We start from the raw sequence: 56299 nt of genomic DNA, 5'->3' as shown, positions 1-56299 counted from the left end.
CCGGGGCCGCGGCGAGCTCGGCGTGGACGGCGTCGCCGTGGAGCTCGCCCTTGAGGTCGTCGGGCGTGCCCTCGGTGACGATCCGGCCCCGGTCCACGATGGCCAGGCGGGCGGCCAGCCGGTCGGCCTCCTCCAGGTAGTGCGTGGTGAGCAGGATGGTCAGCCCGTCGTCCCCGGCGAGGCGGCCGATCTCCTCCCACATGGCGGTACGCGCCTCGGGGTCGAGGCCGGTGGTGGGCTCGTCCAGGAAGAGCACGTCGGGGCGGTGGACCAGGCCGAGCGCCACGTCCAGGCGCCGTTGCATCCCGCCGGAGTACGTCTTGACCTGGCGCCTGGCGGCGTCGGCAAGGTCGAAGCGGTCGAGCAGCTCGTCGGCGCGGCGGCTCAGCTCGGCGCCGCGCATCCCGTAGAGGCGGCCCTGCAGGAGCAGGTTCTCCCGGCCGGTCGCCACCGGGTCGGCCCCGGAACGCTGGGCGACGACGCCGATGGCCCGGCGCACCAGCGCGGGGTCGGCGGCGATGTCCCGGCCGGCCACCGTGGCGCTGCCGCCGTCGGCGGCGGCGAGGGTGGTGAGGATCTTGACGGTGGTGGACTTGCCGGCGCCGTTGGGCCCGAGCAGGCCGAAGACGATGCCGGGCTCGACGCTGATGCTGAGGCCGTCCAGGGCCCGGACCGGCTCGGACCGGCCCTTCACCTGGTAGGTCTTGACGAGGCCGACGGCCTCGATGGCGAGCGGGCGGGCCGCTGCCGGGCGGGCGCCGGGGTGCGGGACGGTTGCCGCCGTCCGCGCCGTGCCGCCGCTGGGGCTGGTCATGGTGGTGGTCCCTTCGGTCGTTGATCGTTCGGGTACTGATCCACGACGAGGGACTCGGGCTACGATGAGAGCGTGTGTTCCTCGTAGCGTCCGAGTCCTGTTCGCGCAGGCCGGTACCGAGGTTCCTGGCCCCGTCCGGTGTTGCCGCACCGGTCGGGGCCCTCTGCTGTGCGCATCACTCCTGCTGGTTCCTGGCCTCCAGCTCCTGCCACTCCCGGGGGGCCTCGCCGGTGGCGTGGTACTGGCGCCAGCCGTCCATGCCCTCCAGTGAGCCGTCAGCCATCTGCTTGAGCAGCTGCCGGGTCCAGTCGTTCTCGGCGACCCGCATGGCCAGGCTGTACTCGGACTCCACCAGGAAGATCCTGGGCACGCCCATGGCCAGCACCGCCGCCAACTCCTCGCGCTGGTCCGCGATCCGAGCGTCCTGCTCGGCCACCCGCCGTTCCAGCAGCTCCATCGCCTGGTCCGGCGGGAAGACGCCGATGAGCGACAGCGCCGACTCGAAGCGCGGGTACTCCTTGACCGGATCGGTGACCAGCTCGGCGAGCCAGTCCAGCAGCTCGGCGCTGCCGGCCTCGGTGACGCTGTAGAGCGTGCGCTCGGGCCTGCGGCCGTCGCGCTCGGTGCCGGACGCCTCGATGAAGCCGTGCCGTTCCAGGCTCTGCACCACGGTGTAGAGCGAGCCGTAGTTGATCTTGATGCTGTGCTCCTTGCCACGGGAGCGCAGCACCTGGGCGATCTCGTACGGGTGGCGCGGCTGCTCGCGGATGGTCGCGAGGACGGCCAGAGCCAGCGGATTGGTCATCTTCCGCTTCGCCATGGCCTTCTCCCGACTTCCCGACCACGCTACCCCTTCACGATTACTCGTAGCCGAGTATACGCAGTGAGGTATTGCTTCTGTCAACACGTTATATCGCGATAATGAACAGCACAAGACCCGCCCCGAAGGTCCTCCGGGACGGGCCTGGCGGTACGGCGGTGCTCAGGTCGCGCCGAGCGTCTCCAGCAGCGCCGCCGAGGAGGCGATCGCCCCGAACACCCCGCCCTGCATGGTCACCATGCGGAGCGCGGCCTCGTGGTTGGCCGGGTCGGTCGCGCCGGTGCAGTCGGTCAGCAGCAGGCACTCGTAGCCGCGGTCGTTGGCGTCGCGCATGGTCGTGTGCACGCAGACGTCCGTGGTGATGCCGGTGAGAATCAGATGGGTGATCCCCCGGGTGCGCAGCAGCAGGTCCAGGTCGGTGGCGTAGAAGGAGCCCTTGCCGGGCTTGTCGACGATCAGCTCCCCCGGCAGCGGCGCGGCCTCGGGCACGATCTCCCAGCCCGGCTCGCCGCGCACCAGGATCCGGCCGCACGGTCCGCTGTCGCCGATCCCGGCGCCGATCCGGCGCGACCGCCACAGCTTGTTGGGCGGGCAGTCGGCGAGGTCGGGCCGGTGGCCCTCGCGGGTGTGCACGATGGTGAAGCCCTCGGCCCGGGCCGCCGCGAGGACCTTGGCGGTGGGGGCGAGCGGGGCGCGGGTGAGCGCCAGGTCGTAGCCCATGGTGTCGACGTAGCCGCCCGGGCCGCAGAAGTCGGTCTGCCAGTCGATGCAGAGCAGCGCGGTGGTGGCGGGGCGCAGCACCCCGTCGTAGGGCCACGGGTAGGGCTCGGCGGCGACCGTGCCGAAGCTGCGCGTACCGGGCTCTCCGGTACTGGAAGTGGTGCTGGTGCTGGTCATCCGGGGTGCACCTCTCGGGTAGGTCCTGCCAGGTTCAGTCGAGCCTCGCCATCCGGGCGATGGCCCGCAGTGCCCGTTCCTCGGCGACCTCCTTGGACTTGGCGAGATGCGCCCGGAAGACCCGCTCCGCGGTGGAGGGGTCGTCGGCGGCGACCGCGCGCAGGATGTCCAGGTGTTCGCTGATGGTCTGTTCGATCCGGTCGTCGCTCAGGAAGTCATGGATGCGGATCACTCGGATCCGGGCGTTCACCGAACGCAGCAGTTCCACCATGACCTCGTTGCCCGCCGAGGCGGCGAGGCGCACATGGAAGTCCTCGTCGACGGCGACGAAGCCGGCGTCCGCCGGGGGCTGCTCACTGCGCAGGTTCTCCCAGTAGTCGCGCAGCTCGCCGAGCGCGGTCCGGTCGTGCCGGCGGCCGGCCTCGGTGGGGGCCCAGATGGCGCCGATCTCCAGGGCCCGGCGCGCCTCGTAGAGGCAGGTGATGTCCTCGGGGTCGGGGATCGCCGGGCGGTAGCCGCCGTCCTGGTGCCGGCTGACCAGGCCCTCGCCGTGCAGCCGGATCAGCGCGTGGCGCACCGGCGTACGGGAGACGCCGACCATGGCCGCGAGGCGTTCCTCGCCGAGTCTGCGGGTGAGCGGGAAGCCGCCGGCGAGCAGCCGGTCGCGCAACTGCCGGTAGGCGGCTTCGCTGGGCGTCTCGGGTTCGCTGACGGCAAGGTCCATTCGGCCATCCTCCGAAGTTGCTGTGTCGCGTTCGTTCCCCCGCTGTTACGGCAGCCTCCCCGGCCCTGACGCGCCCGAAGCGCGCTCTATGCTGACCGGCATGCCGCCCCAGCGCATCCTCCTCGTCCATGGTGCCGCAACTACCGCCGGGGTCTGGTCGACCGTCAGGGAGCTGCTGGAGAACGGCAGTCCGGCCTTCGAGGTGGAGGCCCCGGACCGGGCCTGCAGCGGGGATCTGCGGACCGAGGTGGACGCCCTCGCCGGTGCCGCCGCGGGCGCGGTGGTGGTGGGCGTGAGCGGGGGCGCGACGCTGGGTCTGGCCCTGCTCGCCGCCGGCGTGCCGGTGGCGGGGGCGCTGCTGCACGAACCCGCCGTGGGCTCGCTGGTCCCCGGGCTGCTGGCCCGGGTCGCCGAGGAGTACGCGGCGCACGGTGTGGCCGGGTTCGGGTCGGCGCTGTACGGGCCGGCCTGGGACCCGTCGATGGCCTCGGCCGATCCGGACGCGGTCCGCCGTGACTTCGCCATGTTCCGGGCCTTCGAACCGCCCGCACGGGCCATGGAGCTGCCCGCCCGGGTGACCACCACGGTAGGCGCGCTCTCCCCGCCGCCGCGCCACCGGGCCGCCCGGGCGCTGCGGGCCGTGGCGGGGGTCCCCTACCGGGTGCTGGCGGGCTGCGGCCACGCGGTCCACCTGGAGCAGCCCCAGCAACTGGCCTCGGCGGTAAGGGAACTGGTGGGGTAACGGCCGGCAGCCGAGCCGCCGGCCGTCACCCCCTCCCCCGGGCCGGACCCTCACACCGCGGGCTCCGGCTCAGCGGACGCGGGCTCGGGTTCGGCCGTCACGGACCCCTCCTCGGCGAGCAGCGCCTCGTCGGGGCCTGGCACTCTCGGCGGCACCTTGCGGAAGTGGAACAGCAGGCACACCACCGCAGCGAACAGGTATCCCAGGGCCACCTGTCCGTCGACGTCCCAGCCGACCTTGGCTCCGTGGATCAGTCCGACGAAGGACAGCACGGCTCCCGCCGCGCAGTAGATCGCCGCCTTCTGGAACTCCCGGTCGATCAGGAACACCACGATGGCGCCCAGGATCAGCCCGGCCAGCACCGCGCCGTCCCCGAGCAGCATCAGGCCCTTGTAGATGACGCCCGCGTTGACCAGCGCGCTCTCCGGCACCGAGCCGGGTGTGCTGCCGGTCGGCGGGACGAGCACCGCGTGGGCCGAGAAGTCGACGCTCTGGTAGCCGACCGCCGACAGCACGTTGGCCATCTGCCCCTGGGCCCAGGACGCGACATTGGGAATGATCGCGATCATCACCGCCGCAGCGTGCGCCCTGGGTACCGCCTGGAACGCCTGGGCGCCGATGAGCAGGCCGATGTAGAGCAGGATCGGCACGATCGCCGGCAGCGGCAGCACCGCGCCGAGCAGCCCGAACATCCCGGTGAAGCAGAGCACCGCGATCACGATGCCGCTCGCCATCGAGTAGCTGGTACGTCCGCCGGCCGCCTTCCAGCCCGGGTGGCCGATGTAGACGGCCGGCGGGAAGGGCGAGCCCAGCGCCGCGCCGACGATGGCGCCGGTGCCGTCGGCGAGCAGCACCGACCGGAGGTTGTAGCTGTCCCCGGCGACCGAGGCGCTCTCCACGTTGGTCATGCCCTCGGTGAAGTTGTAGATGCCCAGCGGGATGGCCGTGGACAGCAGCGGCCCGATGTGGCTGATGCCGGTGAAGAGCAGATGGAACTGGAAGGTCGGCAGGCCGATGGCGATGTCCTTGGCCGCCAGCGACACGTCGGCGGTGTGCATGAAGCCGCCGGCCCAGCCGATGGCCGTGCCCACCAGCAGCGCGGCGAGACCGACCGGGATGTTGCCGGGCAGCCGCAGATTGGTGAAGAACCCGATCAGGATGATCATCAGCACCGGCAGCGCGATCCACGCCTGCTCCCACATCTGCCCGGCCGGGCGCATGGAGATGAAGGCGACCGAGATGCCCGCCAGCGTGCCGAGCAACGCGGCCCTGGGCGTCCAGCGGCGGATGTAGGGTCCGACGAAGGCTCCGATGAGGACGATCACGCCGATCACGAACGCCCAGGCCAGGCCGGCCTCCCAGGCCCGGATCGGGTCCTTGGTGGCGAGATAGGTGGGCAGCATGATCACGAAGGTGACGATGAACATGTGCGGCACCGAAGGGCCGTAGGGCATCGCCGCGACGTCCGTGCGGTTCTCCCGGCGCGCCAGCCTGCGCGCCAGGTAGGTGTAGTAGACGTTGCCGATCAGCAGCTCCACGCCGAGGGCCGGCAGGATGGTGTGGTACACCCTGTGGCTGGGAATGTTGACGACGCCGATGACCAGGCCGGTCAGGACCAGGACGTTGACCAGGACGTTGAAGCCGAGGCCGAAGAACGCGTTGGTGTCGCCGGGCACCCACCAGCGCAGGGCGGGCGGTGGATCGGCTGCCGACGCGGAGGTCGGCGCAGGGGTCAAGGTGGACATGGCAGACTCCGTGGGGTGAGAGGTGCCGTGCAGGATGTGACGGACGGTCAGCGGGCCACTGCCGCCCGGCTGCCGAGCGGGGCCAGGGCGGCCAGGTAGTCCGCGGAGGAGGCGGTCCAGCCGAAGATCCCGCCCTGGGCGGAGATCATGGCCAGCCCGGCCTGCTGGAATTCGGGGAAGTAGGAGCCGACGCAGTCCGAGAGGACCAGGCAGTCGAACCCCCGGTCGTTGGCCTCGCGCACCGTGGTGTGCACGCAGACCTCGGTGGTCACCCCGGTGACCACCAGTTGGGTGACGCCCGCGACGGCGAGGACCTCGCCGAAGTCGGTGCCGTAGAACGCACCCTTCCCCGGCTTGTCGATCACCGGCTCCCCGGCCACCGGGGCGAGTTCGTCGATGATGTCGTGGCCGTACTCACCCCGGATCAGGATGCGTCCGTTGGGGCCGGGGTCGCCGATCCGCCGTGACGGCGCGCCGCGGTTGAGCTTGCTCGGCGGGCAGTCGGACAGGTCGGGCAGATGCCCCTCCCTGGTGTGCAGCACCGGGAGCCCGAGGCTCCTGGTCGCGGCGAGCACCGCCCGCAGCGGTTCGATGGTGCGCCGCAGCATGCCGACGTCATTGCCCAGGGACTCGCCGAAGCCGCCCGGTTCGAGGAAGTCGCGCTGCATGTCGATCAGAACCAGGGCCATCGCGGCGGGGTTCAGCGGAAAGGGCCCCGGGAGTGCGGCCACCGGCAGCGCTTGTGCGGAATGTGCAGGCATATGAGCCCTCCTGACGGAGAATCACGAGCCGTGCTGTTGCGATGACTGTCGGGGTGTCGGTTTTCCGAGAGGAGTCCGGGGCGTGAAGAACTGGTTACCGCTGAATCCAGACCTGTATCCAGCCCTGGATTCGGGCCCGGGAACGGACAGAACCGGGACCGGCGTACCTGCCTCGCCGCTCCCGGTTCTGCTTCTGAGGTTCTGAGGTTCAGCCCACCGAGGAGTACGCGATGATCCCGCGCCGGATGCCGTCCACGGCCTTGCGCGCGGTGGCGCGGACCGTGCCGCCCTCGGGGGCGGCGTTGGCGATCTGGCCCAGCACGTCGATCAGCTGCCTGGTCCAGCGGACGAAGTCGCCGGCCGGCATGTCCGCCTCGCGCAGCACCGCGTCCAGTGGATGCCCGGAGGCCCAGCGGAACGCCGTCCAGGCGAAGCCGAGGTCCGGCTCGCGCTGGCCCACGTTGTCCTCGGCGGCGAGCTTGTGCTGCTCCTCCAGGGCGTCCAGATGGCCCCACAGCCGCACCATCTCGCCCAGTGCCTCGCGGGAACCGCCGTCCGGGAGCTTGGGGGCGCTGCTCTCGTCGTCGCCGCGCCGCGACTCATAGACCAGAGCCGAGGCACAGGCGGCCAGTTCGGCCGGGGTCAGCCCCTCCCAGACCTCCTCGCGCAGGCACTCCGAGGCCAGCAGGTCCAGCTCGCCGTAGAGCCGGGCCAGCCGTCGGCCGTCGTCGGTGACCGTGTCGCCGTGAAGGTAGCCCAGGTCGGTCAGCAGCGCGCAGACCCGGTCGAAGGTCCGGGCGATGGTGTGGGTGCGGGACTGCATCCGGCGTTCCAGCTGCATGGTGTCGCGCTTGAGCCGCTCGTAGCGCTCGGCCCAGCGGGCGTGGTCCTCGCGGTCGTCGCAGCCGTGGCAGGGGTGCTGCCGCAGTGCGGTGCGCAGCCGGCTGATCTCCGGGTCGTCCGCGGCGGCGGCCCGGCCCTTGCGGGCCCGGGCCGGCTCGATGTGCCCGGCCTTGGTGCGCAGCGCCGAGGCCAGGTCGCGCCTGGACTGCGGGCTGCGCGGGTTGAAGCTGCGCGGGATCCTGACCCGCTCGATGGCCTCCACCGGCACCGGGAAGTCGATCATCGCCAGCCGCTTGACCTGACGCTCGGCGGTGAGCACCACCGGACGCGGGCCCTCGCTGTGCTCGTGCCGGTGGCCGTGGCGGCTGCTGACCGGCGGGATGCCGGGGTCCAGCACCAGGGCGAGACCGGCGAAGCGGCCGGTGGGGACGTGGATGACGTCGCCCGGCTTCAGCTTCTCCAGCGAGTCGGCGGCACTGGCGCGGCGCTGGTTGGCCCCTTCGCGGGCCAGCGCGTTCTCCCGGTCCTTCAGCGCCCGGCGCAGCCCGGAGTACTCCTCGAAGTCCCCCAAGTGGCAGTTGACCGCCTCGCGGTAGCCCTCCAGGCCCTCCTCGTTGCGCTGCACCTGCCGGGCGATGCCGACCACCGAGCGGTCGGCCTGGAACTGCGCGAAGGAGGTCTCCAGCAGCTCGCGGGACTTGTGCCGGCCGAACTGGGAGACCAGGTTGACGGCCATGTTGTAGGACGGCTTGAAGGAGGACCGCAGCGGATAGGTGCGGGTCCCGGCCAGGCCGGCCAGCGCGGCGGGATCCAGGCTGGGCTGCCAGAGCACCACGGCGTGGCCCTCGATGTCGATGCCGCGCCGCCCGGCACGCCCGGTGAGTTGGGTGTACTCGCCGGGGGTGACATCGGCGTGGGTCTCGCCGTTCCACTTGACCAGCTTCTCCATCACCACCGAGCGGGCCGGCATGTTGATGCCCAGCGCCAGTGTCTCGGTCGCGAAGACGGCCTTGACCAGGCCGCGCAGGAACAGCTCCTCGACGACCTCCTTGAAGGTCGGCAGCATGCCGGCGTGGTGCGCGGCGACCCCGCGCTCCAGCGCGTCCACCCACTCGTAGTAGCCGAGGACGTGCAGGTCCTCGCTGGGGATGCTGGCGGTCCTGGCTTCGACCAGGGCGCGGACCTCGGCCCGCTCGGCGTCGTTGTTCAGCCGCAGCCCGGAGTGCAGGCACTGCTGGACGGCGGCCTCGCAGCCGGCCCGGCTGAAGATGAAGGTGATCGCGGGCAGCAGGCCCTCGGAGTCCAGCCGGTCGATGACCTCCACCCTGCTCGGCGTCCAGGCCCGGCCCGGGCGGCCGTTGGGCATGCTGCGGCCCCGCCCACGCTTGTCGAAGCGGTCCCGGCCGCCGTAACGGCGGTCCTGCTCGGCACGGGCCAGCCGGACCAGCTCCGGGTTGACGTCGGACTCGCCGCCCCGGCTGCCGCCGCCGTCCCGCTTGCGGCCCGAGGCGCGCTCCTCGGCGACCCTGGTGGTGAACAGGTCGTACATCCGGTTGCCGGCCAGCACGTGCTGCCACAGCGGGACCGGGCGGTGCTCGGAGACGATGACCTTGGTGCCGCCGCGGACGGTGTCCAGCCAGTCGCCGAACTCCTCGGCGTTGGAGACCGTCGCCGACAGCGAGACCAGGGTGACCGACTCCGGGAGGTGGATGATCACCTCCTCCCAGACCGCGCCGCGGAAGCGGTCGGCCAGGTAGTGGACCTCGTCCATGACCACGTAGCCGAGGCCGTTGAGGGTCTGCGAGCCCGCGTAGAGCATGTTGCGCAGCACCTCGGTGGTCATCACCACCACCGGGGCCTCGCTGTTGACCGTGTTGTCCCCGGTGAGCAGGCCGACCTTGTCCGGGCCGTAGCGCTTGACCAGGTCCGCGTACTTCTGGTTGGACAGCGCCTTGATCGGGGTGGTGTAGAAGCACTTGCGGCCCTCGGCCAGCGCCAGGTGCACCGCGAACTCGCCGACGATGGTCTTGCCGGAGCCGGTCGGAGCGGCCACCAGCACCCCGGAACCGGCCTCCAGGGCCTCGCAGGCCTCGATCTGGAAGGCGTCCAGCGGGAAGTCGTACAGGTCCCGGAAGGCGAACAGGGCGGTGGCCTGTTCCTTGGCCAGGCGCCGGGAGGCGGCGTAGCGCTCGGAGGGGCTGAGCTCTTCTACAGCGTGGTCATCAGGAGCGGCGGAGGTCATCGCGGCACCTTCCTCCCGGGTCGGGCGCACGGGAGCGCGATGGGCGGTGCCTGCGTCTGCGGCGCCTGAACTGTGGTCGTGGGTCTGCATCTCCCCCAGAGGCTACCCGGAGGAACTGACACTTGACCCAGCCATTTGTTTGGGCCGGATCAGGTCGGGCGGATCAGGTGATGTCGTCCATGCGCTCGCCCCTGGCGGCGGGGACCCCTGCGGCCTCGTCCTCGTCCGGGTGGTAGACCATCGGCTCGGCGTGCGCGAACTCCTCGGCGGAGACCGTCTCGGCGCGGACGTCCGAGGGGGTCAGGTCCAGCGAGGAGGCGACGTCCACGTCCAGCAGGCTGTCCGGGTCCTCGACGGCCTTGCGGCGGGCCTTGGCCCGGTCGTGCAGCGTGCAGACGCCCAGGGCCAGCAGGAACAGCACGCAGATCGGGACAGCCAGCACGCTCATGGTCAGCGGGTCGCCGGTCGGGGTGGCCACGGCCGAGAACACGAAGATGATGAAGATGATCCCGCGCCACCAGCTGCGGAGTTTCGCGGCGCTGAGGATGCCGAGGAAGTTCAGCGCCACCAGCAGCAACGGCAGCTCGAAGGAGAGGCCGAAGACCATCACCATGCGGATGAAGAAGTCCAGGAACTCGGCGCCCGAGAAGGCCAGCGAGAAGCCCGGCGGGTTGAAGCTGACCAGAATGCCCAGGGCCTTGGGGAAGATCCAGTAGGCCAGGTAGGCCCCGACCAGGAACAACGGCACCGCGGCCGCGGTGAAGCTGAGGCCGTACTTCTTCTCCTTCTTGTACAGCCCGGGCGCGACGAACGCCCAGAGCTGGTACGTCCAGACCGGGCTGGCCAGGATCAGGCCGGCCATCATCGAGATCTTGAAGGTAAACGACAGCGGTGCGAGTACGCCGTTGTTGACCAGCAACCCGTTGGGGCAGGACTTCGTGTGCTGCCCGTAACCCTGTACACCATTGATCCGGCAGGCGGGCCCGGTGAGCTGGTCGATCAGCCAGTTGTGGATGACCCAGCCGAGCACCGTGGTGACCAGCAGCGCCGCGAGGCAGATCAGCAACCGGTTGCGAAGCTCACGGAGATGATCCGAGAGGGGCATTCGTCCCTCGTTGTCCTTCGGCTGCTTCTGACGTCCGACCGACGGACGGCTGCTGCCCTGGGTGTCGCTCACCGTGCGGCTTCAGTCCCTGCGAGATGGGTGGATGGAGAGGTCAAACGGGAGCGCGGGTCAGGCCTTGGCGGTGGTCGTCGGCTCGGGCACGGCGTCGGCCACCGGACGGGCGGTCGCGGCCTCGCCGGGAGCGGCCTGGATGGTCTTGGGGACGACGACGGACTCGGCCGTCGCGGTCTTGGCCTCGGTGACCTTGTCGTCCGACTTCATCGCACCGACCTCGGACTTGAGGATGCGCAGGGACTTGCCAAGGGCGCGGGCAGAGTCGGGCAGCCGCTTGGCTCCGAAGAGCAGCAGCACGACGACCGCCAGGATGATGATTTCAAGTCCGCGGTTCTCGAGCATGGGTATCCCTCTTCGTCGTGGTCTCTGCGCCGATAATACGCAGGAGACCTGTGGGCAGGTCCAGAGCCGGAGCATAAGTCGAGGTCTGGCTACCTCGCCCTCATCCTACGCGGGCACAGCCGATCACAGTATGAACGGAAGCCTACGGATCGGGAACTACGCGTGGGGGACCAGATCCCCGGCCCGGCGGGCGACCGGATCGGCGGCCCGCTCCAGGTTGGCCGCCGCCCCCGCGATGCGGCCCGCTCCCCGGTCCAGTTCCCGCGAGAGTGCGAGCACCTGCCGGTACACCAGCAGCGCGCACCAGCCCAGGACCAGGAGCCCCGCGGTGCACAGGCCGACAGCGGCCACGATCATCCAAGGCATGCCCGCCATCCTAGGGCCGCGGCGGCAGTCGGCCGGTCAACGGACCACATGAAGCCGCAGGGCGGGCACTCCGGCCCCGGTCAGCGCCTCGACGATCCGTTCCCCGGCCCGCTTGCGGACCGGGGCCTCGCAGCTCGGGCAGGTGAACGAGTAGTAGGTCCGCTCGCTGGTACGGCCCAGCGAGAGGCGGAAGGCGTCGGGGCGCAGCTCGACCGTGCTGCGGCACTCCGGGCAGTAGGCCCGGAAGCGGGTGGCCGCCCCGCTCACCCCTGCGCCCCCGCTTCGGCATAGCGCGCCAGGGCGCCGGCTGCGATGCTGCGGGCCCGCTCGGCGAGGTCCGGCGGCTCGGTGATCCTGCCGTCCGCTCCCAGTCGGAGCGCCAGCCGCAGCAGCCCGGTGGGGTCCGGGGTGCGCAGGGTGATCCTCAGCCCGCCGTCGGGCAGTTCCACCGCGTTCTCGTATGTGTAGTACTCGGTGACCCAGCGGCCGCCCGGGCCCACCTCCAGGACCACCTGCGGGTCGTCCTCGGCCGGGCGGACCAGCCCCTCGGACAGGTCGCGCAGCTCCAGCGGCGGCGGGTCGGAGGGCACGTCCAGGACCTTGATGTCGGCGATCCGGTCCAGCCGGAACATCCGACGGTCCTCGGACAGCCGGCACCAGCCCTCCAGGTAGGTGTGGCCCTCGGTGACCAGCCGGATCGGGTCGACCTCGCGCTCGGTCATCTCGCCGCGGCCCGAGGAGTAGTAACGCAGCCACAGCCGGCGACGCTCGGTGATGGCCCGGTCGGCGTCGGCGAAGACGCTGCCCTCGGCCTCGAAGGTCACCCCGACCCTGGCGCTGCCCTCGGCCGCGTCCCCCGCCGCGGCCTCCAGCTTGGCGACGGCACGGGTCAGCGCGGCCCGGTCGCGCTCGCGCAGGCCGGGCAGCCCGGCCACGGCACGGGCCGCGACCAGCAGCGAGATGGCCTCGTCCGAGGACAGCCGCAGCGGCTGGGCGACATCGTCGGCGTTGTGCCACCAGATGCGCTCGCCGTCGGTGTCGATGTCGAGCAGGTCTCCGCCGCGGAAGCTGGTCCCGCACATCGGCAGCACATTGAGGTCGCCGACGAGCTCACGCTCGGTGATGCCGAAGGCCCGGGCCACCTCGCCGACCCGGGCGCCGGGGCGCTCGCGGAGATAGGTGACCAGGGACAGCATCCGACGGGTCTGGTCGATGGCGTTGCTCACTGCGCTGACCCTCCAGAAGTGGCGACTGCGGCCACGGCGCGCAGCCGGGCGATGACGTCGGAGCGCAGCTCGGCCGGGCCGACCACGACCACGTCGGCGCCGAACTCGGTGAGGTCGGCGGCCAGGCCGTGCCCGAACGGGATCTCCAGCTCGTCCCACTCGGCGTCGACCGGCTCGGCGTGCAGGGCCTTGGTCCGCAGCGGGAAGGCCGCACCCCGGCGCAGCCGGATCCGGGCGGTGGCGGTCGCCCCCTCCCCCGCGAACCGGGCGACGTGCTGGCGGACGTCGACGTGGTCCGGAACCTCGGCCTGGAAGGCGTCGTGGCGGGCCTTGACCCGGCCGGTGATCCGGCTCAGCCGGAACACCCGGACGTCCTTGCGGTCGCGGTCCCAGCCGGCCAGGTACCAGTGTCCGTGCCAGCACTCCAGGGCCCAGGGCTCGACGCCGCGCTGCTCGGGCTGGGACGCCCCGGACTTGCGGTAGGCGAAGGAGACCGGCCGGCGGTCACGGGCTGCGGCCAGCAAGGGCTCAAAGGCCGCCTCCCGGGCCGGGATACGCGGTTCCAGGGCCGAATGCGCCTCCGCGCCGTCCCCCTCGGCGAGCGCGCCCCCGGCGCGAAGCTTGTGCAGCGCGCCGCTGGCCGCTCCGGCGAGCCGGGCCTGGGTCCAGACCCCGGCGGCCAGGCTCAGCGCGGCGGCCTCCTCCGCGTCCAGGGAGATCTCCGGCAGCCGGTTGCGGTCGCGCCGGGCGAGGTAGCCCAGCTCGCCGTCGAGGGCGTTCTCGTCCACGTCGATGACCAGGCCGAGCTCGCGCAGATCGTCCTTGTCGCGCTCGAACATCCGGTTGAAGGAGTCCTCGCTGGCGCTGTCCGCAGCCTCCCGGTACGCCTCGATGGAGTCCCGCAACTCCCGCTTGCTCAGCGGTCGTTTGGTGTTCATCAGACACAGCGCGAGGTTCATCAGACGCTCGGACTTGGCGATGGGCATCGCACACCCTTCCCTGGGCTCGGACATCAGATATGCCCGGCGCACACGACCGTACCGGTACCGGGCCCGACCACAAAAGCGCGGCCCCGCCCCACCACGACTGTGGTAGAGCGGGGCCGCGCCGAGCTGCCTGGGCGGGACTGCTTCAGACGCCCAGCAGGTCCACGACGAAGATCAGGGTCTCGCCCGGCTTGATCGCGGGGGTGGGGCTCTGGTTGCCGTAGGCCAGGTGCGCCGGGATGACCAGCTCGCGCCGGCCGCCGACCTTCATGCCCACGACGCCCTGGTCCCAGCCCTTGATGACCCGGCCGCCACCCAGCGGGAACTTGAACGCGGAGCCGCGGTTCCAGCTGGCGTCGAACTCCTCACCGGTGCTGAAGGACACGCCGACGTAGTGGACGCTGACGTTGTGGCCGGGCTTGGCCTCCTCGCCCTCACCCACCCAGATGTCCCTGATCTGCAGCTCGGCCGGCGGCTCGCCGCCCGGGAAGTCGATCTCCGGCTTCTCGATGCTCAAGGTTGCTTCTCCTCGTTGCTGTCCGGGGGCGTCCCCCCGGCTCAGGATGTACGTTACGCCCAGGGCGGCGCGGCGGCGGGCTAGGCGGCGGCCAGGATGTCCACGACGAACACCATGTCGGCGTTGGCCGCGATCCCGCTGTTGGCCGGCGGGGAGGCGCCGTAGGCCAGCTTGGACGGGATGGACAGCAGCACCCGGCTGCCGACCGTCTGGCCCACCAGACCCTGGTCCCAACCCGTGATGACCTGCTGCTGGCCGATGACCGTCGCCATCGCGCCGTTGTCCTTCCAGGACGAGTCGAACACCTTGCCGTCCGCCAGGGTCGCCCCGGTGTACTGGACGATGATGGTCTGACCGCTCAGCACCTTCGCGCCGGCGCCCTTGATCAGCACCCCGGTCTCCAGCTTGGTCGGCTTCTTGGCCGCGTCCGGGATGGTGAAGGTCGCGGCCTTGCCCGCGGTGGCGACCACCGTCGGCATACCGGCCGGGGAGGCCACCTGGGTGCCGGTCACGTCGTCCTTGGCGCCGACGACCTGGTTGATGTCGATCACGAACACCAGGGTGTCCTTGGCGGTGACCCCGGTCGGCTCGGACTTGGCCATCTGCGCAGAGGCCGCACCGGGCGGAGCGACCACCACGACCCGGCTGCCGACCTTGTGGCCCACCACGGCCTTGTCCAGCGCCGGGATCATCGTGTCCGTGGGCTTGCGCACCGCCGGGGCGCTGGTCTTGCCGTAGGCCGTGTTCAGGGTCTTGCCGGTGGTCCAGTCCTCGACCGTGAAGTTGAAGACGGCGAAGTTGCCGGTGCTCACCGTGGCACCGGTGCCCTCGGTCACCGTGTGCACCACGAACTTGTCCGTCGGCGTCCCGCTCGGCAGCGTCAGCGTGATGTCCTTGCCGAAGGTCCCGCCGACCGTCGGCAGGCCCACGGTCGTGTCCACCACGGCCGGCACCGGCACCGCCGAGGCGGACGCCGACGCGGCGGCGGAAGCCGTGGGCGTCGTCGCGTCCGCGGACTTCGACTTGGAGCCGCTACTGCACGCGGTCAGCAGCAAGGCGGGCACCAGGAGCAGCGCGGCGGCAGTGGCGGTTCGGCGCACGATCGTCCTTAGGGTGGAGAGAAATAGAGCAACGGTCCGTCCGCGCCACTCTACGACCTCGCCATACCCGCACCACAACCACCAGGCCCCCGTGCCGTCACAATACGGACACGGGGGCCATGACAAACCGACCTGCAAGCCGACCTCACATACCGGCGATCAGCTTCTCCACCCGCTCGTCCACCGAGCGGAACGGGTCCTTGCAGAGGACCGTGCGCTGCGCCTGGTCGTTCAGCTTCAGATGCACCCAGTCGACGGTGAAGTCGCGGCGCTGCTCCTGAGCCCGGCGGATGAAGTCACCGCGGAGCCGGGCCCGGGTGGTCTGCGGGGGCACGGACTTGGCCTCGAAGATCTTCAGGTCGTCGGTGACCCGCTCGGCCTGGCCCCGGTTCTGCAGCAGGTAGTAGAGGCCCCGGCGGCGGTGGATGTCGTGGTACGCGAGGTCGATCTGGGCGACCCGCGGGTGCGACATGCTGATGCCGTTCTTGGCCCGGTAGCGCTCGATCAGCTGGTACTTCATCACCCAGTCGATCTCGCGGTCGACCTTGGAGTAGTCCTCGGCCCGGATCGCCTCCAGGGTGCGGCCCCACAGGTCCAGCACCTTGGCCACGGTGCCGGTGCGGATGCCCTTGGCGTCGGCGAAGGCGCTGGCCTTGGAGAAGTACTCCTCCTGGATGTCCAGCGCGCTGGCCTCCCGGCCGTTCGCCAGCCGCACCTGCCGGGAGCCGGTGAGATCGTGGCTGACCTCGCGGATCGCCCGGATCGGGTTCTCCAGGGTGAGGTCGCGCAGCACCGTGCCGGCCTCGATCATCTTCAGCACCAGGTCGGTCGCGCCCACCTTGAGCAGGGTGGTGGTCTCCGACATGTTGGAGTCGCCGACGATGACGTGGAGCCGGCGGTAGCGCTCGGCGTCGGCGTGCGGCTCGTCCCTGGTGTTGATGATCGGACGGGAGCGTGTGGTCGCCGAGCTCACGCCCTCCCAGATGTGCTCGGCCCGCTGGCTGACGCAGTAGACCGCGCCGCGCGGGGTCTGCAGCACCTTGCCGGCGCCGCAGATCAGCTGCCGGGTGACCAGGAAGGGGATCAGGATGTCGGCCAGCCGGGAGAACTCGCCGTGCCGGCCGACCAGGTAGTTCTCATGGCAGCCGTAGGAGTTCCCGGCCGAGTCGGTGTTGTTCTTGAAGAGGTAGACGTCGCCGGCGATGCCCTCCTCGTGCAGCCGCCGCTCGGCGTCCACCAGCAGGCCCTCGAGGATCCGCTCCCCCGCCTTGTCGTGGGTCACCAGCTCGGCGACGTCGTCGCACTCCGGGGTGGCGTACTCCGGGTGCGAGCCCACGTCCAGGTAGAGCCGGGCCCCGTTGCGCAGGAAGACGTTGCTGCTGCGGCCCCAGGACACCACACGGCGGAACAGGTAGCGGGCCACCTCGTCCGGGGACAGCCTGCGCTGGCCACGGAAGGTGCAGGTCACCCCGTACTCGTTCTCCAGTCCGAAGATTCTGCGGTCCATGGTGTCTCCCCTTTGCCGGGCCGTACCTCACTCAGAATGTGCACGCTCGGACACAGTCCGAAACCGAAAGGAGCCGGAGGGCACGCGGTCGCCTTGCCCTCCGGCGTGAACAGAAACGGGATCAGTCCTCGGACGACGTGTCGGTGGACTCCTCCGGCGGGGCTTCGGCTGCGGCCTCCGCCGGGATGTCGTCCTCGTCGCCGACGGCGGTCTCGTCGCCCGCCAGCAGGCGGCCGAGCTGGCCGCCCACCAGGCGCTTGAACTTGCGCTGCTGCCAGCGGCTGCGGTCCAGGACCGCGACCTCCAGCTGATCCTGGGTCAGCGTGCGGGCCTGGCCGCCATTGGGATCGCGGGCCAGGCCGTCGACCGCGAGCTTCAGCGCCTCGGGGAGGGTCAGTCCCTCGGCGTGGCGCTGCTGGAGGTAGGTGCTGATGGATTCGGAGTTCCCGCCGACCGCGACGGTGTGCTGCTCGTCGACGACCGAGCCGTCCGGGGTGAGCCGGTAGATCTGGTCGTCGTCCGGGCCCTTGCCGACCTCGGCGACGATCAGCTCCACCTCGTACGGCTTCTCGCCGGTGGAGGAGAAGATGGTGCCCAGGGTCTGGGCGTAGACGTTCGCCAGGCCGCGGGCGTTGACGTCGGCCCGGTCGTACGAGTACCCGCGCAGATCGGCGTAGCGGACGCCGCCGATCCGCAGGTTCTCGAACTCGTTGTAGCGGCCGACCGCGGCGAAGGCGATGCGGTCGTAGATCTCGGAGACCTTGTGCAGCGCCCGGGAGGTGTTCTCCGCCACAAAGACGATGCCGTCGGCGTAGGTGAGCACGACCACGCTGCGGCCGCGCGCGATGCCCTTGCGGGCGTACTCGGCGCGGTCGGCCATGGCCTGCTGGGGTGAGACGTAGAACGGCGTCGACACCGGCTGTCGCCCCTATCTGGAGTCGATGTGGAGTGGTGGTAGGAGAGATGAGGGCTAGAGAAGTCCGGCCTGCGGGCCGTTGGGGAACTCCAGGCGGTGGTCGAGGATGCTCCGGGCCAGCGCGCCGACCTCCTCGTCGGGGAGGCGGCGGAAGCCGTCCTCGGTGATGACGCCGACGATCGGGAAGATGCCCCGGGTCAGGTCGGGACCACCGGTGGCGGAGTCGTCGTCGGCGGCGTCGTAGAGCGCCTGGACGACCGCGGTGGTGGCCTGTTCGGCCGTCAGGTCGGCACGGTAGAGCTTCTTCAGCGAGCCCTTGGCGAACAGCGAGCCCGAGCCGGTCGCGGCGAAGCCGACCTCCTCGGAGCGGCCGCCGGTGACGTCGTAGCTGAAGATCCGGCCCCGGCCGAGGTCGAGGTCGTAGCCGGCGAAGAGCGGCACCACGGCCAGGCCCTGCATGGCCATCCCGAGGTTGCCGCGGATCATGGTGGTGAGGCGGTTGGCCTTGCCCTCCAGGGAGAGCTGGGTGCCCTCGATCTTCTCGTAGTGCTCCAGTTCCAGCTGGAACAGGCGCACCATCTCCACGGCGAGGCCGGCCGTGCCGGCGATGCCGACGGCGGAGTACTCGTCCGCGGGGAAGACCTTCTCGATGTCGCGCTGGGCGATCAGGTTCCCCATGGTGGCCCGGCGGTCGCCGGCCAGGATCACCCCGCCGTCGAAGGTGACGGACACGATGGTGGTGCCGTGCGGAGCCTCCAGCGGCTGCAGCCCGGCCGGCAGGGTCCGGCGGCCCGGGAGCAGCTCCGGCTGATGGTCCGCCAGGAATTCGACGAAGGACGACGAACCCGGCGTCAAGAAGGCAGCCGGTAGACGCCCGGTGCCACGAGTGTTGGCTTCCACACGTTCCCTTCCAGATAGTCGGCCCCACGGCGGAGCAGGTCGGGCCGGTCCTTGAACTGCCCCAGTCCGCCATTGCAGTTGAAGCAGAGGATGGCTCGGACCCTACCCGTTTTGTGGTCGTGATCCACATGTTCCGGGCCCGGAGTCAGACAGATCGCACAGACACCCATCTGAGCCTTGATCATGGCAGTCACTTCGGCCGATGTCAGACCGTAGCGACGCTTGAGGTGGTAATCACGAGTGCTGCCATGCGTCCGGTTCTTGGACTTCACACCGCGAGCCGTATGACACGGTTTGCAGTAGGAGGTCAAGCCATCAGCGGAGCCGCGATACCGAACGAAATCATCCGTTGACTTCAACGTTTCGCAGTCCAGGCAGTACTTCATCCCCTCCGGCGCCTCCTGTCGAGGAATGTAGCGGCGAGGATTGGTTCCATTGCGCTCTGCCCGCCTCCGGGTTGCCGCCGTGTTCCGCACCTTGAAGCAGGGCTTGCAGTAGTAAGCCAAGCCGTCCTTCGAATCCTTGCGCTTCCAGAATTCAGCGGCCGACTTCAGCTCACCGCAGTCCCAGCAATTCTTGCTGGGCAAATCGGACATATCGTCTATTCCCCGCCTTTTTGCACGTAACTCCGGACAAAAGACTCGGCATCGGACTCGAGGATCTCGTCGATGTCGTCGAGCACCGCGTCCACGTCGTCGTCGAGCTTCGCCTTGCGCTCCTTGAGGTCGGAGGCCTCGTTCGCCTCGACCTCGGTCTCTTCGACCTCCTCGGAGGAGCGGTTCGCCCGCTGCTGCCCACCGCCGGTGTCCTTGGTCGCCATGTCCCTCACACCCCGCTCGATCGTGTCCGGTACTGCTGGTCAGACCCTATACACGAGGGGTGACAAACGCCCTGTGTTTTGGCCCTGGAGATACAACGACTGGTGCTGTCCCGATGATGCCCACGTCGTGGGGCTTCACCCTTCGTAGCTTGCCGTCACCCTCTGGTTACGCCCGAAGCGGACAGAGGTTCGTTTTGCACTCAACCCGACCGGGCGGGTCAGCCCCCGGACAGCACCCGGACCAGCTCCTCCGCCGTGCGGCACCGGTCCAGCAGGGCCTTGACGTGCTTACGGGTGCCCCGGAGCGGCTCCAGCGTAGGAACCCGCTGGAGCGAGTCGCGACCCGGGAGGTCGAAGATGACAGAGTCCCAGGAGGCGGCGGCGACATGGTCGGCGTACTGCTCCAGGCAGCGGCCGCGGAAGTAGGCGCGGGTGTCCTCCGGCGGCTTGTGGGCTGCCCGCAGCACGTCCGGCTCGGTGAGCAGCCGCTCCATCCGCCCGCGGTCCACCAGGCGGTTGTAGAGGCCCTTCTCGGCCCGCACGTCGGCGTACTGGAGGTCGACCAGGTGCAGCCGCGGGTTGTCCCAGTCCAGGCCGTCCCGCTGGCGGTAGCCCTCCAGGATCTCCCGCTTGGCGATCCAGTCCAGCTGCCGGGACAGGCTCATCGGGTCGCGTTCGAGTCGCCCGAGGACATCCTCCCAGCGGTCCAGGATGTCCCGGGTCTGCTCGTCCGCGTCGGCGCCGAAACGGTCCTCGACGTACTTGCGGGCCAGCTCGCAGTACTCCATCTGGAGCTGTACCGCCGTCAGTTTCCGTCCGCTGCGCAGCGAGAGGAGGTAGCCGAGGTCGGGGTCGTGGGAGACCCGGTGCAGCGTCCGCACCGGCTGGTCGACGACCAGGTCGACGCCGATGAAGCCGTCCTCGATCATGGACAGCACCAGCGCGGTGGTGCCGAGCTTGAGGTAGGTGGAGATCTCGGAGAGGTTGGCGTCGCCGATGATGACGTGCAGCCGGCGGTACTTCTCCGCGTCCGCGTGGGGCTCGTCGCGGGTGTTGATGATGGGCCGCTTGAGCGTGGTCTCCAGGCCGACCTCGACCTCGAAGTAGTCGGCGCGCTGGCTGATCTGGAAGCCGTCGGCCGAGCCGTCCTGGTTGATGCCGACCCGGCCCGCGCCGGTGACCACCTGTCGGGAGACGAAGAAGGGGGTGAGGTGCCTGACGATGTCGGCGAACGGGGTCGACCGCTTCATCAGGTAGTTCTCGTGGGTGCCGTAGGAGGCGCCCTTGTTGTCGGTGTTGTTCTTGTACAGGTGGATCGGGTGGGCCCCGGGGACCTGGAGGGCGCGGTTGGCGGCCTCCTCCATGATCCGCTCGCCGGCCTTGTCCCAGAGCACTGCGTCGCGCGGATTGGTGACCTCGGGCGAGCTGTACTCGGGGTGCGCGTGGTCCACGTAGAAGCGGGCGCCGTTGGTCAGGATGATGTTGGCGAGGCCGATGTCCTCGTCGGTCAGCTGGCTGGCGTCGGCGTTGTCCCGGGCCAGGTCGAACCCGCGGGCGTCACGCAGCGGGTTCTCCTCCTCGAAGTCCCACCGCGCCCTCCGGGCCCGGTGCATCGCCGCAGCGTAGGCGTTGACCACCTGCGACGAGGTGAGCATGGCATTGGCGTTGGGGTGCCCCGGGACGGAGATCCCGTACTCCGTCTCGATTCCCATTACGCGCCGTACAGTCATGCGGCCCTCCTTCGAACTGCCGCTGACGACTCACCGCCTGCGGTCGGCCCGGTTCGGTAACCCGAGCCTAGAACTGCTCACTGACAACCGGGAGATCACTCACCGAGGTTGTTCAAACAGGGTCCGGACGCGAACCGTCCGGCTACGGGTGGAGATACTCACCCGCAGCCGGACGGAGGCGGCCTTCGTCCTACAGGTACTGCCCGGTGTTGGCGACAGTGTCGATGGAGCGGCCGGAGTCGGCGCCCTGCTTGCCGGTGACGAGGGTGCGGATGAACACGATCCGCTCGCCCTTCTTGCCGGAGATGCGGGCCCAGTCGTCCGGGTTGGTGGTGTTGGGCAGGTCCTCGTTCTCCTTGAACTCGTCCACGCAGGCGGCGAGCAGGTGGGAGACGCGCAGACCGCGCTGTCCGTGGTCGAGGAAGTCCTTGATGGCCATCTTCTTCGACCGGTCGACGATGTTCTGGATCATCGCGCCGGAGTTGAAGTCCTTGAAGTACAGGACCTCCTTGTCACCGTTGGCGTAGGTGACCTCCAGGAAGCGGTTCTCCTCGGTCTCGGTGTACATCCGCTCGACGACGGCCTGGATCATGGCGTCGACGGTGGCGTCCACCGAGGAGCCGTGCTCCTTGACGTCGTCCGGGTGCAGCGGCAGGGAGCTCTTCAGGTACTTGCTGAAGATGTCCTTGGCCGCCTCGGCGTCCGGGCGCTCGATCTTGATCTTGACGTCGAGCCGTCCGGGCCGCAGGATCGCCGGGTCGATCATGTCCTCGCGGTTGGACGCCCCGATGACGATGACGTTCTCCAGCCCCTCCACGCCGTCGATCTCGGCGAGCAGCTGCGGGACGATGGTGTTCTCCACGTCCGAGCTGACGCCGGATCCGCGGGTGCGGAACAGCGACTCCATCTCGTCGAAGAAGACGATGACCGGGGTGCCCTCGCTGGCCTTCTCACGAGCCCGCTGGAAGACCAGGCGGATCTGCCGCTCGGTCTCGCCGACGTACTTGTTGAGCAGCTCGGGACCCTTGATGTTGAGGAAGTAGCTCTTCCCCTGGGGCTGTCCGGTGACCTCCGCCACCTTCTTGGCCAGGGAGTTGGCCACCGCCTTGGCGATGAGGGTCTTTCCGCAGCCGGGCGGGCCGTAGAGCAGGACGCCCTTGGGCGGGCGCAGCTCGTACTCCTTGAAGAGCTCGGCGTGCAGATAGGGGAGCTCTACCGCGTCGCGGATCATCTCGATCTGCTGGCCGAGGCCGCCGATCTGCTTGTAGTCGATGTCCGGGACCTCTTCGAGGACCAGGTCCTCGACCTCGCTCTTGGGCACGATCTCGTAGACGTAGCCGGAGCGCGGTTCCAGCAGCAGGGCGTCGCCGGGCCTGAGCTTGACGTCGCGCAGCGGTTCGGCGAGCCGGACCACCCGCTCCTCGTCGGTGTGCCCGGTGACCAGGGCGCGCTCGCCGTCCTCGAGGACTTCCTTGAGGGTGACGATGTCGCCGATGCTCTCGAACTCCATCGCGTCGACGACGTTGAGCGCTTCGTTGAGCATCACCTCCTGGCCGCGCGTGAGCTCGTCCAGGGGCAGGCTGGGGCTGACGTTCACCCGCAGCTTGCGGCCGCCGGTGAAGATGTCGGCCGTTCCGTCCTCATTGGCGGACAGGAACGTGCCGAAGCCGGCCGGCGGCTGGGCGAGCCGGTCCACCTCCTCCTTGAGGGCCACGATCTGGTCGCGGGCCTCCCTCAGGGTGGAGGCGAGCCGCTCGTTCTGAGCGGTGACTCCGGCCAGGTTGGTCTGCAGTTCGACGACACGCTCTTCGAGGATCCTCGTGTGGCGCGGCGATTCTGCGATCTTGCGGCGCAGGACAGCGATCTCCTGCTCGAGAAAGGAAACCTGGCTGAGGGCTTCCTCAGAACCCCGTGCGGGCCTGCCGCCGCGGGTGTAGTCATCGTCGTGGGCTGCCACGGTCCTCACCTCCTCCGGGGGAGCTGAACGTGTCCCGACCCTACCCGGGCCGGGATGCGTTACAACCCCTAGATCAGAAACTCGGAAGGGGTGTGTCTGATCTTCACCCTTGCGCACGTCCCCTCGGTAGTGGGATACCCACTCGGCGACGTTCGGAAGCGACCAGTTGTATTGTCGAGCGGGTCAAGTTCGATCGCGTTGACCGGACAGGGTCCCAGCCCTGTACCGATGGCGGGAATAATGGGGCCGCGGGAGCGCGGTCCCGCGACCAGGAACGGCGGGCGGTATGTCCTCGCAGGACGAGCCACTTGAGGTGTGGATCGACCAGGATCTCTGCACCGGGGACGGCATCTGTGTGCAGTACGCGCCGGAGGTCTTCGAACTGGACATCGACGGTCTCGCCTATGTGAAGGGCGACGACCAGGAGCTGCGGGACGCCCCGGGGGCGACCGTGCCGGTGCCGCTGACGCTGCTTCAGGACGTGGTGGATTCGGCCAAGGAGTGTCCGGGCGACTGCATCCATGTGCGCCGCAGCAGGGACCTCGTCGAGGTGTACGGGCCTGACGCCGTGTGAGCTAGATCACGTCTGGGACAGCGGGACGTTGCCGCTGAGCGCATAGCCGCCGCCCTGGGGGGTCCAGGTCTCCGCCTCGTGCAGGTCGGCGCAGCAGCGGGGGACGTCGGGCGAGGAGTAGCCGTCGACGGTGGCGTGGATGCTGCCGTCGCCGCGGATGCCGGCGCTGCGGACGGTGAGGTTCTGGGCCGGGGCGATCAGCGTGGCGGCGATCCGGGGTTTGCCGTCCGGCCCGAACGCCAGCACGTAGAGCCCGTCGGGCGGGGTTCCGTTCGGGGCGGCGCAGCGGGCGGCGACGACGGTGACGACGTTCCCGTGGCCGGTGGTGTCGGCGCTGAACCGCTGGGTGATCCGTTCTGGCAGACCGTCACAGGCCAGCGGCAGCAGGAACCCTACGGGGTTCGGGGCCTGTTCGGCGGGGACGCTGTGCGGGCCGTCAGCGGTGAGGGTCCCGGCGTCGGCCGGGCTCACCGCAACGGCGCCGGCCACGACGGCGCCCAGGGCTGCGGCGGTGCCGATCCAGTGGACGGCGGTGGAGCGGGAGTGTTCAGCCACGCGCGAATGCTCCCACAGCGTGGATCTTCCGATCGCACCGGGTCCATGCAGAACCTGAAGGGGCGCGGGCCCGTGCACGTGGCGAGCCATGCACAACCTCAGGGGCGCGGGGAACTGCGCGACCAGCCGTGCAGGAGGTGCATGGTTGGCAGCGCAGTTCCCCGCGCCCCTGTTGTTCTACTCGTCTGCCTCGGCTTCTTCGGCCATTTTGAGGAAGCGGCCCGTCTTGGGGGCCACCGGGGCTTCGACCTCGCCGTAGGCGCCCTTCGCGGGGCGGCGGCGGCGGAGCGGGGGCTCGACGCCGTCAGCGAGGCGACGGGACGTCAGCAGGAAGCCGGTGTGGCCGATCATGCGGTGGTCGGGCCGAACGGCCAGCCCCTCCACGTGCCAGTTCCGGACCATGGACTCCCAGGACTGCGGCTCGGTGAAGTTGCCGTGCTCCCGCAGCGCCTCGACCGTGCGCGAGAGCTGCGTGGTGGTGGCCACGTAGCAGCAGATCACGCCGCCCGGGACGAGGGCCTTGGCGGCCACGTCCAGGCACTCCCAGGGGGCCAGCATGTCCAGGACCATCCGGTCCACCTCGGTCTCCACCAGGTTGTCCTGGAGGTCGCCGAGGGTGAGCTTCCAGGCCGGGTGCGGGCCGCCGAAGTAGCGTTCGACGTTGCCCTTGGCGATCTCGGCGAAGTCCTCGCGGCGCTCGTAGGAGGCCAGCGAGCCGCTGTCCCCCACCGCGCGCAGCAGCGAGCAGCTGAGCGCACCCGAGCCGACGCCGGCCTCCACGACGCGGGCGCCGGGGAAGATGTCGGCCATGGTGACGATCTGCCCCGCGTCCTTGGGGTAGACCACCGCGGCGCCGCGCGGCATGGAGAGGACGTAGTCGGAGAGCAGGGGGCGCAGCGCGAGGTACTGGGTGTTCCCGGTGGTGCGCACCACGGAGCCCTCAGGGGCTCCGATCAGCTCGTCGTGCGGGAAGGCGCCCTTGTGGGTGTGGAACGCCTTGCCGGATTCGAGCGTGATGGTGTGGAGGCGTCCCTTGGGGTCGGTGAGCTGGACCTGGTCCCCGACCTGGAAGGGCCCGCGGCGGCGGGCGGCGCCGGTCGGTTCTGACATGCGGACCAGTCTAGAGGAGCCGACAGGGGCCGCCGACCACCCGACGGGGTCAGGCGTTCGAGGGCTCGGGGGTGGGTGAGCGGCCGGACATCGCCAGGGCGAAGGCCTCCTCGACGTCCACCGCGGCCAGTACTCCCAGCATGGATCCGTCCGGCTCGACCACCAGGTACTCGGGGGCCGGGTTGGCCCTCAGCAGGTCCAGCAGCTCCTCGCCGACCAGGTCGGCGGGGATGCGCAGACCCGGTTCCAGGACGCGAGCCACGGCGCTGGTCGCGGTCCAGGGGCGGCGGTGGTCGGGGATGGTGCGGACGGCGCTCTCGCGGACCAGGGCGACCGGTTCCCCGGCCCCGTCGACGACCACCAGGCCGCGGGCCCCGGCCAGCTCCAGCCGCCGCAGCGCCTCGGCGAGCGGGGTGTCGGCGGCGACCGCCACGGCGGGCCGGGCCAGGCTGCGGGCCCGCAGTTCGGGCAGGTGCTCCCGGAGCCGGGCGACCCGGACGCTGCTGCCCGCCCCGTTCCAGATGATGGCGGCGAGCACCGCCCCCAGCACAGCGTCCATCAGCACCGACGCGGTGCTCTCGGAGGCGCCGGCGCGGGCGGCCCAGGCGGGCATGCCGACCAGCACCAGCAGGGCGAGCCCCTTGCCGACCCAGGCGGCGACGACGGTCCCGGTCATCGGGTTGCCGGTGAGTTTCCAGACCAGCGCCCGCAGCATCCGGCCGCCGTCCAGCGGCAGGCCGGGCAGCAGGTTGAAGAGGGCCACCACGAAGTTGCTCAGCATCAGCGCGGCCAGCAGCACCCCGGGGACGGTGGCGGTGCGCACCGCCTGGAGGCCCAGCAGGAACACCCCGCCGAGCACCAGGGACAGCAGCGGCCCGGCGAAGGCCAGCCAGAACTCGCGTCCGGCGGTCTCCGCCTCCTTCTCGATCTCGGACACCCCGCCGAAGAACTGCAGCTGGATCCGGCGCACCGGCAGCCCCAGCCGCAGTGCGACCACGGTGTGGGCGAGCTCGTGGATCAGCACCGAGCCGTAGAAGGCGACCGCGAAGAACAGCGCGACCAGGTAGCGGGCCCGGCCCAGGCCCGGCAGCACCAGGTCGATCTGGCCGCCGAAGATCCAGGTGATCAGGGCGGCGATGAGGAACCAGGTGGGGGTCACATAGACCGGCACGCCGAACGGCCGGCCCATCAGCAGGCCGCCCCGCGGGCGGTCCCCCTTGGCGTCACTCACGTCGGCCCCCTCGTGGTCGATCACCTGTCCGCCCTCGCGGAGGCGTGTGCCACGCTACGCGGTCCACCGGGCGGAACCACGCGCGGCATGCGGTCCCACCTCTACTTGTACCCAGCTCCATGCGGTGGGATCCGGCGGCAGGGCCCCGCCACCGCGGGGTTTCGCGAGGGTACGGGGGGTCGCTCCCCGGGAAGTTGGAGTCCAGCTCCATGCAGTGGGATCCGGCGGCAGGGCCCCGCCACCGCGGGGTTTCGTGAGGGTACGGGGGGTCGCTCCCCGGGAAGTTGGAGTCCAGCTCCATGCAGTGGGATCCGGCGGCAGGGCCCCGCCACCGCGCGGTTTCGCGAGGGTACGGGGGGTCGCTCCCCGAGAAGTTGGAGTCCAGCTACATGCTGTGGGATCCGGCGGCAGGGCCCCGCCACCGCGGGGTTTCGTGAGGGTACGGGGGGTCGCTCCCCGGGAAGTTGGAGTCCAGCTCCATGCGGTGGGATCCGGCGGCAGGGCCCCGCCACCGCGGGGTTTCGTGAGGGTACGGGGGGTCGCCCCCCGGGAAGTTGGAGTCCAGGCGAAACCGACTGTCAGTCCCTGCGCATAGGGTTCGGACATGCACCCGCCCGGCTCCGAACCTCCCGCCCGCTCCGTCGCGGCGCCGGAGGCGCTCTCGCCCTCGCGGGCGGGGGACTTCATGACCTGCCCGCTGCTCTACCGTCTGCGTGTGATCGACAAGGTCCCCGAGCCGCCCAGCGCCGCGGCGACCAGGGGAACGGTGGTCCACGCGGTGCTTGAGCGCCTGTTCGACGCCCCGGCGGCGCAGCGCACCCCGGAGGCCGCGCGGGCGCTGCTGCGGCCCGAGTGGGAGCGGCTGCTGGAGAAGCGCCCCGAGCTGGGCGCGCTCTTCCCCGGCGACGCCGACGGCGCGGAGCTGGCCGGCTGGCTGGCCGACGCCGAGAAGCTGGTGGAGGGCTGGTTCCGGCTGGAGGACCCGACCCGGCTGGAGCCGGCCGAGCGCGAGCTCTACGTCGAGACCCAGCTGGAGTCGGGGCTGCGGCTGCGCGGCTACGTCGACCGGGTGGACGTGGCGCCCACCGGTGAGATCCGGGTGGTCGACTACAAGACCGGCAAGGCCCCGTCCCGGGACTTCGAGGGCCGGGCGATGTTCCAGATGAAGTTCTACGCCCTGGTGCTGTGGCGGCTGCGCGGGGTGGTGCCGCGCCGGCTGCAGCTGGTCTACCTGGGCGGCGGCGGCCAGCTGGTCACCTACGACCCGGACCCGGCGGACCTGCGGGCGGTGGAGCGCAAGCTGCTCGCCCTGTGGGAGGCCATCCAGCGGGCGCTGGAGACAGGCGAGTGGCCCGCCAACCGGAACCGGCTCTGCGACTGGTGCTCGTTCCAGTCGCTGTGCCCGGCTTTCGGCGGCACTCCCCCGCCGTACCCTTTGCCAGTACTGAATGCCGGGATCTGAGTCTCCGGTCCCGGAACCGATGAGTGGAGCGAGTTGTGGCGATCCGAGTGCTGCTGGTCGACGACCAGCCGCTGCTGCGTACCGGGTTCCGGATGATCCTGGAGGCCGAGGCGGACATCGCGGTGGTCGGCGAGGCCGGTGACGGCCAGCAGGCGCTGGACCAGGTCCGGGCGCTGCAGCCGGACGTGGTGCTGATGGACATCAGGATGCCGCGGATGGACGGGGTGGAGGCGACCCGGCGGATCGCCGGGCCCGGCCGTGACGGCCCGGCCAAGGTCCTGGTGCTGACCACCTTCGACCTGGACGAGTACGTGGTGGAGGCGCTGCGCGCGGGGGCCAGCGGCTTCCTGCTCAAGGACGTCCCCGCCGAGGAGCTGGTGCAGGCGATCCGGGTGGTCGCGGACGGCGCCGCGATGCTGGCCCCGAGTGTCACCCGGCGGCTGCTGGACATGTACGCGGGCCGGCTGCCCTCAGGCGACGAGGCGCCGCCGCAGTCGCTGGCCACGCTGACCGAGCGCGAGGTCGAGGTGCTGAAACTGGTGGCCCGCGGGCTCTCCAACGCCGAGGTGGCCGGGGAGCTGTTCGTCAGCGAGACCACGGTGAAGACCCATGTCGGCCATGTGCTGACCAAGCTGGGGCTGCGCGACCGGGTCCAGGCGGCGGTGTTCGCCTACGAGAGCGGCCTGGTCCGGCCCGGAAACGGCTGAACCCGCGCGAACCCAACGGGCGCGGGGCCCGGTCGGAGTCGATCCGACCGGGCCCCGCCGCGCTGCTGGGGATTCAGCTCTTGCCGATCATCCAGAAGCGCATGATCGAGGCGATGTCCAGGGTGAGCGGCACCCCGGTGATGTTCGCCTGGGTGGCGATGTACTGGTTGTCCTGCCACAGCGGGATGTACGCCGCGTCCTGGGCGAACTGCTTCTGGATCGCGGTGAAGGTGTTCGCGCTGGACTGGTCCGCCCGGTCGGCCTCCTTCAGGCTGAGCGGGTGCAGGTCGTTCATGATCGTCGTCGGTGCGTAGTTGTTGCCGAAGGTGTTGTTCTTGCCGACGAAGGGCGAGACGAAGTCGTCCGGGTCCGGGTAGTCCGCCTGCCAGCCGGTCATCGACGCGGCGAGCTTGCCGCTGGACCACAGCGGGACCAGGGCGCCCAGGTTGGGCACGGACTTCAGGGTGACCTTGAAGATCCCGCTGGCCTCCAGGGTCGACTTGATCTGCGCGGCCTCGGCCGGACCGGCCGCGGAGTTGGCGGCGTAGGTCAGGGTGAAGTCGATCGGCAGCTTCACGCCGGACAGCGAGGACTTGACCTGGTCGGCCTTGAGCGGGTCGTTGCTGTAGGGGGCCTGCTCGAACGGCCGGGTCTGGTCGCCGATGCCCTGCGGGATCACCGAGTACAGCGGAGTGACCGTGTTCTGGTAGACCTTGTCCGCGATGGCCTGGCGGTCGATCAGCTTGGCGATGGCCTGGCGCACGGCCTGGTTGGTGAAGGGGGCGACGTCGACGTTGAGCACCATCATCCGGATGCTTGACCCGGTGCCCTGGACGATCTGGATGCCCTTGCCGAGCTGTTGCGCGCCCTGCAGCGAGACGATGTCCGCCGGGGCCAGGTCGCTGCCCGCGTTGAGGTCGATGCTGCCGTTCACCAGGGCGGTCTTCACCTGCGCCGGGGTGTCGTAGAAGTTCAGCGTGGCACCGGCGTTCAGCGGCTTGGTCGCGCTGTAGGCGCCCTTGTAGGTCGGGTTGAGCACCAGCTTGAGGGAGGCCGGGGCCGGCTTGCCGTCGGAGCCGGTCTTGGTCTGCGCCGAGGCGACGGTGTAGATGCCGGAGCCGACCACGCCGGTGCCGTCCAGCAGCTTGGTGCCGGAGTACACCTTCGGGTCCACGATCTCGCCGACGCCGGAGGCCAGGCGGTCGGGGAAGGTCGCGTCAGCGGTCTTCAGGTGGAAGGTGACCTCCTGCGTCCCGCTGGTCTCCACCGACTGGAGGGTGTCGAGCAGCACGCTCACCCCGGAGCCGTTGTCGGCCCCCTTCTCCGAGCCGATCTTGAGCACCCGGTCGAAGGAGAACTTCACCGCGGCCGCGTCCAGTGCGTCGCCGTTGGAGAACTTCAGGTCCGGCAGCAGGGTGCAGGTGTAGGTCAGGTACGAGGAGTCGGCGAACTTGCAGCTCTTCGCGGCGTCGGGGCTCGGCGTGTTGGCTCCCGGCAGGTAGGTCATCAGCCCCTGGTAGACGTTGTAGAACACCGTCCAGGAGCCGGTGTCGTAGGCGCCGGCCGGGTCGAGGCTGGTGTACGCGCTGACCGTCCCCAGGGTGATCGTGGAGTTGGCCCCGCTCTTGCTCCCCGACGAGGTGGAGCCGCAGGCGGCGGTGGCCGTGAGGAGGCCGACACAGCCGATCGCCGCAAGTCGTTTCGCTGCTGACATGACTTCCTTCGTGTCCTGGCCGACGCTGTGGACGCCGGGCCGGAGGTCGTACGACCTCGCCACTGCCCCATGACGAGGTCGACCGCAGGCTGCAGCAGCGTGGCGTGAGGGTCCGCGCGCCGGAGCGGGACACCACCGCTCGGGGTGTCGCACAGGTCTCGCGGTGTTCGATCGTGTGTAGCGTGCCATACGACCGCCCCGGCTCGCACTGTGCCCTAACCCTGGGTTCCAGAAGGAGTCGATTTATTGCCTGGACTTCTCCGCAGATGTCCGATTTGGCGTTAGCAGCTAGTTACCTTGACTGACTGTCAGGTTCCGGAACCAGGCTGCGCAGCAGTGCCACGTCCAGCTCCTCCAGCGATGCCAGCACGATCCGCCCCGGGGCCTCCTCGATCGGGGTCACCGAGGGCACCGCGACCACCCTGCAGCCCGCCGCCTCACCCGCCCGGACTCCGGTGGGGGCGTCCTCGACCACCACGCAGCGCTCCGGGTCGGCGCCCAGCTTCGCGGCGGCGAGCAGATAGGGGTCGGGGAACGGCTTGGTGCGCTCGACCTCGTCCCCGGCCACCGAGAAGGCGAAGCGCTCGGAGCCCAGCGTCTTCAGCACCAGGTCGATGATCCGGCGGTGCGACGCCGACACCAGCGCCGCGGGGATCCCCTCCGCGGCCAGCTCGTCCAGCAGCTCCATCGCGCCCGGGCGCAGCGGCACACCCCGGCCGACCAGCTCGACGAAACGGTCGTTGATCATCCGTCCGAGCCGGTCGGCGGTCAGCGGCGCGCCGCTGACCGCCAGCAGGTAGTCCACCACCCGGGTCATCGGGCCGCCGACGACGATCTGGCGGTCGGCCGCGGTGAGCGTGCAGCCGTACTCGGCCAGCAGCTCCGACTCCGCCTCCCACCAGAAGTCCTCGGTGTCGACCAGGGTCCCGTCCATGTCCAGCAGGACGGCCTGCAGACCACTGGGACGGCGGGCAAGGACGGCAGAGGCGGCAAATGTGGTCACCAGCACACAATAGCCACCACTATCGGGCGTTGAAGTACTTCGCCTCCGGGTGGTGGATCACAATGGCGTCGGTCGACTGCTCGGGGTGGAGCTGGAACTCCTCCGACAGTTCGACGCCGATCCGCTCCGGGCGGAGCAGCTGGGCGATCTTCGCCCGGTCCTCCAGCTCGGGGCAGGCCCCGTAGCCCAGCGAGAAGCGCGCGCCGCGGTACTTCAGCGCGAACATCTCCTTCATCTCCGCCGGGTCCTCCCCGGAGAAGCCCAGCTCGGCGCGGACCCGGGCGTGCCAGTACTCCGCCAGCGCCTCGGCGAGCTGCACCGAGAGGCCGTGCAGCTCCAGATAGTCCCGGTAGGAGTCGCCGGCGAACAGTTCGTTGGCGGCCTCCGAGATCCGGTTGCCCATGGTCACCACCTGGAACGCGACCACGTCCTTCTCGCCCGACGCCTCGGGCCGGAAGAAGTCCGCCAGGCACAGCCTGCGGCCGCGGCGCTGCCGCGGGAAGCCGAACCTGGTCCGCTCCTCGCCGTCCTCGCCCAGCACCACCAGGTCGTTGCCCTGCGACACCGCCGGGTAGTAGCCGTAGACGACCGCGGCCTCCAGCAGGCCCTCGGTCTGCAGCCGGTCCATCCACATCCGCAGCCGCGGCCGCCCCTCGGTCTCCACCAGCTCCTCGTACGAGGGGCCGCCGGAGCGGGCGGCCTTCAGCCCCCACTGGCCCTTGAACAGCGCGTCCTCGTCCAGCCAGGAGGCGTAGTCGTTGAAGCTGATGCCCTTGACGATCCGGTCCCCCCAGAACGGCGGCACCGGCACCGGGTTGTCCAGGGCCACGTCCGACCGCTCCGTGGACTCCTCCGGCTCGTCCACCTCGACCTTCGCGTGCCGGCGCTGCTTGAGCTCGGGCAGCACCGCGCCGGGCACCCCGCGCTTGACGCCGATCAGGGCGTCCATCAGCCGCAGGCCCTCGAAGGCGTCCCGGGCGTAGCGCACCTCGCCCTGGTAGATCTCGTGCAGGTCCTGCTCGACATAGGCCCTGGTCAGAGCCGCGCCGCCGAGGATGACCGGGAAGTCCGCCGCCATCCCCCGCTGGTTCAGCTCCTGCAGGTTCTCCTTCATGATCACGGTGGACTTCACCAGCAGCCCGGACATCCCGATCACATCCGCGCGGTGCTCCTGCGCGGCCTCCAGGATGGTCGAGACCGGCTGCTTGATGCCCAGGTTGACCACGGTGTAGCCGTTGTTGGTCAGGATGATGTCGACCAGGTTCTTGCCGATGTCGTGCACATCGCCCTTGACGGTGGCCAGCACGATGGTGCCCTTGCCCTCGTCGTCGGACTTCTCCATGTGCGGCTCCAGGTAGGCCACCGCGCCCTTCATCACCTCGGCGGACTGCAGCACGAACGGCAGCTGCATCTGCCCCGAGCCGAACAGCTCGCCGACCGTCTTCATGCCCTCCAGCAGCACCGAGTTGACGATCTCCAGGGCCGGCATCACATCCAGCGCCTCGTCCAGGTCGGCTTCCAGGCCCTTGCGCTCGCCGTCCACGATCCGCCGCTGCAGCCGCTCCTCCAGCGGCAGCGCGGCCAGCTCCTCGGCCTTGCCGGCCCGCACCGAGGCCGCGCTGACGCCCTCGAACAGCTCCAGGAAGCGCTGCAGCGGGTCGTAGCCGGGGCTGTCCGCGGTCTCGGGCCGCCGCCGGTCGTAGACCAGGTCCAGGGCGACCTCGCGCTGTTCCTCGGGGATCCGGGCCATCGGCAGGATCTTCGCCGCGTGCACGATCGCCGAGTCCAGCCCCGCCTCGACGCACTCGTTCAGGAAGACCGAGTTCAGCACCATCCGCGCCGCCGGGTTCAGCCCGAAGGAGATGTTGCTCAGCCCCAGCGTGGTCTGCACGGCGGGGTGACGCCGCTTCAGCTCCCGGATGGCCTCGATGGTCTCGATGCCGTCCCGGCGGGACTCCTCCTGCCCGGTGCCCAGGGTGAAGGCCAGGCAGTCCACCAGGATCGACGACTCGTCGATCCCGAACCGCCGGCCCAGGTCCTCGATCAGCCGCTCCGCGACGGCGACCTTGGTCTCCGCGGTACGGGCCTGCCCCTGCTCGTCGATGGTCAGCGCGATCAGCGCGGCGCCGTACTCCTGCGCCAGCGCCGCGGTGCGCCCGTACCGGGAGTCGTCGCCGTCCCCGTCCTCGAAGTTCACCGAGTTCAGCACGGCCCGGCCGCCGAGCATCTGCAGTCCGGCCTCCAGCACCGGGGGCTCGGTGGAGTCCAGCACGATCGGCAGGGTCGAAGCGGTCGCCAGCAGCCCGGCGAGCTTCTTCATGTCCTCGACGCCGTCGCGCCCGACGTAGTCGACGCAGAGGTCGAGCAGGTGCGCGCCCTCGCGGATCTGCTCACGCGCGATCTCCACGCAGGCCTGCCAGTCCGCCGCCAGCATGGCCTCGCGGAACTTCTTCGACCCGTTGGCGTTGGTCCGCTCGCCGATCGCCAGGTAGGAGGTGTCCTGGCGGAACGGCACCGCCTGGTACAGCGACGCGGCCGAGGCCTCGGGCCGGGGGTCGCGGGGGGTGACCTGCTGTCCGCGCACCCGCTCCACCACGGCCTTCAGGTGCTCCGGGGTGGTGCCGCAGCACCCGCCGACCAGCCCGAGGCCGTACTCCCGGGTGAACACCGCGTGGGCGTCGGCCAGCTGCGACGGCGTCAGCGGGTAGTGCGCGCCGTCCTTGGTCAGCTCCGGCAGCCCGGCATTGGGCATGCAGGACAGCCCGATCCGGGCGTTCTTGGCCAGGTAGCGCAGGTGCTCGCTCATCTCGGCCGGACCGGTGGCGCAGTTCAGGCCCACCAGGTCGATCCCGAGCGGCTCCAGCGCGGTCAGCGCCGCGCCGATCTCCGAGCCCAGCAGCATGGTGCCGGTGGTCTCCACCGTGACCTGCACGATCACCGGGAGGTCGACCCCCGCCTCGCGCAGGGCGGCCTTCGCCCCCAGCGTCGCCGCCTTGGTCTGCAGCAGGTCCTGGCTGGTCTCCACGAGCAGCGCGTCCGCGCCGCCGGCGATCAGCCCCGCCGCGTTCAGCCGGAACCCCTCCCGCACGGTCTCGTACGGCAGGTGCCCCAGCGTCGGCAGCTTGGTGCCCGGCCCCATCGACCCCAGCACCCAGCGGGGGCGGTCCGCGGTCGCGTAGCTGTCGGCGACCTCCCGCGCGATCCGCGCCCCGGCCTCGGACAGCTCGAAGATCCGCTCGGGGATGTCGTACTCCCCCAGCGCCGAGAAGTTCGCCCCGAAGGTGTTGGTCTCCACGCAGTCGACGCCCACCGCGAAGTAGGCCTCGTGCACGCCCTTGACGATGTCGGGACGGGTCACGTTGAGGACCTCGTTGCACCCCTCCAGCCCCTGGAAGTCCTCCATCGTGGGCTCCTGCGCCTGGAGCATGGTGCCCATGGCGCCGTCGGCCACCACCACCCGGGAGGCGAGCGCGGCTCGCAGATCGTCTGCGCGGGACTGCTGGGGAACGGTCATCGTTCTACTCCCTGGGGTGCGACGGCTGTCGACTGGCGCGGGTGACGCGCGGGGCCAGCATAATCCGTCGGCGCCGGATTGCCTTTCCGATATCCACCGACCGGACGCGTCCGTGATTCGTACGGAACCGTAAGAGCCGGGAATGAGTCCGATCTTGGTATGGGCATAAGGGTGTGGACCCTCCGAGCCGTCATGACCGCGCTGCTCGCGCTGGTCGGGTGTGTTCTCGGGGCCACCGGCGGTCTGTGGATCAATGATCTGGGGACCCCGAGCGCGGACGCGAGGACCCGGCAGGGGGACGCCGTGTGGCTGGGCCATGCCTGGGTCGACGGACGGAAGGGCCCCGCCGACGTGGGCGCGCTGGTGCGGCAGATGGGCGGCGGCGTGCACGATCTTTTCGTCCATTCGGGTCCGCTGCGCCATGACGGCACGCTCGACCCGGCCCTCTACCCCAGGGCGTCCTGGCTGGTCACGGCACTGCACCGGGCGGTGCCCGGGATCCGGGTGCAGGCCTGGCTGGGTGCCGCCCTCGGTTCGGGGCAGGTCCAAGTCGACTCCGAGGGCCCCGGCCTGGACCTGACCCGCACCGACCGGATCGTCGGCTCCTTCCGGCAGGCGCTGGACGCGGGTTTCGACGGCATCCACGTCGATTTCGAGCCGGTGCACTCGGGCGACCAGGACTTCCTGAACGTCCTGGAGCAGGCCCATCTGCTGACGACCGAGCGGCACGCGGTGCTCTCGGTCTCGGTCCCGCAGACCGAGCCGGTCCCCGGGATCCACCTGTTCGGCGCCGCCCTGGCCGACCACCCGAAATGGTGGACGGCCGGCTATCTCTCCGACGTCGCCGACCGGGTCGACCAGGTCGCGGTGATGGCCTACGACTCCGCCCTGCCGCTGCGGAGCCTGTACTCCGGCTACGTCCAGCAGCAGACCCGGCTCGCGCTCCAGTCGGTCCCCAGCTCCGTCGACCTGCTGATCGGCCTCCCGGCCTATCACGACGACAACGCCTTCCACCACGCCTCCGCCGAGACCGTCGCCGCGGCGATCCGCGGCGTACGCCTGGCGGACCACGGGCGGCTGAAGTTCGGCGTGGCCCTGTACGTCGACTTCGCCGCCACCACCGCGGACTGGGCGGCCTACCACCGCGACTGGCTCGACCCCTGACCGTGCCCGGGACGGACCGCGTCGAAAACCGAACCGGAGGTTACACGCCGTAGGCTGGGGCACCTATCAAGACGTGCAAGAGCCCGCCGTTCAACGGCGTCTGTGGAGGGAGGCCCTGATGATCGAGCTCGAGGACATGCCCGAGCTGATCGACCCGGTCATGGTGGCCGCGTTCGAGGGCTGGAACGATGCCGGCGACGCCGCATCGGCGGCGGTGGCGCATCTGGACGAGATCTGGGACGGGAAGGTGTTCGCCGCGCTGGACGCGGAGGACTACTACGACTTCCAGGTGAACCGCCCGACGGTGTGGCTGGACGAGGGGGTGCGCCGGATCACCTGGCCCACCACCCGGCTCTCGGTGGTCCGGGTGACCGAGCCCAAGACCCGTGACATCGTGCTGATCCGCGGGATCGAGCCGAGCATGCGCTGGCGGTCGTTCTGCCAGGAACTGCTGGCCATCGCCCATGAACTGGGCGTGGAGATGGTGGTGATCCTGGGTGCGCTGCTCGGGGACACCCCGCACACCCGCCCGGTGCCGGTCAGCGGGGTGACCTCGGACGCCGAACTCGCGCAGAGCCTGGACCTGGAGGAGAGCAAGTACGAGGGGCCGACCGGGATCGTCGGGGTGCTGCAGGAGGCCTGCGCGCACGCGGGCATCCCGGCGGTGACCTTCTGGGCCGCGGTGCCGCACTATGTCGCGCAGCCGCCGAACCCCAAGGCGACGCTGGCCCTGCTGAACAAGGTGGAGGACCTGCTCGACCTGCGGATTCCGCTGGGCGAGCTGCCGGACGACTCCCGGGCCTGGCAGCTGGGGGTGGACCAGCTGGCCGCGGAGGACAGCGAAGTCGCGGAGTACGTGCAGCAGTTGGAGGAGGCCAAGGACACCGCCGAACTGCCGGAGGCGTCCGGCGACGCCATCGCGCGGGAGTTCGAGCGCTATCTGAAGCGGCGGGACAACCAGCCGCCGCGCCACCCCGGGGAGTGACGGTCACGCTTCGCGCCCGCCGGATCGGGTGAAGACGGGGCGGATCGGTCGTTCGATGGGCCAAACGGTCGACGGAACGGGAGTTCGGTTAACGTTCCGTGAAGATATCGCACGAGCTGGGCGCGGGGCGATGGTCGGATCTGACCTTTTTTCATACTTTCGACCGGCTGGGCGCTTCGAAGCGGAGGAAGGCCGTGGAAATCCCTCCCGTGACACTCTCCTCAGCAGGCACATTGTGGGCTTACCGTATGCGTCATGACCTCCCCTCGCGCCTACGACGGAGTCAGCTACTACGCTCCGTCCTTCGCTTCGGACACGCCGATCTACGACAGCCTCGTGGCTGAGCGGGGCGTCCCGCAGATCGCCCCGATCAATGTCCCCGCGGCCCTGCCTCCGTCCTACGACACCGGCTTCCGCTACGAGCCCGCCCAGCCGATGCCGATGCCCCGGCTCGCCCTGGGCCCGGGGCCCAGCAGCCCCAGCTACGGCCAGCAGCAGTACGCGCAGCCGCAGTACGCCGCGCAGCCGGCCCCACAGCCGTTCGCGCCGCAGCCCTTCGCCCCGCAGCGGTTCGTCCCGCAGCCGGGCATGCCGCAGCCCGGCGTGCCGCAGCAGCGGTACCCGGAGCAGTACGGCGCGCAGCCGCAGCGCCCGGTCGCACCCGTCGCCCCGCTGCGGCCGGTGCAGTACCAGGAGCAGTACCCGCAGCAGCGCGGCGGTTTCCAGGGGTTCTGACCGTCCGGGGGGACGTGCAGGTCATGGGGCCGGTCAGCCATGGGCTGACCGGCCTCCGCTTATGGTTGGACCATGCGTTTGACTGATCTTCGGATCTATCCGGTGAAGTCCTTTGCCCCCGTACCGGTGCGGCAGGTCGAGATCGAGCCCTGGGGGCCGGCCGGGGACCGGCGCTGGATGGTGGTCGACGCGGCGGGGAAGATGGTCTCGCAGCGCGAGGACCCCAGGCTGGGGCAGATCACCGCGTCGCTGCCGGAGCCCGGGGTGCTGCAGCTGGAGTCGGGCGGCGAGGTGCTGCGGCTGTCGGAGCCCGACGGGGCGCTGCTGCCGGTGTCCGTGTTCGGCCTCGGCTTCGAACTGGTGGACGCCGGGGACGTGGCGGCCGCGTGGCTGCACAAGGTGCTGGGCCGGGAGCTGCGGCTGGTGCACCAGGACCGTCCGGAGCGCAGGCCGCTGGAGGTCACCACCAGCCTGGCGGACGCCTATCCGCTGCTGGTCACCAGCGCCGCGTCGCTGGACGCGCTGAACGAGCTGATCGCGCGGGACCACCCGGACGACCCGGTGAAGGGCGCCCCGGTGCCGATGGGCCGGTTCCGCAGCAACCTGGTGGTGCGGGGCGCGGAGGCGTGGGCGGAGACCGGCTGGCGCCGGATCCGGGTCGGCGAGGTCGAGTTCGAGGTGGTCCAGCAGTGCGGGCGCTGCGTGATGACCACGCTGGACCCGGAGACCGGCGAGCGGCGCGGCCCCGAGCCGCTGCGGGCGCTGGGGAGGCACCGCAAGTTCGGGCGGACGCTGGCGTTCGGCATGCACCTGGCCCCGGTGGGGACCGGCGTGCTCCGGGTGGGTGACGAGGTGGTGGTGCTCGCGGAGGGTCCCCTGCCCGAGCCGGAACGCCTGAGCCCGAACGCCTGACCGAGCGACCGTTTGCTGTCTGAGTCGTTGAGAGGGGAGAGGTGCGCAGCGGGGTGCCGGAGCAAGTAGCGTGGTCGGGGCGAGGGGGGGCGGCGAATCACCATGGGAGCAGGCGTGGTTAGGGTGACGCTGGACGGGGCTTCCCGGTGGCGGAGACGCTCCGGGGAGTACTCGACGATGTCCGAGGCCCTGGCGGCCGCCGAGGCCGGTGACACGGTGACCATAGGGCCCGGGGTGTTCCGGGAGAACGTCGTCGTCGACAAGCCGCTGACGGTGCGCGCCGCCGAGGGCCCGGGAACGGTCCGGTTCGAGCCGCCGACCGGGACCGCGCTCACCCTGCTGGCCGCCGCGTCGGTGCAGGGACTGGTGCTGGAGGGCCAGGACGGCTCGGCCCCGGCCGTACTGGTCGGCGGGGACGCGGAACTGACGGACTGCCGGGTGGTGACCCGGTCGTCGGTGGGGATCGAGGTGTACGGGGGCTGCCGTCCCACGGTGCGGCGCTGCACCGTCGACAATCCGGGCGGCCTCGGGATCCGGGTCGCCGACGAGTCGGTGGCGCTGTTCGAGGAGTGCGAGGTGGTCGCGGCCGGCCAGACCGGCGTGGTGGTACGGGCCGGCGCGAGCGTCCGGCTGGAGCGCTGCCGGGTGCACCACGCGGCCGGGGCCGGGCTGGTGCTCACCGGTGACGGCAGCGTGGTGGACGCCGTGGGCTGCGAGTTCTACGAGATCAACGGCAACGGGGTGCAGGCCGAGGACCGGGCGGTGGGGCGGCTGGCGGACTGCGCCGTGCACCGGGTCACCGACAACGCGCTGGTGCTGGACAGCGAGGCCAGGCTGGAGCTGACCGACTGCCGGATCCACGAGGTGCCGGAGAACGGGGCCGATCTGCGCGGCCGTGCCCAGCTGCTGCTGGAGCGCACCACGCTGCGGTCGTTCGGCCGCAACGGCCTGTCGGTGTGGGATCCGGGGACCTCGGTGCGGGCCGTGGGCTGCGAGATCCGCGACTCCACCGGCGACTACCCGGCGGTCTGGGTCAGCGACGGCGCCCAGGTGTCGCTGACCGACTGCCGGGTGCACGACGTCCCCGACGCCCTGTTCGTACTGGACCGGGGGTCCGCCGCGGAGGTGGTGGAGTGCTCCTTCACCCAGGTGCGGAACACCGCGGTGTCGGTACGCGACGGTGCGACAGTGCGGCTGGACCAGCTCCGGGTGCAGGACGCCAACACCGGGCTGTGGTTCCGCGACCACGGCAGTGGCGGGCTGCTGACGGGCTGTGAGATCGCGGACGTGACCACCGGGGTGATCGCCACCCGCGGCGCGGACCCGGTGCTGCGGCAGTGCTCGGTACGGGGCAGCAGCGAGGCGGCGGTCTATGTCTCGGCCGGCGGCCGGGGCACCTTCGAGGAGTGCACCGCCACCCACGGCAAGGGCTTCGGCTTCCATGTCATCGACGGCTGCGCCACGGTGCTGACCCGCTGCCGGGCCGAGCAGAACGCCCGGGGCGGCTTCGAGTTCCCCGAGCCGGGGCCGATCGCCGAGGGCTGCGTCTCCGACGACGCCAAGGCGCCCGCGCCCGAGCCGGTCCGTGCCGTCTCCACCGCCTCGGCCTGGGAGGCGGCGGCGCCGGCGGTGCCGGCCGCGCGCAACCAGCCCCTGGTGGACGCGGCGTCCCGGTCGGCCGGCCCGCAGACGATCGCGCCGCTACCGGAGTGCCGCCCGGCGGAGGTGGCGCTCGCCGAACTGGACTCGCTGATCGGTCTGGACACCGTCAAGCAGGAGGTCCGCACCCTGATCGACCTGATCTCGGTGGGCCGGCGCCGGCAGCAGGCCGGGCTGAAGGCCCCCTCGCTGCGGCGGCACCTGGTGTTCACCGGCTCCCCCGGCACCGGCAAGACCACGGTGGCCCGGCTCTACGGGGAGATCCTGGCCTCGCTGGGCGTGCTGCAGCGCGGCCACCTGGTCGAGGTCGCCCGGCTGGACCTGGTCGGCGAACATGTCGGCTCGACGGCGCTGCGCACCTCGGAGGTGTTCCAGCGGTCGCTGGGCGGGGTGCTGTTCATCGACGAGGCGTACGCGCTGGCGCCCGAGGACGGCGGCCGGGACTTCGGCCGGGAGGCCATCGACACCCTGGTCAAGCTGATGGAGGACCACCGCGACGAGGTGGTGGTGATCGTGGCCGGCTACACGGCGGAGATGGAGCGCTTCCTGGCCTCCAACCCCGGCGTGGCATCCCGGTTCTCACGGACCGTCACCTTCGCCGACTACTCGGCGGCGGAGCTGCTGGAGATCACCCGGCGACAGGCCACCGAGCACGAGTACGAGCTGGCCGAGGAGACCGCGCAGGCGCTGCTGGAGCACTACGCGGTCATCCCCAAGGGCCCCTCCTTCGGCAACGGCCGCACCGCCCGCCAGGTGTTCGAGACCATGGTCGAGCGGCACGCGGTGCGGCTGGCCCAGGTCGTGGAACTGACGACGGAGCAGCTGCAGCTGCTGCTGCCGGAGGACCTGCCGGTCACAGCGCCGGTCACAGCTGGGTCAGCAGGTCGTCGCGTTCCTGGGTGAACCGGGGGTCGGCACGGTAGTTGGAGTGGGCGTTGATCGGGACGGGCAGCGGGTGCTGCTGGTCCCGGTCGAAGACCAGCGGGTCGACGAACGGGGGCGCGTCCACCGGGTGCGCGCCCTCGGGGACGGCCACCCGGACCGGTCCGCCGATGGGGTCGGTGATCCGGAAGAGGTTGCGCCAGTAGGGCGCGTCCGCGTGCAGCCGGGACAGGTCCTCGGGACCCATGAAGCCGGGGAAGAAGCGGCTGTACAGGCGGCGCAGCGGGCAGCCGTAGGTGAGCAGGGCGACCCGGGCGCGGGTCCCGGGGTCGAGCTGCCAGACCGCGGCGGCGGCCAGCACGGTGCCCTGGGAGTGTCCGGAGAGGACCAGCCGGCGGGTGGGGTCGTCGTCCAGCCAGGTGCGGATCCGCCAGTCGAGGTCGGGGACGGCGCGCTCGGCGTAGCAGGGCGGCGCGAAGGGGTGCGCGGCCCGCGGCCAGAAGGTGCCGATGTCCCAGAACACCCCGATCGTGCGCCGGGTGGTGATCTGCTTGTAGGCGGCACGGCCGACGGCCACCAGCATCAGCATGAACGCGCCGACCAGCCAGCCGCCGACGGACTGCAGCGTGGTCGCGGCGTAGGAGACCAGGGTGGGGTCGCCGTGGGCGGCCAGCGAGGGCGTCTTCCCGGTCGCCAGCGCCCCGGCGAGGGAGCCCGCGGCGAGGGCGAAGGCGAGCGCGGACAGGGTGCCGATCAGCACCGGTCCCGCGTCGGTCAGCCGGGCTCTGGCGAGCGCTCCGGCGATCTGCGCGGTCCGGGTGGCCGCGTCATTGCCCTCGACCTCGTAGGCGGCGTTCACCTCGGCCTTCAGCGCCGTCTTCTGACGCGTCATCCGGACCGCCAGGGCCAGCAGCAGCGGCAGCAGCAGCACGGCCAGCAGCGGTACGCCGCTGCTGTGCCAGACCAGCAGCAGCGGTGGTCCGGGGAGGGTGACGCCGAGGGTGCCCTTGCCCATCAGCCACTGGGCCGCCCAGACGGTGACGCCGGCGGTGAGCAGATTGCCCAGCCCGGCGCCCAGCATCGCGGTGGCCGGTCCGGCGAAGCCGCCCAGCGCCGGCCCGTCCGGTCCGCCGAAGCGGACGTCGCCGTCGGGCACCGGGCTGGACGGGCCGGGAACGGTGATGGTCGCCTGCTGCTTCGGGAGCCGCTCCCGCGTGCCCCGCAGCAGCTGCACCGCGAGGGCGAGCACCAGCACCAGGACGAGCTGCACCAGGCAGAGCACCGCGAAGAGCCCGGCGGCGCCGGGCAGCCGCCCGGCCGAGTGCCAGCCGTGGCGGGACCAGGCGGCGTAGAGCACGGTCAGCGCCAGCAGGGCCAGCGAGGCCCAGTGCAGCGCGCGCATCGCGAGGGTGTCCGGCCGGTCGTCCTGCTCGGTCTCCCTGCGGCTGGTGTTGACCAGCGCGATGACCACCCCGACGGCCAGCAGCACGAGCCCGGCCAGCAGGATCCAGCCGGGGACGGCCAGCGGGCCGCCCGTGGACCGGTCGTGGTCCAGCACCGGCAGCAGCAGGGCCAGCGCGGCGGTCAGCAGCCCGGCGGCGACATGGGTCATCCGCAGCCGGCGGACCACCCGCATGCCGTACCAGAAGCCGGGCATCTCCATCGGCGTGAGGTCGGTACGGCTCCCGGTCGCGGCCGGGCGCTGGGACTCGTAGCTGGTCCAGGTGAGGTGCGAGAGCCACCACAGCACCGTGACCAGGGCCGCGGGGGCGGCGGTGGCCAGCGCGAGCCGCCGTCCCGGCTCGCTCCACCAGCCGCCGTGGGCGGCGGAGAGGAAACCCAGCCAGCTGTGGTGCGCCGCGCAGGCGGCGGTGCCGGCGCACTGCCAGGCCGTCAGGTCCAGCGCGGTCTCGCAGGCGGCGGCGGTGAGCAGCACGGTGAGACTGACCGCGGCGAGGCGGACCGCCATGTCGTAGAGGCCCTGGGCGCGGGCGTCGCGCCGGGCCGGCGGCCGCATCCAGTGGGCCAGGTTGGCGAACATGAACGGGAGCAGCAGCAGCCACAGGGCGCGCATGCCGCTGCCCGAGGTGAGGCCGGACCAGGAGTATGCCTCCTCGACGGCCCCGCCCCGGTAGCGGTCCGGCTCGGCCTCGGCGTCCTGGTCGGTCCAGCGGCGGTAGGTTCCGGCCACGCTGTCGCCGGTCAGCTGGACCAGGTGCGGATCGGTCAGCATGGCCTCGGGTGTGGTCCCGCCGACGCCGTGGACCAGCAGCTCCAGGGCGATCGCCGGCTCCCCCGGGACGGGCTGCCGCGGCTGTGCGGGCAGCGCCTGCTCCTGCTGTGCCTGGTCCGTCATCGTCGCCCCCGTGTCGTCACGTTTGTGCTGATGAGCAGCATCCTGCCAAGTGTGCTGCCCGCGCGGCCGGATGCGTATGCCCGCGGCGCCGACGGCGTGCGAGGATAGCGGGAAAATCAGTGGAGCGGTGAGGGGCACGGGTGGCCGAGAACAGCAATCTCCTGGCGGAGCAGCGGCGCGCGCTCATCCTGGACGAGGTGCGTCGGCGCGGCGGCGTGCGGGTCAACGAGCTGACCCGGCGGCTGAACGTCTCGGACATGACGGTGCGTCGGGACCTGGACGCGCTGGCCCGCCAGGGTGTGGTGGAGAAGGTGCACGGCGGCGCGGTGCCGGTGCTGGAGGCCAGCACCCATGAGCCCGGCTTCGAGGCCAAGTCGGCGCTGGAGCTCACCGCCAAGGAGGACATCGCCCGGGAGGCCGCCCGGCTGGTGGTCCCGGGCAGCGCCATCGCCCTGTCGGGCGGGACCACGACCTACGCCCTGGCGCACCACCTGCTCCAGGTCGAGGGGCTGACCGTGGTGACCAACTCGGTCCGGGTCGCCGATGTGTTCGAGAACGCCCTGCGGCACGGCGCGGCGCCGGCCACGGCGGCGACCGTGGTGCTGACCGGCGGGGTGCGCACCCCGTCCGACTCGCTGGTGGGGCCGATCGCCGACCGGGCGATCCGCTCGCTCCACTTCGACCTGCTGTTCCTGGGCAGCCACGGCATCTCGCTGGAGGCCGGCCTGTCCACGCCCAACCTGGCCGAGGCCGAGACCAACCGCAGCTTCGTCGCCTCGGCGCGGCGGGTGGTGGCGGTCGCCGACCACACCAAGTGGGGCACCGTGGGCCTGTCCACCTTCGCCTCGCTGGCCGAGGTGGACACCCTGGTCACCGATGTCGGGCTGCCGCTGGAGATCCGCTCGGCGGTGTCCGAGCAGGTCCGCGAGGTGATCATCGCGGGCGGCGACCTCACCGCGGACCACCAGCCCGAGCAACCTTTTTGACGGCGCGTCAACTAGACTGCTCCCCTTGCATCCTGAGCGATGGAGGAAACCGTGGCGAAGCGGCTGCGTCCGGTGACGGCGGAGTTCCCGGCGGAGGCGCCGACCCGGCTGGTGTCCACCGCGCGGCTGCGGGCCGAGCCCGGGGCGGTGTTCGCGCAGCTGACCGACGACGTCTCGACCTGGCCGCTGTGGTACCGGGAGATCCGCTCGGCCGCGTACACCGGGCCGCCCCCGTACGGCGTCGGCGCGGGACGCGCGGTGACGCTGCGCGGCGGAGTGCACTTCGTGGAGAACGTGATCGCCTGGGAGGAGCCGTCGCCCGGCGGGCCGTTCCGTTTCGTCTACCGGGTCGAGGAGACCAACGTCCCCGGCTTCCGGGCCTGGGCCGAGGAGTGGCTGCTGGCTCCCTCCGCCGACGGCGGCACCGAGCTGCGCTTCACCATCGCCGTCGACGCCGCCCCGGCCGCCCGAGCCGTCCTGCTGCTGGCCCGCCCCGGGGTGGCCCGCTCCATCCGCCGCGCCGCCGCCCGGCTGGACGCCCGCTGCGGCACCAAGGAGAACTGAACCGGGCCCGCCTCAGCCCTTCCACACTCCGGTCTCCAGGAAGCCTTCGAGCGCCGCCTGGTACGGGCGGATGTCGATGCCCTGGTCGGCCAGCCAGTCGTCCGAGTAGTACTTGTCCAGGTAGCGGTCGCCGGGGTCGCAGATCAGACCGACCACACTGCCGTGCTCCCCCGCGGCGAGCATCTCAGAAATGATCTTGAACGCGCTCCACAGCCCGGTCCCGGTGGACCCGCCCGGCTTGCGGCCCATCACCGCGTCCAGCACTCGGACCGAGGCGATCGAGGCGGCGTCGGGGACCTTCATCATCCGGTCGATCGCCCCGGGGACGAAGCTGGGCTCCATCCTGGGCCGCCCGATGCCCTCGATCCTGGAGCCCTTCTCGCAGGTCACCGAGGTGTCACCGGTCACCCAGCCGTCGAAGAAGCAGGAGTTCTCCGGATCCGCGACGCAGATCCGGGTGTCGGCCTGGGTGTAGTGCACATAGCGGGCCAGGGTGGCCGAGGTGCCGCCGGTGCCGGCCGTCGCCACGATCCAGGCCGGGACGGGATAGCGCTCCAGGCGCAGCTGGGCGTAGATCGACTCGGCGATGTTGTTGTTGCCTCGCCAGTCCGTGGCCCGCTCGGCATAGGTGAACTGGTCCATGTAGTGGCCGCCGGACTCCGCGGCCAGCCGCGCGGACACCTCGTACAGCGTGCGGGTGTCGTCCACCAGATGGCAGCTGCCGCCCTGGGCCTCGATCAGGCTGATCTTCTCGCAGCTGGTGGTGCGCGGCATCACCGCGACGAACGGCACGCCGATCAGCTGGGCGAAGTACGCCTCGGAGACCGCCGTGGAGCCGCTGGACGCCTCCACCACCGGCCGCCCGGGCCGGATCCAGCCGTTGCAGAGCGCGTAGAGGAACAGCGAGCGGGCCAGCCGGTGCTTGAGACTGCCGGTGGGATGGGTCGACTCGTCCTTGAGGTAGAGGTCGATGCCCCACGCCTCCGGGAGCGGGAACCGGAGCAGATGGGTGTCGGCCGATCGGTTGGCGTCCGCCTGGACCTTGCGCACGGCCTCCTTGAGCCAGGCCCGGTATTCGGCGTCGCTGCGGTCCACATCCACGGTCTTCATGGGAGCTGCTTTCTTTTTCCGGAATTCCCCGCGCACCGGGCGCTCCCGCGCATCGTAGCCGTGGGGCCATTCCCGATTTTTCTTGGAATATGCCATACGGCGGCGCATGTTCCGCAACTCACCGTGCCCGGACAGTTACGCTGCGGCCCACAAGCGTGCAGCATGGAGCCCGAGGTCGCCCGCGCGTTGCGAATGCCATCGAACGGGGTGATTCTGGACATGTCTCGGAATGTAGCCACGTGGTGACTCTGCGCGGTTGTCTCATCGGGCGTGGAGTCGGTCTCCAGCGAAGCAGGAGGAATCGACGCGTGATGGAGTCTGACAAGCAGTACGAACTGAGGCTCACAGCGGAACCCCAGCGCCTCGCGGTCGTCCGCAGGATCGTCATGGCGCATCTGCGCCACTGGAAGATGGCGGAAGCCGTCGACCTCTGCCTGCTGGGTGTCACCGAACTGCTCGCGAACGTCCACCGGCATGTCGGTCCCGGCGCGGAGTGCCTGCTGCGGCTGACCGCCGGCGCGGACGGGCTGCTGCGCTGCGAGGTCCACGACACCAGCACGGCGCTCCCCCGGGTGCTGACCCCCGACGAGGAGGAGATCAACGGCCGGGGGCTGGCCCTGGTCGCCGCACTCAGCGCGGACTGGGGCGCGCAGGTCGAGGAGGGCGGCAAGGTCGTCTGGTTCGCCCTGAAGACCGTTCCGCACCTCGCCGAGGCACCGCTCGCCGAGGTGCCTCCGTCCACACCGCTGCGGCTCGCGCCGCTGCGGGTGGCCTGGACCGGCCCGACCCCGCCGTCCCGCTCGCCGGCGACATGCAAGCCGGCCTCCGAGAGCGGGAAGCAGCGGGGCCGGGAACCGGTCCGGTTGCGGGCCTGACGCCCTCTCACGGAGCCGCGGGCCCCGCGTCCTTCGGGGTCGCCTTCTGGAGGGACGGCTCGGGCAGGCCCACCGTGAGCAGGTCATAGCGCTCCCGGTACTCGAACTCGTCGATCTGTCCCTCCGCGTAGCGGCGGTTGAGGGTGTCGACCGGCGAGGGCGCCGGAGCCTGCCGCGGCCCGAAGGCGGCGCCGAACTCGGCGCGCGGCCCGCGGAACCGACGGCCGAAGACGACCCTGCGGACGAAGACGATGGCGGTGATCCAGAACAGCGGCACCAGCAGGATCCACGGCCCGGGGCCGCCGTTCCAGCCGTCCGCCAGCAGGGTGGTGTTCATGTCGGGCTCCTCGGTTGCGATCCGTCGGCCGCCGCGGTGCGGCGACCCACTACCGAGAATCCCGCCGGAGGGGTGTCCGGGGCGTCGTGCCGGGGCGGGCACTCGCCCTGCTCCCCCGGGAGTACGCGGACCGGGTCAGCCCTGCTCCCCCAGCACCGCCAACGGGTCGTCCAGCAGCGGAGTCCAGGCGAGCTCGGCGGCGCCGGCCAGCTCGGAGCGCTCCAGCGCGGCCGCCCTGATCGGGATGCGGCCGCAGCGTCCCCAGTAGGAGCGTTCGGCGACCACCCGAGTCAGCCGTTCCGGGACGGCCGCCAGCAGCGAGTTGTGGAAGGCGCCGAGGACTACCCGGTCCGGGTTCAGGATGTTGATCACACCGGCGATGCCCAGTCCGAGCCGGTCGGTCACATGCTCCACCGCGGCGCGGGCCCGCGGGTCCCCAGCGGCGGCCTCGGCGAGGATCTCGTCCGTCTGGTCGAACAGCGGACGCACCGGATCGGCCTCGCGCCCCGCCGCGGCGAGCAGCGCGCTAGGGTCGGCCTCCACATCCAGACAGCCGCGGCTGCCGCAGGGGCAGCGGCGTCCGCCCGGGTCCACCAGCACCTGTCCGACCTCCAGGGCCAGCCCGGCGCTGCCGGTGTGCAGCCGGCCCTCGACCACCAGGGCGCCGCCGACGCCCCGGTGACCCGAGGTGACGTAGAGCAGATGCCGGGAGCCGCGACCGGCGCCGTGCCGGTGCTCGGCCAGGGCGGCGAGGTTGGCGTCGTTGGCCACGTCCACCGGCAGGTCCAGGCCGGCGGCGACGGTCTCCTGCCGGAGCAGGTCGGCCACCGGGGTTCCGGACGGCCAGTCCAGGTACATCGCCGCGACGGCGACCCGCTCGGGCAGCGCGACCGGGGTGGGGACGGCCAGCCCGAGGCCGACGCAGCGGCGCGGGTCGGCGGCGATCCGCCGGGCCGCCTCGGCGACGACGGCGCGCAGCACCCGCTCCGGAGTGGCCGGCTCCGGCAGCGGAAAGTCCTCGGGCGTGTCCAGCACCCCGCCGAGGGTGGCGAGCGCCACCGAGAAGCCGTCGGCGTGGATCTGGGCGGCCAGCACCACCGGTCCCGACGGGTCGACGGCGAGCCGGTGCGAGGGCCTGCCCCGGGTGCCGCCGGCGGGGCGGGCGTCCACCGTGATCAACCCCAGCGCCTGCAGTTCGGCGGTGACGGCGCCGGCGGTGGCCCGGGTGACGCCGAGCGCACCGGTCAGGACGGAGCGGGTCGGCGCCGCCCCGGTATGGACGAGGGCGAGCGCCGGACCCAGGGCCGCACGGCCCCGCTCGGGACTTGTGTGAGTTGGCTGCACGCTTCTATTCTGACTTTGTGCCGCAAATAAACAAAACACCTGCCAGCACATCCGGCACCACCGACACCCCTGAGATCTCCGGAACCTCCGAGACGTCCGGGACCACCCGACCTGCGGGCGCCTGGCCGCCGGCCCGGGTCGCCCTCACCGCCTTCTTCGCCCTGGACGGCTTCCTGTTCGCCGGATGGGTCGTCCGCATCCCCGCCATCAAGGCCGCAGTGCACGCCTCCCCGGGGGAGCTGGGGCTCGCCCTGCTCTGCGTCTCGGCCGGCGCGGTGCTCGTGATGACCGGGGTCGGCCGGCTCTGCCTCCGCTACGGCAACCACCCGGTGACCGTCGCCTCCGCCGTGCTGCTCTGCGCCTCCGTCGCGCTGCCGCCGCAGACCCACTCGGTGTGGTCGCTCGGCGGCGTGCTGCTGCTCTTCGGCGCGGGCTACGGCGCGATGAACGTCGGCATCAACAGCGCCGCCGTCGACCTGATCGCCGCCGCCCGACGCCCCGTCATGCCCGCCTTCCACGCCGCCTACAGCCTCGGCGGCCTGATCGGCGCGAGCCTGGGCGGCCTGCTGGCGACCCAGCTCTCACCGGCCCGGCACCTCGGCCTGATGGCCGTCTTCGGCCTCGCCGTCACCGTCGCGGCGGGCGTCCCGCTGATCCGGCACCGGGTCACCGTGCCGGAACCGCCGACCGCTGCCCCTGCCTCCGCCTCCGCCCCGTCGTCTGCCACCACTGCCCGCGGTCCGATGCTGCTGGTGCTGCTGCTCGGCGTGGTCGCCCTCTGCGACGCCTACGGGGAGGGCGCCCTCGCCGACTGGGGCACCCTGCACCTCAGCGCGGACCTGCACGCCACCGCCTCGGTCGCGGCCGGCGGCTTCGCCGCGTACTCGCTGGCGATGACCACCGGGCGGCTCAGCGGCACCAGGCTGGTCGAGCGCTTCGGCCCGACCCGGGTCCTGGTCACCGGCGCGGGAGTGGCCTGCGGCGGGATGCTGGTCGCCGCCCTCAGCCCCTGGCTCCCGCTGGTCCTCGCCGGGTTCCTGCTGGTCGGCCTGGGTCTGGCCAACATCTTCCCGCTCGCCATCGACCGCGCCGGGGCCCTGAACGGCCCCAAGGGCGTGGCCACGGCCTCCATGCTCGGCTACGGCGGCATGGTGCTGGGCCCGCCGATCATCGGCTTCCTGGCCCAGGGCGTTGGTCTGCCGACGGCGCTGGTCTCGGTGGCGGTGCTGGCCGGGCTGGCCGGCGTAGCGGCACTGGTGGTACGGAAGGCTTCGGCGGCGTCCGAGGGGTAGCGATGGGTCCGGATGTCGGGTGCGGCGTCTGCATGGTTTGTCGCGCAGTTCCTCGCGCCCCTGGGGGGCTGCAACTGAACCATTGCGGGCAAGTTGCACTTGCTCAGGGGCGCGGGGAACTGCGCGACAAGCCAGGCAGCGCCCGCACCCGAAGAACCGCCTTACGCCACCGGATCCGCGTCGGGCTCCTTGGGCAGCCGCAGGTCCCAGCCGATCAGCGTCACCAGCTGCTCATGGGTGATCCCTTCCGGGATCGGCTTGGGAGCCACCGTGCGGATCGGCGGCTGCCAGCCCTCCGCCGGGGTGAAGCGACGGACGACCCGCGCGGGCGCGCCGGCGACCACACTGTGGTCCGGTACCTCCCCCCGCACCACGGCGTTGGCCGCGACGACGACATTGCGACCGATCGTGGCCCCCGGAAGGATCACCGCACCGGTGCCGATCCAGCTGCCGGAGCCGATCGACACCGCCTCGTTCCGCGGCCACTGCTTGCCGATGGGCAGCTCGGGGTCGTCGTAGGAGTGGTTCTCGTCGGTCACGTAGACACCGGGCCCGGTCCAGACGTCATCACCGAAGGTGATCGAGTGATGGCCGACGATATGGCTGTCCCGGCCGATCACGCACCCGTTGCCGATCCGCACGATCGGCTCGGGGCCGAGCTCCAGGCCGGGAAGGAAACCGGCCGACATCGAGACGCCCTCGCCGATGATGCAGTGCGTGCCCAGATGGATCCACTGCTCGTTGAAGACCGACCCCAGCGGGAAGGTCAGCCGGGTGCACTCCCCGATCGCCCCGAAACGCAGCCGCCCGGGGCGGTCGGCGCTCACCGAGCCCGCCTCCTGCACCCACTCCCAGCCCCGATGCACCAACGACGTCATCGCCCGCCGGGCCCGGGCCCGCGCGGCGGAGATTGTCTTCTCGGCGAAAGACGGCATCGGCATCGGCATGCGGACACGGTAACCGCAAGGACCTCACGTGATCCTCCCGGGGTTACCCACGAGTTCGTTCGCCCCGCTCAGTAATCAGTACCGCTCAGCCGTAGAGCGACTCGTGCAACGGCAGCCAGGCCGCCCCCGCGCAGCGCCGCGCGACCTCCGCCCGCTCGACCCACTCCGCCTCGGCGCACTCCGACGCGGGGTCGGGCCTGGTCGGCAGCCCCCGGTGGTCCAGCCGGACGACATGGAAGGCCATGAACCCCAGCGCCGGGTACGGGTAGCGAGCGGGCGGGGTGACCAGGATGGTGATCTGCTGCCCTCCGACGAACTCCACCTGCTCCGGACTCACCACCAGCCCCGCCTCCTCCTCCAGCTCCCGGACCGCAGCGTCCAAGGCCGACTCCCCCGGGTCCAGATGCCCGCCCGGCACCTCCCACCCCCGCCCGGGCCGGTCCACCAGCGTCAGCAGCGTCCGCCCGTCAGCGTCCAACGCCAGCACGAACGCCGTGCTGGCCCGGTACCCCTCCGGCACAGCGGTCGCCCGCACCACATCCATCCGATGCGGCAGGTTGATCCAGGGCACGGTCAGGGTCAAAAGCACGGTCGTCTCCGTCGTCATGCCCGGCATCCTTGCAGCAGGGTCCGGGCTGACGCCTTACCGGGGTGACGCCCCGTCGGGACAACGCCCCACGCCTGCAACGGCAGCGCGAGTGCAGCGAGTTGCCCGCCGTCTCCCGGGCTCGCGCGCCTCCGCTGTTCACTCCGCCCAGTTCGGCGGTCGCCGTTCCAGGAAGGCGCGCATGCCCTCGCGGGCCTCGTCGGAGCCGAAGAGGAGGGCGGACTGGGCGACCATGGACTCGCCGTCGCGGGCGAAGGTGCGCAGGACGTCGGCGGTGACGAGGCGTTTGGTCTCGGCGAGGCCCTGGGGGGAGGCCAGCCGGAGGGCGTCGAGCAGGGGTTCCAGCGCTGCCGCGGTGTCGTCGGCGGCCTCGGTGAGCAGCCCGATGCGCTGGGCCTCGGCTGCGTCGAAGACCGAGCCGGTGAGGTACCAGCGGGCCGCGCCACGCGGGTCCAGGCGGGGCAGCAGGGCGAGCGAGATCGCGGCGGGGGCCAGTCCGAGGCGTACCTCGGTGAAGGCGAAGGTGCCCTTGGGACCGGCGACAGCCAGGTCGCAGGCGCCGACCAGGCCCAGGCCGCCGGCCCGGACGTGGCCGTCCACCTGGGCGAGGACGGGCTTGGGCAGTTCGACGATGGCACGCATCGCGGCCACCAGGCGTCGCGGATTGGCCGTGGGGTCGCCGTTGGTGGCCTCGGAGAGGTCGGCGCCGGCGCAGAAGGTGCCGCCGGTGTGGGTGAGGACAACGGCTCGCACGGACGGGTCCTTGGCCGCGTCGGCGAGGCCCTGTTCGAGTTCGGCGACCAGGGCCGCGGAGAGGGCGTTGCGGTTGCGCGGCGAGTCCAGGGTGAGGGTCGCGACGGCGCGCTCCACCCGGTAGTGGACCAGCGGCTCGGTGGTGGCGGTCATCGGCTTGCTTCTCCTCGACGAGGGTGGCGGGAGGGCAGTGCTATGGGCGGACAGTGCTGTGGGCGGGCAGTGCTGCGTGGTGACGTTACCGCGCGCACCGCCCTGCCTGCCCGCCGGCCGCTACCAGATGTAGATGTACTTCCCGTAGCTGTTCTTCGCCGGGTTGACCGTCATGCACTGGCTGCTGTCCGCCGCGTTCTGGGAGACCGTGGTGCTGGGGACCGTGCCCGCCTTCGGGAGGGTCTTGGCGTAGTTCGTCCCGCTGGTCCAGTCGGTGCCGATCACCAGGGTGAGCGAGGTCGCGCTGCCGGACGACTTGAGCTCCGCGGCCTGGAGCCCCAGCGCCGACGCGACGGCCTGGGCCTTCGCCTTCTGCCCCGAGGGGTAGGTGAGCGTGGTCGCCGTCGCCGTGACGTTGGTGGTGTCGACGCCGGCCTCGGTGAAGCCCTTGCCGTTGAGGTACTTGGTGATCGCGGTGCCTCGGCCGACGACCGTGCCGCCGTTGCGGACCGCGATCTTCACCTTCGACTTGTCCACGGCCGCCGCCGCGGCACTCGCGCTCGCGGAGGCGCTCGCCGCGGCCTGCCCCGCGGCCGAGGCGCTGGCGGCGACGCTCGCGCTCGCCGTCTTCGACACGCTGGTCGAGGTCAGCGAGGTGTCGTTGCGGATCATCGAGAAGAGCTTGTACGCCTCGCTGGTCGGCTGGACGTGCGCCGGGTCGGAGGTGATGTAGGAGAACGGCATGGTGGTCATCGTGATGTTCTTGGTCGGCACCTTGTTGATGTCCACCGCCAGCGACGCGAGCTTGGCGATGCTGGCGATCTCGTTGCTCACCGTGAGCGCCTTGGTGGCGGCCTCGGCGAGCGCGTCCACCTTCAGCGGGTTGGCTATGGTGTTGGCCGACTTGAGCTTGCGTATCAGCGAGTTGAGGTAGAGGTGCTGGGCGTGGGTGCGGCCGATGTCGGTGCCGTCCTCGAAGGCGTGCCGGGTGCGCAGCCACTCCAGGGCCTGCACCCCCTTGATCGTGGTGGTGCCGGCCTTCAGCTTCAGGTGCGATCCGGCGCTGTCCACGACGTTCTCCTTGGTGCACACCGGGACCCCGCCCACGGCGTCGGCCATCTGCACCACGCCGGAGAAGTCCACGGTGATGTAGTGGTCGATGCTGATGCCGGTCAGCTTCTCCCAGGTGCCGACGGTGCAGCCGGCCCCGCCGTGCTCCATGCTGTCGGTGATGATGTCGTAGCTCGCCGCGTAGGACTTGGTCCCGGTCGAGTCCTTGCACGCGGGGATGTCGACCTTGGTGTCCCTGGGGATGCTCAGCACAGTTGCGTTGCTGCGGTCGGCGGAGACGTGCAGCAGCATCTCGACGTCGGCGTGGCCGTACCCGGAGTCGCCGCAGGAGCCGCCGAGCTTGCAGTCCGCCGCGGTGGCACGGGAGTCGGTGCCGAGGATCAGGATGTTGATCGCGCTCTGCCCGGCGGCGTTCGCCTTGGGCTTGGCCACCGTCACCGTGCTGGTGTTCAGCGCACCGTGCTGGATGTTCTTGTTCAGGTGCTGGTAGTAGGCATAGCCCGCGCCGGCGCCGACCACCAGCGAGACTCCCAGCACGCCGGAGGTCCACCGCAGCACCCGGACCGAGCGGCGGGCGCGGCGGGCGCGCTTCCCGTGGCGGCCCCGCCGCACCTGGTCGTGCGGGTGCGCTCCGTCGTGGGGGTCGGCGGGGTCGTCGGGGTCCTGCGGCTGCGCTTCGTCGTCCGCGGGCAGTTGAATCGGCATCGGCATGGGAGTCTTTTCGCCGTCGGTGTTACGGTCCTGGATTTATCGGGAAGCAGGGCGACAGGGGCGCTGCTCCGGAAACCATAGGCGATGAAATGACCTCGGGAAGCTTTGAATTTCCCATGATTTCCAAGCCTTTGACTTTCGAGTGAGATCGCATTGAAATAAAATTCAGCTGAAACTCACAGCTGAATGTCAGAGCATCCAGCCGTGACCACCACCTGCACCATCACCGCGCCCGCCGCCTCAAGACCCCGGACAGGCCAGCGGTACAGCCGGCCCGCCCTCCTGGTGATCACGGCGCTCGCGGCCCTCCTGTACGGATGGGACATCGGCGACTCCCGCTACCACGCGTTCTACGCAGATGCCGTGCGCAGCATGTCCATGAGTTGGAAGGCGTTCTTCTACGGCTCGTTCGACCCGAGCAGTTCGGTCACACTGGACAAACTGCCCGGCTATCTGTGGCCGCAGGCCCTGACCGTCCGCCTGCTGGGCTTCCACACCTGGACGCTGCTGCTCCCGCAGGCCGTCGAGGGCGTCCTCTCGGTTCTGGTGCTGCACCGGGCGGTACGGCGCTGGGCCGGGGAGAACGCCGCCCTGGCGGCGGCCGCCGCCTTCGTGGTGACCCCGGCGGTGGCCGGGCTGTTCCGCACCGTGACCGAGGACGCGCTGTTCACCCTCCTGCTGCTGCTGGCCGTCGACGCCGTGCAGCGGGCGGCGGCCTCGGCGCGGCTGCGGCCGCTGCTGGCCGCCGGGGCCTGGGTCGGCCTCGCCTTCCAGACGAAGATGATCGAGGCCTGGGTGGCGCTGCCGGTGTTCGGCCTGGTCTACCTGGTGTGCGCGCCGACCGCGCTGCGCCGGCGCCTGCTGCACACGGCGGCGGCCGGGGCGCTGGCACTCACCGTGTCGCTGTCCTGGATGACCGCGGTCACTCTCACCCCCGCCTCCGACCGGCCCTATGTGGACGGGACCACCGACAACTCGGTGTTCAGCATGGTCGTGGGCTACAACTTCCTCAGCCGGTTCAGCGGCCTCGGCCTGAGCGCCGCCAGCACCGGGAGCGTCGCCACCGTGAGCGGCTCCGCCGCCGCCTCCGCCGACGCCGGGACCGGTGCCGGCGCCGGCCACAGCACCAAGAGCCCCAAGGCCAAGACCGGCCGCCAGTACGGCTGGACCAAACTGTTCGTCAAACCGCTCGGCTCACAGGTCGGTTGGCTCTACCCGTCGGCCCTGGCAGGCGTCGCCCTCGGACTCTGGCGGCGGCGGAGCGGACCGCGCACCGACCGGCAGCGCTCCGGCTATCTGCTCTGGGGCGGCCTGGCCGGCGTCTTCGGGCTGGTGTTCAGCGCCGGCGCGGTCGACGGCCACACCTACTACATGGGGGTGGTCGCCGCCCCGCTCGCCGCACTCACCGGCGCCGGGTTCACCCTGCTGTGGCGCACCTACCGGGCCGGCGGACGGACCGCCCTCGCACTGCCCGCGACACTGGCCGCCGGCCTCGCCTGGGCCTTCGCGATCTCCCAGGAGTACCCCAGCTTCCTGCCGTGGGCCTGGCCGTCCGCAGTGGCCCTGGGCCTGCTGTCGGCCGGGCTGCTGCTCGGGGATCGACTGTCGTGGAACAGAGGCCGTCCGGCCCCCCGGCTCGCCGCCCTCGGCCTGGTCGCGGCGCTCGTGGCCACCCTGTCCACCCCGGCCGCCTGGTCCGCGACCGTGCTCTCGCACCGCTACGGGCACTCCTGGCTGGGCACCGTCGGGCAGGCCGCGCTGAAGTCCGGCGAACCGGGCTCCACCAGCGGCAGCGGGGTCTCCGGCACCCTGACGAAGCGACAGCGGCAGCTGTACGCCTATCTGACCGCG

The 56299-nt window shown here is 71.0% G+C and carries 50 protein-coding genes (2 of these 50 cut by a window edge); 14 read left to right on the top strand and 36 right to left on the bottom strand.

Annotated features, from left to right (window positions below; all coding sequences use genetic code 11):
* The 4 genes from ABH941_RS02790 to ABH941_RS02775 form a co-directional block, all read right to left on the bottom strand.
* A protein-coding gene (locus ABH941_RS02790; protein ID WP_370126909.1) for an ABC transporter ATP-binding protein crosses the window boundary here: on the bottom strand, positions 1-814 show its 5' portion. The gene continues 248 nt to the left of window position 1, outside the view; only the first 814 of its 1062 coding nucleotides appear in the window; it begins with the start codon at positions 812-814; its stop codon lies off the left edge, out of view.
* A gap of 175 nt (positions 815-989) precedes the next feature.
* A complete protein-coding gene (locus ABH941_RS02785) occupies positions 990-1634 on the bottom strand; it encodes a PadR family transcriptional regulator (protein WP_370126908.1) in 645 nt (214 codons plus the stop codon).
* Between the two features lie 162 nt (positions 1635-1796).
* Positions 1797-2531 (bottom strand): cysteine hydrolase family protein, encoded by a 735-nt coding sequence (locus ABH941_RS02780; RefSeq protein WP_370126907.1) that lies wholly within the window; start codon positions 2529-2531, stop codon positions 1797-1799.
* 34 nt (positions 2532-2565) lie between these two features.
* Positions 2566-3255 carry a GntR family transcriptional regulator gene (locus ABH941_RS02775; protein ID WP_370126906.1) on the bottom strand — a complete coding sequence of 230 codons (690 nt, stop codon included), beginning with the start codon at positions 3253-3255 and terminating at the stop codon, positions 2566-2568.
* Positions 3256-3355: 100 nt separating this feature from the next.
* On the opposite strand from ABH941_RS02775, the gene ABH941_RS02770 reads away from it, so the two are divergent.
* On the top strand, positions 3356-3997 hold the full coding sequence (locus tag ABH941_RS02770; RefSeq protein WP_370126905.1) for an alpha/beta fold hydrolase: 642 nt from the start codon (positions 3356-3358) through the stop codon (positions 3995-3997).
* 50 nt (positions 3998-4047) lie between these two features.
* On the opposite strand, the gene ABH941_RS02765 is transcribed toward ABH941_RS02770, so the two are convergent.
* From ABH941_RS02765 to arc, 18 genes are all read right to left on the bottom strand, one after another.
* On the bottom strand, positions 4048-5742 hold the full coding sequence (locus ABH941_RS02765) for a regulator (RefSeq protein ID WP_370126904.1): 1695 nt from the start codon (positions 5740-5742) through the stop codon (positions 4048-4050).
* Positions 5743-5789: 47 nt separating this feature from the next.
* Positions 5790-6503, bottom strand: a complete 714-nt coding sequence (locus ABH941_RS02760; protein ID WP_370126903.1) for a cysteine hydrolase family protein — start codon at positions 6501-6503, stop codon at positions 5790-5792.
* A gap of 208 nt (positions 6504-6711) precedes the next feature.
* On the bottom strand, positions 6712-9588 hold the full coding sequence (locus ABH941_RS02755; protein ID WP_370126902.1) for a DEAD/DEAH box helicase: 2877 nt from the start codon (positions 9586-9588) through the stop codon (positions 6712-6714).
* A gap of 163 nt (positions 9589-9751) precedes the next feature.
* Positions 9752-10765 carry a twin-arginine translocase subunit TatC gene (tatC, locus tag ABH941_RS02750; protein ID WP_370126901.1) on the bottom strand — a complete coding sequence of 338 codons (1014 nt, stop codon included), beginning with the start codon at positions 10763-10765 and terminating at the stop codon, positions 9752-9754.
* A 57-nt stretch (positions 10766-10822) separates the two neighbouring features.
* Complete coding sequence (gene tatA / locus ABH941_RS02745) at positions 10823-11110, bottom strand: Sec-independent protein translocase subunit TatA (RefSeq protein ID WP_370126900.1); 288 nt, start codon at positions 11108-11110, stop codon at positions 10823-10825.
* Between the two features lie 156 nt (positions 11111-11266).
* On the bottom strand, positions 11267-11476 hold the full coding sequence (locus ABH941_RS02740; protein WP_370126899.1) for a hypothetical protein: 210 nt from the start codon (positions 11474-11476) through the stop codon (positions 11267-11269).
* Positions 11477-11512: 36 nt separating this feature from the next.
* On the bottom strand, positions 11513-11743 hold the full coding sequence (locus ABH941_RS02735; protein ID WP_370126898.1) for a hypothetical protein: 231 nt from the start codon (positions 11741-11743) through the stop codon (positions 11513-11515).
* Entirely contained in the window at positions 11740-12672 is a 933-nt protein-coding gene (locus ABH941_RS02730) for a helix-turn-helix transcriptional regulator (RefSeq protein WP_370127067.1), read from the bottom strand. The genes ABH941_RS02735 and ABH941_RS02730 overlap by 4 nt, the downstream gene beginning before the upstream one ends.
* Positions 12673-12698: 26 nt before the next feature.
* Positions 12699-13688: a helix-turn-helix transcriptional regulator gene (locus tag ABH941_RS02725; RefSeq protein ID WP_370126897.1), complete on the bottom strand. Its 990-nt coding sequence runs from the start codon at positions 13686-13688 to the stop codon at positions 12699-12701.
* A gap of 145 nt (positions 13689-13833) precedes the next feature.
* Positions 13834-14205, bottom strand: coding sequence for an FKBP-type peptidyl-prolyl cis-trans isomerase (locus tag ABH941_RS02720; protein ID WP_370126896.1), 372 nt, complete (start codon positions 14203-14205; stop codon positions 13834-13836).
* Positions 14206-14285: 80 nt separating this feature from the next.
* Positions 14286-15305, bottom strand: coding sequence for an FKBP-type peptidyl-prolyl cis-trans isomerase (locus ABH941_RS02715; RefSeq protein ID WP_370126895.1), 1020 nt, complete (start codon positions 15303-15305; stop codon positions 14286-14288).
* A 145-nt stretch (positions 15306-15450) separates the two neighbouring features.
* Complete coding sequence (gene pafA / locus ABH941_RS02710) at positions 15451-16812, bottom strand: Pup--protein ligase (protein WP_370126894.1); 1362 nt, start codon at positions 16810-16812, stop codon at positions 15451-15453.
* A 121-nt stretch (positions 16813-16933) separates the two neighbouring features.
* Complete coding sequence (gene prcA / locus ABH941_RS02705) at positions 16934-17728, bottom strand: proteasome subunit alpha (RefSeq protein ID WP_370126893.1); 795 nt, start codon at positions 17726-17728, stop codon at positions 16934-16936.
* A gap of 54 nt (positions 17729-17782) precedes the next feature.
* Positions 17783-18628 (bottom strand): proteasome subunit beta, encoded by an 846-nt coding sequence (prcB, locus tag ABH941_RS02700; RefSeq protein WP_133997718.1) that lies wholly within the window; start codon positions 18626-18628, stop codon positions 17783-17785.
* Positions 18580-19224, bottom strand: coding sequence for an endonuclease VII domain-containing protein (locus tag ABH941_RS02695; RefSeq protein ID WP_370126892.1), 645 nt, complete (start codon positions 19222-19224; stop codon positions 18580-18582). The genes prcB and ABH941_RS02695 overlap by 49 nt, the downstream gene beginning before the upstream one ends.
* A 5-nt stretch (positions 19225-19229) precedes the next feature.
* Positions 19230-19448: a ubiquitin-like protein Pup gene (locus ABH941_RS02690; RefSeq protein ID WP_182451671.1), complete on the bottom strand. Its 219-nt coding sequence runs from the start codon at positions 19446-19448 to the stop codon at positions 19230-19232.
* Positions 19449-19666: 218 nt separating this feature from the next.
* Entirely contained in the window at positions 19667-21178 is a 1512-nt protein-coding gene (gene dop / locus ABH941_RS02685; RefSeq protein ID WP_370126891.1) for a depupylase/deamidase Dop, read from the bottom strand.
* Between the two features lie 190 nt (positions 21179-21368).
* Entirely contained in the window at positions 21369-23135 is a 1767-nt protein-coding gene (gene arc / locus ABH941_RS02680; RefSeq protein WP_370126890.1) for a proteasome ATPase, read from the bottom strand.
* A 286-nt stretch (positions 23136-23421) separates the two neighbouring features.
* On the opposite strand from arc, the gene ABH941_RS02675 reads away from it, so the two are divergent.
* Positions 23422-23709 (top strand): ferredoxin, encoded by a 288-nt coding sequence (locus tag ABH941_RS02675; protein ID WP_133997733.1) that lies wholly within the window; start codon positions 23422-23424, stop codon positions 23707-23709.
* 6 nt (positions 23710-23715) lie between these two features.
* Here the strand turns inward: ABH941_RS02675 and ABH941_RS02670 are convergent, their stop codons facing one another.
* From ABH941_RS02670 to ABH941_RS02660, 3 genes are all read right to left on the bottom strand, one after another.
* Positions 23716-24264 (bottom strand): hypothetical protein, encoded by a 549-nt coding sequence (locus tag ABH941_RS02670; protein ID WP_370126889.1) that lies wholly within the window; start codon positions 24262-24264, stop codon positions 23716-23718.
* 177 nt (positions 24265-24441) lie between these two features.
* Positions 24442-25374: a tRNA (adenine-N1)-methyltransferase gene (locus ABH941_RS02665; RefSeq protein WP_370126888.1), complete on the bottom strand. Its 933-nt coding sequence runs from the start codon at positions 25372-25374 to the stop codon at positions 24442-24444.
* Between the two features lie 49 nt (positions 25375-25423).
* A complete protein-coding gene (locus tag ABH941_RS02660) occupies positions 25424-26605 on the bottom strand; it encodes a site-2 protease family protein (protein ID WP_370126887.1) in 1182 nt (393 codons plus the stop codon).
* Positions 26606-27209: 604 nt separating this feature from the next.
* Here ABH941_RS02660 and ABH941_RS02655 point away from each other — a divergent pair.
* Positions 27210-28067 (top strand): RecB family exonuclease, encoded by an 858-nt coding sequence (locus tag ABH941_RS02655; RefSeq protein ID WP_370126886.1) that lies wholly within the window; start codon positions 27210-27212, stop codon positions 28065-28067.
* 35 nt (positions 28068-28102) lie between these two features.
* Entirely contained in the window at positions 28103-28774 is a 672-nt protein-coding gene (locus ABH941_RS02650; protein WP_030260881.1) for a response regulator transcription factor, read from the top strand.
* Positions 28775-28847: 73 nt separating this feature from the next.
* Here ABH941_RS02650 and ABH941_RS02645 read toward each other — a convergent pair whose 3' ends face one another.
* The 3 genes from ABH941_RS02645 to metH form a co-directional block, all read right to left on the bottom strand.
* Positions 28848-30488: an ABC transporter substrate-binding protein gene (locus ABH941_RS02645; protein WP_370126885.1), complete on the bottom strand. Its 1641-nt coding sequence runs from the start codon at positions 30486-30488 to the stop codon at positions 28848-28850.
* A gap of 292 nt (positions 30489-30780) precedes the next feature.
* On the bottom strand, positions 30781-31494 hold the full coding sequence (locus tag ABH941_RS02640; protein WP_370127066.1) for an HAD family hydrolase: 714 nt from the start codon (positions 31492-31494) through the stop codon (positions 30781-30783).
* Positions 31495-31510: 16 nt separating this feature from the next.
* A complete protein-coding gene (gene metH / locus ABH941_RS02635; protein ID WP_370126884.1) occupies positions 31511-35005 on the bottom strand; it encodes a methionine synthase in 3495 nt (1164 codons plus the stop codon).
* Between the two features lie 192 nt (positions 35006-35197).
* Between metH and ABH941_RS02630 the strand changes: the two genes are divergently transcribed.
* The 5 genes from ABH941_RS02630 (at position 35198) to ABH941_RS02610 (ending at position 41363) form a co-directional block, all read left to right on the top strand.
* Positions 35198-36169, top strand: coding sequence for a hypothetical protein (locus ABH941_RS02630; RefSeq protein WP_370126883.1), 972 nt, complete (start codon positions 35198-35200; stop codon positions 36167-36169).
* A gap of 118 nt (positions 36170-36287) precedes the next feature.
* Positions 36288-37154, top strand: a complete 867-nt coding sequence (locus tag ABH941_RS02625) for a PAC2 family protein (RefSeq protein ID WP_133997755.1) — start codon at positions 36288-36290, stop codon at positions 37152-37154.
* A gap of 255 nt (positions 37155-37409) precedes the next feature.
* Positions 37410-37889: a DUF6643 family protein gene (locus tag ABH941_RS02620; RefSeq protein ID WP_370126882.1), complete on the top strand. Its 480-nt coding sequence runs from the start codon at positions 37410-37412 to the stop codon at positions 37887-37889.
* Between the two features lie 72 nt (positions 37890-37961).
* Entirely contained in the window at positions 37962-38801 is an 840-nt protein-coding gene (locus ABH941_RS02615) for an MOSC domain-containing protein (protein WP_370126881.1), read from the top strand.
* A gap of 102 nt (positions 38802-38903) precedes the next feature.
* Positions 38904-41363, top strand: a complete 2460-nt coding sequence (locus ABH941_RS02610; protein WP_370126880.1) for a right-handed parallel beta-helix repeat-containing protein — start codon at positions 38904-38906, stop codon at positions 41361-41363.
* Here the strand turns inward: ABH941_RS02610 and ABH941_RS02605 are convergent.
* A complete protein-coding gene (locus ABH941_RS02605; RefSeq protein WP_370126879.1) occupies positions 41326-43698 on the bottom strand; it encodes a hypothetical protein in 2373 nt (790 codons plus the stop codon). The genes ABH941_RS02610 and ABH941_RS02605 overlap by 38 nt on opposite strands.
* Before the next feature lie 140 nt (positions 43699-43838).
* Here ABH941_RS02605 and ABH941_RS02600 point away from each other — a divergent pair, with 140 nt between their 5' ends.
* Together ABH941_RS02600 and ABH941_RS02595 are read left to right on the top strand one after the other, a co-directional pair.
* Positions 43839-44684, top strand: coding sequence for a DeoR/GlpR family DNA-binding transcription regulator (locus ABH941_RS02600; RefSeq protein WP_370126878.1), 846 nt, complete (start codon positions 43839-43841; stop codon positions 44682-44684).
* A 51-nt stretch (positions 44685-44735) separates the two neighbouring features.
* On the top strand, positions 44736-45248 hold the full coding sequence (locus tag ABH941_RS02595; protein WP_370126877.1) for an SRPBCC family protein: 513 nt from the start codon (positions 44736-44738) through the stop codon (positions 45246-45248).
* Positions 45249-45260: 12 nt separating this feature from the next.
* Here the strand turns inward: ABH941_RS02595 and ABH941_RS02590 are convergent, their stop codons facing one another.
* A complete protein-coding gene (locus ABH941_RS02590) occupies positions 45261-46358 on the bottom strand; it encodes a PLP-dependent cysteine synthase family protein (RefSeq protein WP_370126876.1) in 1098 nt (365 codons plus the stop codon).
* Between the two features lie 311 nt (positions 46359-46669).
* Here ABH941_RS02590 and ABH941_RS02585 point away from each other — a divergent pair, with 311 nt between their 5' ends.
* Positions 46670-47233 carry an ATP-binding protein gene (locus ABH941_RS02585; RefSeq protein ID WP_370126875.1) on the top strand — a complete coding sequence of 188 codons (564 nt, stop codon included), beginning with the start codon at positions 46670-46672 and terminating at the stop codon, positions 47231-47233.
* A gap of 7 nt (positions 47234-47240) precedes the next feature.
* Here ABH941_RS02585 and ABH941_RS02580 read toward each other — a convergent pair whose 3' ends face one another.
* Both ABH941_RS02580 and ABH941_RS02575 read right to left on the bottom strand, forming a co-directional pair.
* Positions 47241-47570, bottom strand: coding sequence for an SHOCT domain-containing protein (locus ABH941_RS02580; protein WP_370126873.1), 330 nt, complete (start codon positions 47568-47570; stop codon positions 47241-47243).
* Between the two features lie 135 nt (positions 47571-47705).
* The gene (locus ABH941_RS02575; RefSeq protein ID WP_370126872.1) at positions 47706-48965 is read right to left on the bottom strand and encodes an ROK family protein; all 1260 of its coding nucleotides are present in this window, start codon (positions 48963-48965) and stop codon (positions 47706-47708) included.
* Between ABH941_RS02575 and ABH941_RS02570 the strand changes: the two genes are divergently transcribed.
* The gene (locus tag ABH941_RS02570) at positions 48932-50206 is read left to right on the top strand and encodes an MFS transporter (protein ID WP_370126871.1); all 1275 of its coding nucleotides are present in this window, start codon (positions 48932-48934) and stop codon (positions 50204-50206) included. The two genes, ABH941_RS02575 and ABH941_RS02570, sit on opposite strands and share 34 nt — an antisense overlap.
* Positions 50207-50367: 161 nt before the next feature.
* Here the strand turns inward: ABH941_RS02570 and ABH941_RS02565 are convergent, their stop codons facing one another.
* The 4 genes from ABH941_RS02565 to ABH941_RS02550 all read right to left on the bottom strand — a co-directional run bounded on the left by ABH941_RS02565 (position 50368) and on the right by ABH941_RS02550 (position 54448).
* Positions 50368-51153, bottom strand: a complete 786-nt coding sequence (locus ABH941_RS02565; protein ID WP_370126870.1) for a DapH/DapD/GlmU-related protein — start codon at positions 51151-51153, stop codon at positions 50368-50370.
* An 85-nt stretch (positions 51154-51238) separates the two neighbouring features.
* Positions 51239-51760: an NUDIX hydrolase gene (locus ABH941_RS02560; protein WP_370126869.1), complete on the bottom strand. Its 522-nt coding sequence runs from the start codon at positions 51758-51760 to the stop codon at positions 51239-51241.
* A 138-nt stretch (positions 51761-51898) separates the two neighbouring features.
* Positions 51899-52666: an enoyl-CoA hydratase family protein gene (locus tag ABH941_RS02555; protein WP_370126868.1), complete on the bottom strand. Its 768-nt coding sequence runs from the start codon at positions 52664-52666 to the stop codon at positions 51899-51901.
* Between the two features lie 120 nt (positions 52667-52786).
* Positions 52787-54448, bottom strand: a complete 1662-nt coding sequence (locus ABH941_RS02550; protein WP_370126867.1) for an LCP family protein — start codon at positions 54446-54448, stop codon at positions 52787-52789.
* A 204-nt stretch (positions 54449-54652) separates the two neighbouring features.
* Between ABH941_RS02550 and ABH941_RS02545 the strand changes: the two genes are divergently transcribed.
* On the top strand, positions 54653-56299 hold the 5' portion of the coding sequence (locus tag ABH941_RS02545) for an ArnT family glycosyltransferase (protein WP_370126866.1). The gene runs 324 nt beyond the window's last position; only the first 1647 of its 1971 coding nucleotides appear in the window; its start codon is at positions 54653-54655; its stop codon lies off the right edge, out of view.

The organism is Streptacidiphilus sp. EB103A, assembly GCF_041261405.1.
Taxonomy (GTDB): Bacteria; Actinomycetota; Actinomycetes; order Streptomycetales; family Streptomycetaceae; genus Streptacidiphilus.
The sequence above is the reverse complement of the archived record's forward strand: the minus strand, read 5'-3'. Positions and strand labels throughout refer to the sequence as shown.

Coding starts and splice junctions, on each gene's coding strand:
- ABH941_RS02785 (WP_370126908.1), bottom strand. CDS start 1,634: ATGGCGAAGCGGAAGATGACCAATCCGCTGGCTCTGGCCGTCCTCGCG.
- ABH941_RS02780 (WP_370126907.1), bottom strand. CDS start 2,531: ATGACCAGCACCAGCACCACTTCCAGTACCGGAGAGCCCGGTACGCGC.
- ABH941_RS02775 (WP_370126906.1), bottom strand. CDS start 3,255: ATGGACCTTGCCGTCAGCGAACCCGAGACGCCCAGCGAAGCCGCCTAC.
- ABH941_RS02770 (WP_370126905.1), top strand. CDS start 3,356: ATGCCGCCCCAGCGCATCCTCCTCGTCCATGGTGCCGCAACTACCGCC.
- ABH941_RS02765 (WP_370126904.1), bottom strand. CDS start 5,742: ATGTCCACCTTGACCCCTGCGCCGACCTCCGCGTCGGCAGCCGATCCA.
- ABH941_RS02760 (WP_370126903.1), bottom strand. CDS start 6,503: ATGCCTGCACATTCCGCACAAGCGCTGCCGGTGGCCGCACTCCCGGGG.
- ABH941_RS02755 (WP_370126902.1), bottom strand. CDS start 9,588: ATGACCTCCGCCGCTCCTGATGACCACGCTGTAGAAGAGCTCAGCCCC.
- tatA (WP_370126900.1), bottom strand. CDS start 11,110: ATGCTCGAGAACCGCGGACTTGAAATCATCATCCTGGCGGTCGTCGTG.
- ABH941_RS02740 (WP_370126899.1), bottom strand. CDS start 11,476: ATGCCTTGGATGATCGTGGCCGCTGTCGGCCTGTGCACCGCGGGGCTC.
- ABH941_RS02730 (WP_370127067.1), bottom strand. CDS start 12,672: ATGCTGTCCCTGGTCACCTATCTCCGCGAGCGCCCCGGCGCCCGGGTC.
- ABH941_RS02725 (WP_370126897.1), bottom strand. CDS start 13,688: ATGCCCATCGCCAAGTCCGAGCGTCTGATGAACCTCGCGCTGTGTCTG.
- pafA (WP_370126894.1), bottom strand. CDS start 16,812: ATGGACCGCAGAATCTTCGGACTGGAGAACGAGTACGGGGTGACCTGC.
- ABH941_RS02695 (WP_370126892.1), bottom strand. CDS start 19,224: ATGTCCGATTTGCCCAGCAAGAATTGCTGGGACTGCGGTGAGCTGAAG.
- ABH941_RS02690 (WP_182451671.1), bottom strand. CDS start 19,448: ATGGCGACCAAGGACACCGGCGGTGGGCAGCAGCGGGCGAACCGCTCC.
- dop (WP_370126891.1), bottom strand. CDS start 21,178: ATGACTGTACGGCGCGTAATGGGAATCGAGACGGAGTACGGGATCTCC.
- ABH941_RS02675 (WP_133997733.1), top strand. CDS start 23,422: ATGTCCTCGCAGGACGAGCCACTTGAGGTGTGGATCGACCAGGATCTC.
- ABH941_RS02665 (WP_370126888.1), bottom strand. CDS start 25,374: ATGTCAGAACCGACCGGCGCCGCCCGCCGCCGCGGGCCCTTCCAGGTC.
- ABH941_RS02655 (WP_370126886.1), top strand. CDS start 27,210: ATGCACCCGCCCGGCTCCGAACCTCCCGCCCGCTCCGTCGCGGCGCCG.
- ABH941_RS02645 (WP_370126885.1), bottom strand. CDS start 30,488: ATGTCAGCAGCGAAACGACTTGCGGCGATCGGCTGTGTCGGCCTCCTC.
- metH (WP_370126884.1), bottom strand. CDS start 35,005: ATGACCGTTCCCCAGCAGTCCCGCGCAGACGATCTGCGAGCCGCGCTC.
- ABH941_RS02630 (WP_370126883.1), top strand. CDS start 35,198: ATGACCGCGCTGCTCGCGCTGGTCGGGTGTGTTCTCGGGGCCACCGGC.
- ABH941_RS02625 (WP_133997755.1), top strand. CDS start 36,288: ATGATCGAGCTCGAGGACATGCCCGAGCTGATCGACCCGGTCATGGTG.
- ABH941_RS02620 (WP_370126882.1), top strand. CDS start 37,410: ATGACCTCCCCTCGCGCCTACGACGGAGTCAGCTACTACGCTCCGTCC.
- ABH941_RS02615 (WP_370126881.1), top strand. CDS start 37,962: ATGCGTTTGACTGATCTTCGGATCTATCCGGTGAAGTCCTTTGCCCCC.
- ABH941_RS02610 (WP_370126880.1), top strand. CDS start 38,904: ATGGGAGCAGGCGTGGTTAGGGTGACGCTGGACGGGGCTTCCCGGTGG.
- ABH941_RS02605 (WP_370126879.1), bottom strand. CDS start 43,698: ATGACGGACCAGGCACAGCAGGAGCAGGCGCTGCCCGCACAGCCGCGG.
- ABH941_RS02590 (WP_370126876.1), bottom strand. CDS start 46,358: ATGAAGACCGTGGATGTGGACCGCAGCGACGCCGAATACCGGGCCTGG.
- ABH941_RS02585 (WP_370126875.1), top strand. CDS start 46,670: ATGGAGTCTGACAAGCAGTACGAACTGAGGCTCACAGCGGAACCCCAG.
- ABH941_RS02580 (WP_370126873.1), bottom strand. CDS start 47,570: ATGAACACCACCCTGCTGGCGGACGGCTGGAACGGCGGCCCCGGGCCG.
- ABH941_RS02575 (WP_370126872.1), bottom strand. CDS start 48,965: ATGTGCTGGCAGGTGTTTTGTTTATTTGCGGCACAAAGTCAGAATAGA.
- ABH941_RS02565 (WP_370126870.1), bottom strand. CDS start 51,153: ATGCCGATGCCGATGCCGTCTTTCGCCGAGAAGACAATCTCCGCCGCG.
- ABH941_RS02560 (WP_370126869.1), bottom strand. CDS start 51,760: ATGACGACGGAGACGACCGTGCTTTTGACCCTGACCGTGCCCTGGATC.
- ABH941_RS02555 (WP_370126868.1), bottom strand. CDS start 52,666: ATGACCGCCACCACCGAGCCGCTGGTCCACTACCGGGTGGAGCGCGCC.
- ABH941_RS02550 (WP_370126867.1), bottom strand. CDS start 54,448: ATGCCGATGCCGATTCAACTGCCCGCGGACGACGAAGCGCAGCCGCAG.